This window comes from Stenotrophomonas sp. CCNWLW162 (genome assembly GCF_037203745.1).
Lineage (GTDB): Bacteria > Pseudomonadota > Gammaproteobacteria > Xanthomonadales > Xanthomonadaceae > Stenotrophomonas > Stenotrophomonas maltophilia_AQ.
This window is the reverse complement of record NZ_JBBCBL010000012.1, coordinates 1-56,823: the sequence shown is the minus strand read 5'-3', so window position 1 is coordinate 56,823 and position 56,823 is coordinate 1. Positions and strand designations below refer to the sequence as shown.

At 63.6% G+C, this 56,823-nt stretch carries 48 protein-coding genes and 2 pseudogenes (1 of these 50 only partly in view); 21 read left to right on the top strand and 29 right to left on the bottom strand.

The genetic code is table 11. The features are described 5' to 3' along the window. A protein-coding gene (locus tag V9K93_RS19960; RefSeq protein ID WP_012509800.1) for a Do family serine endopeptidase crosses the window boundary here: on the bottom strand, positions 1-752 show its 5' portion. 682 nt of this gene lie to the left of the window's left edge; 752 of the gene's 1,434 nt are visible here — the first part of the coding sequence; its start codon is at positions 750-752; the stop codon falls past the left edge of the window. Between the two features lie 491 nt (positions 753-1,243). Here V9K93_RS19960 and V9K93_RS19955 point away from each other — a divergent pair, with 491 nt between their 5' ends. Both V9K93_RS19955 and V9K93_RS19950 read left to right on the top strand, forming a co-directional pair. Further along, positions 1,244-2,164 carry a histone gene (locus V9K93_RS19955; RefSeq protein ID WP_295379298.1) on the top strand — a complete coding sequence of 307 codons (921 nt, stop codon included), beginning with the start codon at positions 1,244-1,246 and terminating at the stop codon, positions 2,162-2,164. A gap of 107 nt (positions 2,165-2,271) precedes the next feature. Next, positions 2,272-2,958, top strand: coding sequence for a hypothetical protein (locus V9K93_RS19950; protein ID WP_337303103.1), 687 nt, complete (start codon positions 2,272-2,274; stop codon positions 2,956-2,958). Between the two features lie 15 nt (positions 2,959-2,973). Here the strand turns inward: V9K93_RS19950 and V9K93_RS19945 are convergent, their stop codons facing one another. Further along, positions 2,974-3,333 (bottom strand): DUF1428 domain-containing protein, encoded by a 360-nt coding sequence (locus V9K93_RS19945; protein WP_005407745.1) that lies wholly within the window; start codon positions 3,331-3,333, stop codon positions 2,974-2,976. 90 nt (positions 3,334-3,423) lie between these two features. Then, complete coding sequence (locus tag V9K93_RS19940; protein ID WP_337303102.1) at positions 3,424-5,826, bottom strand: S9 family peptidase; 2,403 nt, start codon at positions 5,824-5,826, stop codon at positions 3,424-3,426. A gap of 210 nt (positions 5,827-6,036) precedes the next feature. On the opposite strand from V9K93_RS19940, the gene V9K93_RS19935 reads away from it, so the two are divergent. Then, positions 6,037-6,609 (top strand): OmpO family porin, encoded by a 573-nt coding sequence (locus tag V9K93_RS19935; protein WP_046984113.1) that lies wholly within the window; start codon positions 6,037-6,039, stop codon positions 6,607-6,609. 191 nt (positions 6,610-6,800) lie between these two features. Further along, positions 6,801-7,478 (top strand): response regulator, encoded by a 678-nt coding sequence (locus V9K93_RS19930; protein ID WP_337303101.1) that lies wholly within the window; start codon positions 6,801-6,803, stop codon positions 7,476-7,478. A gap of 6 nt (positions 7,479-7,484) precedes the next feature. Here the strand turns inward: V9K93_RS19930 and V9K93_RS19925 are convergent, their stop codons facing one another. Then, the gene (locus V9K93_RS19925) at positions 7,485-7,874 is read right to left on the bottom strand and encodes a DUF6165 family protein (protein ID WP_046984111.1); all 390 of its coding nucleotides are present in this window, start codon (positions 7,872-7,874) and stop codon (positions 7,485-7,487) included. Between the two features lie 164 nt (positions 7,875-8,038). Here V9K93_RS19925 and V9K93_RS19920 point away from each other — a divergent pair, with 164 nt between their 5' ends. Continuing rightward, the gene (locus tag V9K93_RS19920) at positions 8,039-8,737 is read left to right on the top strand and encodes a TorF family putative porin (RefSeq protein ID WP_337303100.1); all 699 of its coding nucleotides are present in this window, start codon (positions 8,039-8,041) and stop codon (positions 8,735-8,737) included. Here the strand turns inward: V9K93_RS19920 and V9K93_RS19915 are convergent. After that, positions 8,734-9,882 (bottom strand): MFS transporter, encoded by a 1,149-nt coding sequence (locus V9K93_RS19915; RefSeq protein ID WP_489686278.1) that lies wholly within the window; start codon positions 9,880-9,882, stop codon positions 8,734-8,736. The genes V9K93_RS19920 and V9K93_RS19915 overlap by 4 nt on opposite strands. A gap of 143 nt (positions 9,883-10,025) precedes the next feature. Between V9K93_RS19915 and V9K93_RS19910 the strand changes: the two genes are divergently transcribed. Beyond that, entirely contained in the window at positions 10,026-10,913 is an 888-nt protein-coding gene (locus V9K93_RS19910) for a LysR family transcriptional regulator (protein ID WP_253079047.1), read from the top strand. Here V9K93_RS19910 and V9K93_RS19905 read toward each other — a convergent pair. Beyond that, positions 10,882-11,349 carry a YehS family protein gene (locus V9K93_RS19905; protein WP_337303098.1) on the bottom strand — a complete coding sequence of 156 codons (468 nt, stop codon included), beginning with the start codon at positions 11,347-11,349 and terminating at the stop codon, positions 10,882-10,884. The two genes, V9K93_RS19910 and V9K93_RS19905, sit on opposite strands and share 32 nt — an antisense overlap. Before the next feature lie 162 nt (positions 11,350-11,511). Between V9K93_RS19905 and V9K93_RS19900 the strand changes: the two genes are divergently transcribed. Beyond that, entirely contained in the window at positions 11,512-12,264 is a 753-nt protein-coding gene (locus V9K93_RS19900; protein ID WP_012509809.1) for an SDR family NAD(P)-dependent oxidoreductase, read from the top strand. A 99-nt stretch (positions 12,265-12,363) separates the two neighbouring features. Here the strand turns inward: V9K93_RS19900 and V9K93_RS19895 are convergent, their stop codons facing one another. The 4 genes and pseudogenes from V9K93_RS19895 to V9K93_RS19880 form a co-directional block, all read right to left on the bottom strand. Then, on the bottom strand, positions 12,364-13,269 hold the full coding sequence (locus V9K93_RS19895; RefSeq protein WP_046984106.1) for an SPOR domain-containing protein: 906 nt from the start codon (positions 13,267-13,269) through the stop codon (positions 12,364-12,366). Between the two features lie 21 nt (positions 13,270-13,290). Then, positions 13,291-14,979 (bottom strand): arginine--tRNA ligase, encoded by a 1,689-nt coding sequence (gene argS, locus V9K93_RS19890; protein ID WP_046984105.1) that lies wholly within the window; start codon positions 14,977-14,979, stop codon positions 13,291-13,293. A gap of 114 nt (positions 14,980-15,093) precedes the next feature. Next, a pseudogene (locus V9K93_RS19885) lies at positions 15,094-15,282 on the bottom strand (JAB domain-containing protein); the annotation flags it as partial. Positions 15,283-15,349: 67 nt separating this feature from the next. Next, complete coding sequence (locus V9K93_RS19880) at positions 15,350-15,574, bottom strand: helix-turn-helix domain-containing protein (protein ID WP_130768692.1); 225 nt, start codon at positions 15,572-15,574, stop codon at positions 15,350-15,352. Between the two features lie 622 nt (positions 15,575-16,196). On the opposite strand from V9K93_RS19880, the gene V9K93_RS19875 reads away from it, so the two are divergent. Both V9K93_RS19875 and V9K93_RS19870 read left to right on the top strand, forming a co-directional pair. Then, positions 16,197-16,646: a cyclin-dependent kinase inhibitor 3 family protein gene (locus V9K93_RS19875; RefSeq protein ID WP_231353166.1), complete on the top strand. Its 450-nt coding sequence runs from the start codon at positions 16,197-16,199 to the stop codon at positions 16,644-16,646. 198 nt (positions 16,647-16,844) lie between these two features. After that, positions 16,845-17,279 (top strand): hypothetical protein, encoded by a 435-nt coding sequence (locus V9K93_RS19870; protein WP_337303097.1) that lies wholly within the window; start codon positions 16,845-16,847, stop codon positions 17,277-17,279. A 269-nt stretch (positions 17,280-17,548) separates the two neighbouring features. On the opposite strand, the gene V9K93_RS19865 is transcribed toward V9K93_RS19870, so the two are convergent. Continuing rightward, positions 17,549-17,761, bottom strand: a complete 213-nt coding sequence (locus tag V9K93_RS19865) for a hypothetical protein (RefSeq protein WP_337303096.1) — start codon at positions 17,759-17,761, stop codon at positions 17,549-17,551. Between the two features lie 228 nt (positions 17,762-17,989). Between V9K93_RS19865 and V9K93_RS19860 the strand changes: the two genes are divergently transcribed. Continuing rightward, positions 17,990-18,763 (top strand): hypothetical protein, encoded by a 774-nt coding sequence (locus V9K93_RS19860; RefSeq protein WP_337303095.1) that lies wholly within the window; start codon positions 17,990-17,992, stop codon positions 18,761-18,763. A 495-nt stretch (positions 18,764-19,258) separates the two neighbouring features. Here V9K93_RS19860 and V9K93_RS19855 read toward each other — a convergent pair whose 3' ends face one another. From V9K93_RS19855 to V9K93_RS20825, 3 genes are read right to left on the bottom strand one after another with little or no spacing between them, the layout of a single operon-like run. Continuing rightward, a complete protein-coding gene (locus V9K93_RS19855) occupies positions 19,259-21,694 on the bottom strand; it encodes a hypothetical protein (protein ID WP_337303094.1) in 2,436 nt (811 codons plus the stop codon). Next, complete coding sequence (locus tag V9K93_RS19850) at positions 21,678-23,321, bottom strand: hypothetical protein (protein WP_337303093.1); 1,644 nt, start codon at positions 23,319-23,321, stop codon at positions 21,678-21,680. Before V9K93_RS19850 ends, V9K93_RS19855 begins: the two co-directional genes overlap by 17 nt. Continuing rightward, positions 23,318-23,965 carry a tyrosine-type recombinase/integrase gene (locus V9K93_RS20825; RefSeq protein ID WP_489686277.1) on the bottom strand — a complete coding sequence of 216 codons (648 nt, stop codon included), beginning with the start codon at positions 23,963-23,965 and terminating at the stop codon, positions 23,318-23,320. The genes V9K93_RS19850 and V9K93_RS20825 overlap by 4 nt, the downstream gene beginning before the upstream one ends. Positions 23,966-24,944: 979 nt before the next feature. Between V9K93_RS20825 and V9K93_RS19845 the strand changes: the two genes are divergently transcribed. From V9K93_RS19845 to V9K93_RS19830, 4 genes are all read left to right on the top strand, one after another. Continuing rightward, positions 24,945-26,927: an ATP-dependent nuclease gene (locus V9K93_RS19845; protein ID WP_337303092.1), complete on the top strand. Its 1,983-nt coding sequence runs from the start codon at positions 24,945-24,947 to the stop codon at positions 26,925-26,927. Between the two features lie 23 nt (positions 26,928-26,950). Continuing rightward, positions 26,951-28,831 carry a UvrD-helicase domain-containing protein gene (locus V9K93_RS19840; RefSeq protein ID WP_337303091.1) on the top strand — a complete coding sequence of 627 codons (1,881 nt, stop codon included), beginning with the start codon at positions 26,951-26,953 and terminating at the stop codon, positions 28,829-28,831. A gap of 340 nt (positions 28,832-29,171) precedes the next feature. Continuing rightward, entirely contained in the window at positions 29,172-30,116 is a 945-nt protein-coding gene (locus V9K93_RS19835; protein ID WP_337303090.1) for a hypothetical protein, read from the top strand. Between the two features lie 80 nt (positions 30,117-30,196). Beyond that, positions 30,197-31,570, top strand: a complete 1,374-nt coding sequence (locus V9K93_RS19830) for a hypothetical protein (protein WP_337303089.1) — start codon at positions 30,197-30,199, stop codon at positions 31,568-31,570. A gap of 491 nt (positions 31,571-32,061) precedes the next feature. Here V9K93_RS19830 and V9K93_RS19825 read toward each other — a convergent pair whose 3' ends face one another. The 5 genes and pseudogenes from V9K93_RS19825 to V9K93_RS19805 all read right to left on the bottom strand — a co-directional run bounded on the left by V9K93_RS19825 (position 32,062) and on the right by V9K93_RS19805 (position 35,446). Next, positions 32,062-33,087 (bottom strand): reverse transcriptase family protein, encoded by a 1,026-nt coding sequence (locus tag V9K93_RS19825; protein WP_337303088.1) that lies wholly within the window; start codon positions 33,085-33,087, stop codon positions 32,062-32,064. Then, positions 33,038-33,358: a helix-turn-helix transcriptional regulator gene (locus tag V9K93_RS19820; RefSeq protein ID WP_130768704.1), complete on the bottom strand. Its 321-nt coding sequence runs from the start codon at positions 33,356-33,358 to the stop codon at positions 33,038-33,040. Before V9K93_RS19820 ends, V9K93_RS19825 begins: the two co-directional genes overlap by 50 nt. A 52-nt stretch (positions 33,359-33,410) precedes the next feature. Then, positions 33,411-33,644, bottom strand: a complete 234-nt coding sequence (locus tag V9K93_RS19815; RefSeq protein WP_130768705.1) for a hypothetical protein — start codon at positions 33,642-33,644, stop codon at positions 33,411-33,413. Between the two features lie 583 nt (positions 33,645-34,227). Then, a pseudogene (locus V9K93_RS19810) lies at positions 34,228-34,749 on the bottom strand (JAB domain-containing protein); the annotation flags it as partial. A 70-nt stretch (positions 34,750-34,819) separates the two neighbouring features. Beyond that, entirely contained in the window at positions 34,820-35,446 is a 627-nt protein-coding gene (locus tag V9K93_RS19805; protein WP_046984104.1) for a response regulator, read from the bottom strand. 228 nt (positions 35,447-35,674) lie between these two features. On the opposite strand from V9K93_RS19805, the gene coaBC reads away from it, so the two are divergent. The 3 genes from coaBC to V9K93_RS19790 are packed head-to-tail and all read left to right on the top strand — an operon-like array spanning position 35,675 to position 39,768. Further along, complete coding sequence (coaBC, locus tag V9K93_RS19800) at positions 35,675-36,937, top strand: bifunctional phosphopantothenoylcysteine decarboxylase/phosphopantothenate--cysteine ligase CoaBC (protein ID WP_136639898.1); 1,263 nt, start codon at positions 35,675-35,677, stop codon at positions 36,935-36,937. After that, the gene (dut, locus tag V9K93_RS19795; protein ID WP_005407763.1) at positions 36,934-37,407 is read left to right on the top strand and encodes a dUTP diphosphatase; all 474 of its coding nucleotides are present in this window, start codon (positions 36,934-36,936) and stop codon (positions 37,405-37,407) included. Before coaBC ends, dut begins: the two co-directional genes overlap by 4 nt. A 12-nt stretch (positions 37,408-37,419) precedes the next feature. Next, the gene (locus V9K93_RS19790; protein ID WP_295379265.1) at positions 37,420-39,768 is read left to right on the top strand and encodes a phosphomannomutase/phosphoglucomutase; all 2,349 of its coding nucleotides are present in this window, start codon (positions 37,420-37,422) and stop codon (positions 39,766-39,768) included. A 281-nt stretch (positions 39,769-40,049) separates the two neighbouring features. On the opposite strand, the gene V9K93_RS19785 is transcribed toward V9K93_RS19790, so the two are convergent. The 8 genes from V9K93_RS19785 to pyrE all read right to left on the bottom strand — a co-directional run bounded on the left by V9K93_RS19785 (position 40,050) and on the right by pyrE (position 49,547). Then, positions 40,050-40,763, bottom strand: a complete 714-nt coding sequence (locus V9K93_RS19785) for a response regulator transcription factor (protein WP_136639896.1) — start codon at positions 40,761-40,763, stop codon at positions 40,050-40,052. Next, positions 40,744-43,404: an ATP-binding protein gene (locus V9K93_RS19780; RefSeq protein ID WP_295376194.1), complete on the bottom strand. Its 2,661-nt coding sequence runs from the start codon at positions 43,402-43,404 to the stop codon at positions 40,744-40,746. The genes V9K93_RS19785 and V9K93_RS19780 overlap by 20 nt, the downstream gene beginning before the upstream one ends. Positions 43,405-43,455: 51 nt before the next feature. Then, entirely contained in the window at positions 43,456-44,106 is a 651-nt protein-coding gene (gene kdpC / locus V9K93_RS19775) for a potassium-transporting ATPase subunit KdpC (protein ID WP_049421487.1), read from the bottom strand. Beyond that, positions 44,103-46,160, bottom strand: coding sequence for a potassium-transporting ATPase subunit KdpB (gene kdpB, locus V9K93_RS19770; RefSeq protein WP_100435505.1), 2,058 nt, complete (start codon positions 46,158-46,160; stop codon positions 44,103-44,105). Before kdpB ends, kdpC begins: the two co-directional genes overlap by 4 nt. Before the next feature lie 10 nt (positions 46,161-46,170). After that, positions 46,171-47,880 (bottom strand): potassium-transporting ATPase subunit KdpA, encoded by a 1,710-nt coding sequence (gene kdpA / locus V9K93_RS19765; RefSeq protein WP_136639892.1) that lies wholly within the window; start codon positions 47,878-47,880, stop codon positions 46,171-46,173. A 12-nt stretch (positions 47,881-47,892) separates the two neighbouring features. Beyond that, on the bottom strand, positions 47,893-47,985 hold the full coding sequence (locus V9K93_RS19760) for a potassium-transporting ATPase subunit F (protein ID WP_012509821.1): 93 nt from the start codon (positions 47,983-47,985) through the stop codon (positions 47,893-47,895). A 220-nt stretch (positions 47,986-48,205) separates the two neighbouring features. Beyond that, entirely contained in the window at positions 48,206-48,868 is a 663-nt protein-coding gene (locus V9K93_RS19755; protein WP_136639891.1) for a hypothetical protein, read from the bottom strand. 19 nt (positions 48,869-48,887) lie between these two features. After that, positions 48,888-49,547: an orotate phosphoribosyltransferase gene (gene pyrE, locus V9K93_RS19750; RefSeq protein ID WP_253079054.1), complete on the bottom strand. Its 660-nt coding sequence runs from the start codon at positions 49,545-49,547 to the stop codon at positions 48,888-48,890. A 162-nt stretch (positions 49,548-49,709) separates the two neighbouring features. Here pyrE and V9K93_RS19745 point away from each other — a divergent pair, with 162 nt between their 5' ends. From V9K93_RS19745 to V9K93_RS19735, 3 genes are all read left to right on the top strand, one after another. Beyond that, positions 49,710-50,510: an exodeoxyribonuclease III gene (locus V9K93_RS19745; RefSeq protein WP_099589074.1), complete on the top strand. Its 801-nt coding sequence runs from the start codon at positions 49,710-49,712 to the stop codon at positions 50,508-50,510. Next, positions 50,507-51,811 carry an AmpG family muropeptide MFS transporter gene (locus V9K93_RS19740; RefSeq protein ID WP_136639890.1) on the top strand — a complete coding sequence of 435 codons (1,305 nt, stop codon included), beginning with the start codon at positions 50,507-50,509 and terminating at the stop codon, positions 51,809-51,811. Before V9K93_RS19745 ends, V9K93_RS19740 begins: the two co-directional genes overlap by 4 nt. Before the next feature lie 78 nt (positions 51,812-51,889). Further along, entirely contained in the window at positions 51,890-52,120 is a 231-nt protein-coding gene (locus V9K93_RS19735) for a hypothetical protein (protein ID WP_032972567.1), read from the top strand. Positions 52,121-52,226: 106 nt separating this feature from the next. On the opposite strand, the gene V9K93_RS19730 is transcribed toward V9K93_RS19735, so the two are convergent. Both V9K93_RS19730 and V9K93_RS19725 read right to left on the bottom strand, forming a co-directional pair. Further along, positions 52,227-53,354 carry an anhydro-N-acetylmuramic acid kinase gene (locus V9K93_RS19730; RefSeq protein ID WP_136639889.1) on the bottom strand — a complete coding sequence of 376 codons (1,128 nt, stop codon included), beginning with the start codon at positions 53,352-53,354 and terminating at the stop codon, positions 52,227-52,229. A gap of 65 nt (positions 53,355-53,419) precedes the next feature. Then, positions 53,420-54,892 carry a M23 family metallopeptidase gene (locus V9K93_RS19725; protein WP_136639888.1) on the bottom strand — a complete coding sequence of 491 codons (1,473 nt, stop codon included), beginning with the start codon at positions 54,890-54,892 and terminating at the stop codon, positions 53,420-53,422. Positions 54,893-55,059: 167 nt separating this feature from the next. On the opposite strand from V9K93_RS19725, the gene tyrS reads away from it, so the two are divergent. Continuing rightward, entirely contained in the window at positions 55,060-56,271 is a 1,212-nt protein-coding gene (tyrS, locus tag V9K93_RS19720; RefSeq protein ID WP_006388280.1) for a tyrosine--tRNA ligase, read from the top strand. Positions 56,272-56,823 lie beyond the last annotated feature (552 nt).

The window sequence follows — 56,823 nt, the reverse complement described above, 5'->3', positions numbered from 1 at the left end:
TGCGGGTTGAAGCTGGCGGTATTGATGCCGACCAGCTGGCCCTGCAGGTCGACCAGTGCGCCACCGGAATTACCCGGGTTGATCGACGCATCGGTCTGGATGAAGTTCTGGTAGCCCAGCCCGCGGATGCCGCTGCGGCCCACCGCCGAGACGATGCCGGAGGTGACCGTCTGGCTGAAGCCGAACGGGTTGCCGATGGCCACCACGAAGTCGCCCACGCGCAACTGGTCGCTGTTGCCGAGCTTGATGTCGGTCAGGTTCTGCGCCGGGATACGGATCAGCGCGATGTCGGTATCGCGGTCCGAGCCGAGGAACTCGGCCTTGACCGTGCGCCCGTCGGCCAGTGTCACCTGCACGTCATCGGCGTTGTCGATGACATGGTGGTTGGTCAGTACCAGGCCTTCCTTGGCATCGATGATCACGCCCGAGCCGAGCGATTCATTGATGCGCTCCTGCGGAATGTCCGGGAACAGACGGCGGAAGAACGGGTCGTTGAAGAACGGGTTGCGCACCCGCACGACCTGCTTGGTATTGACGCTGACCACGGCTGGCATCGCTTTCTCCAGCATCGGTGCCAGTGACGGCACCGCCTGCCCGGCCACCGAAGCTGGCAGCGCGGCGGCGGTGGGCAGCACCGCCGGCAGCGGCGCTGCATCGGCTCGGTTGTCCAGGTGCGCATTGAGGCCGGTGGCAACGAAGCCACCGAAGGCGGCGGCGATTGCGAGCGTGAGCAGGGTGGGAAGCGGTCGCATGGGAGTCGGTTCGCTGGCGTGGGTGGGGGCCGTTTGGCTCTACGGTAAAACAAGCTGAATGAGTGTGTCGCGATCTGGATAAATGCGCCATGAAAACGGAACGCCGGAAAGCGGGGCCACTGCCGCCCGCTTCGGGGTGGTGGCGTCATCAGTGGAGGTGCCTGGTGCGCGTTCGTGCGACATCGGATGCATTGCAGATACAGGCCGATACTTGCGCAGTTCGGCGCAACCGGGTGCCGCGATGCGCCATAAAGCGCTCCTTCGCCTGCATTCGATCAAGCACGTGCAGCGAACGCCCGCCGCAGCCTCGCCAGCGCGGCTCAGTGCTGAAAAGAAGGGTTTTCCTGCACACATGTATCGCCGGCAAGGGCGGTGGGCTACACCATCAGCGTCGCAGCAGATGCGATTGCTGGCGCGTGCCCCGTTCCACGATCGTCAATGTCGGTATAGCATCGCCCCGTTTTGATACTTAAGGCCCCCAGGAGGGCAACATGAGCAACGGTAATGGTGTGTCGGTCGTGACCGACGCCGTCGAGAACGTCAAAGAAACCGCCACCAACGTTGGCGAGACCATCGCCCACGCCGCCGAAGACGCCGTGAAGTCGGTCAAGAAGACCGTCAAGCGCGCCACCAAGGCTGCCGGTACCCGCGTTGCCAAGGCCAAGAAGGCTGTGGCCAAGGTCGAGAAGACCGTTGCCAAGAAGGCTGAGAAGGCTGCCAAGTCGGTCGGCAAGACCGTTGCCAACGCCAAGAAGAAGCTGGAAGCCGCCAAGAAGAACGCCAAGGCCGAAGCCGCTGCCCTGAAGAAGGAAGTGGCCAAGAAGAAGGCAGCTGCAGGCAAGGCCGTGGCCAAGAAGGCCGCTGCTGCCAAGAAGACCACCAAGGCCGCCACCAAGGTTGCCGGCAAGAAGGTCGCTACCGTGAAGAAGGCCGCCACCAAGAAGGCTGCCGTCGCGAAGAAGGCTGTTGCCAAGAAGACCAAGGCCGCCAAGAAGGTTGTCGGCAAGAAGGTCGCCACCGCGAAGAAGGCTGTGGCCAAGAAGACCGTCGCTGCCAAGAAGGTCGCCGGCAAGAAGGTCGTGGCTGCCAAGAAGGTTGTCGGCAAGAAGGCTGCTGTCGCCAAGAAGGTCGCCACCAAGAAGACCGCTGCTGCCAAGAAGGTTGTCGGCAAGAAGGCCGCCGTTGCCAAGAAGGTCGTCGGCAAGAAGACCGCTGCCGCCAAGAAGGTCGTCGGCAAGAAGACCGCCGTCGCCAAGAAGGCGGTTGGCAAGAAGGTTGCCTCCACCCGCAAGACTGTCGCCAAGAAGGCTGCGCCGCTGAAGAAGGTCGCTGCCAAGAAGGCTCCGGCCAAGAAGGCTGTTGCCAAGAAGGCACCGGTCAAGGCCGTGCGCAAGGTCGCCAAGCGCAAGTAATCGCGCGGGTACCGAAGGCCCTGCCACCTACCGGGTGGTGGGGCCTTTCGCGTTTCTGGGACACGGGATGGGGCAAGATGCAGGTTCTTCCCGCCGGAGCCCCGAGCATGCGCGGTATCGACTTCAGCTCCTGGCAGGGCGTGCTGTCCACCCTGGCCGGCCTGGTCCTGATCACCCTGCTGGGCGTGGGCATCCGCCTGCTGGTGATGCAGACCCTGCAGCAGCGGCGCGAGCGCGAGAACCGGCAGATCAACGAGCGCCTGCGCACGCTGATGGCCGCCTACAAGACCCTGGGCGGCTCGTTCACCGGTGAACTGGGTGTCGATCCCAGCCACCGCCGCGACCTGCGCCAACGCGAAGATGCCGAAGGCATCGCCGAACCCCGCTCGGATCGCGCGCGCCGCATCCGCGACGCCGTAGAAGCGGCGCTGTCGGACATCCTGCTGCTGGGCACCGATGAGCAGGTACGGCTGGCCGCGCGTGCGGCCAACGAGTTGGCGCAGGGACGACCGGTGCACACCCACGATCTGGTGGTTTCACTGCGCGACTTCGTGCGCGAAGCGCTGGACCTGGCGCCGATCCCGGCCGATCTGCAGATTCCGCCGCAGGGCCCGACCCGCCCGGGCGGTGCCAGTGGCAAGGGCCGCACCGATGGTGATGCGAAGGGCGGCCGCACTGGAGGCGGCAGCGGTGGGGGCGGAATGGGCGCCGGCATGGGGGGCGTGGGTCTGGGCGCCGGCGCCGCACTGGGCGCCGGCCATGCCTCTGCCAGCGATGAAACGGACGCGCGCTGAGCACGTCCGCCCGGTTCAGCGCGTTAGTTCGTAGATCGGCACGAAGCCGCCGTAGATCATCCGCGCGCCGTCGAACGGCATCGGATTCGTCGCCGGATCAAACCGCGGGTCTTCCATCATCTTCTTCATGCCGGCGTCGCGGGTCGGCTTGTCCGGCCATTCGATCCAGGAAAACACCACCGTCTCGTCTGGCGTGGCTTTCACCGCGCCGAAGAAGTCGGTGGTCTTGCCGTGCGGCACGTCATCGCCCCAGCACTCGACCACGCGCAGCGCGCCGTATTCGATGAAAACGGGATCCCCTGTGCGTGCATGAGCGAGGAACTTCTCTTTGTTGGCGGTGGGCACCGCCAGGACGAAACCATCGATGTAGCTCATTGCTGCCTCCGGATGGACCGTGCCGCATGCACGGCCTTCAAGTACCCGACGAACCAGTGCGTCGTGGATCGACATCCTGTGTGCGCCTGTTCAGCCCGGACCACCAGGCAGCGGCGCCAGCATCGTATCCGGTGGCTGCTGGCCCGCCAGGTGGCGCACGAAGTAGTCCCACATGCGGTGCGTGTAGGTGGCGTCGTTGCGGAACAGTTCGTGGTCCTGCCGGGCCAGGTACAGCAGGTCGTAGCTGCGCTGGGCCTTGTTCAGGGCGGCGGCCAGCTGCAGGGTCAATGCCGGAGGTGCGTTTTCGTCCAGCTCGCCATAGACCAGCATCAGGTGACCGCGCAGGTTGCCGGCCAGCGCTGCATTGTCGAGTCCGGCAAACGGCGCCGGCACACCGTCGGCAGTGGTCGTGGCCGGCAGCACGCCACCGAACAGCCGGTCCATGCCATGAACGGCCCCACCGTACATGCCCTGGAAATTGTGGCTGCCGGCCGAGGCCACCCCCACCTTGTAGAACGCCGGGTAGCGCAGCAGGGCGCGCGCTGCACTGTACCCACCGAACGAATGCCCGTAGATGCCCACCCGTTGCAGATCGATACCTCGGTAGCGCGCGCCCAGCTGGCGCAGCGCGGCCACGTGGTCATCCAGCTGCACATCGGCGGCTTGCACGAAGCTGCTGTCATGGAACGCCTTGTCACGGCCGCCGGTACCGCGCGCGTCGATGCTGACCACCACGAAGCCGAGTTCGGCCAGGCTGGCGCGTGACACCGGATTCAAGGCGGACACCGCCTCGGCGTAGGTGACCGGCGCATTGCTGATGAAGGAACCACCGTACATCGCGTCGATCACCGGGAAGCTGCCGTCATCGCGATAGTCGCGGGGCAGGTAGACGGTGGCGAAGATCGGCGTGCGGCCATCGGCGGCCAGCAGTCGTTCGCGGTGTGGTGGGCGCCACCCGGCAGCAACGATCGCCCTGTCATCGGCTGTTTCCAGCACCATCACTTCACGGCCGTCATCGCTGGCCCGCAGCACGGTGCGTGGCGGTTGATCGAGACTGGAGACGGTATCGACCAGGTAGTCGCCCCGCGGTGACAGGGCCTGCGGGGCGCGATCACCGAACAAAGCGCCGCTGCCGGCATCGGCCAGATGGTCGCTGCCATCGGCGGCCAGGCGCTGGATGGGGCCGCCCTGCAGCGATACCCGGTACAGGCCGCGCACGTAGGGATCGCCACCGTCGACGCCGCCGGCGCTGAAGTATGCCCAGCCACTCACAACGTCCACGCCGAGCAGGTCACGCACCACCCATGGACCGCGGGTCAGTTGTTGCATCACCTTCCCGTCGGACAGGCGCACCCGGTACAGGTGGCCCCGGCCATCGCGCTGCGAGAACCACACCGCAGTGTCCTGGCCGGGCAGGATCGCCACCGCTGGCCGGTTGTACGAATACACGTTGAGCTGCAGGCGGGTATCGCTGGCTTCTTCCAGCACGGTGCGCACTGCACCGCTGCCGGCATCGATCTCCACCAGGCGCAGCTTGCGCGGTGTGCCGAAGTGCGCGATCGCGGCATACAACCGGTCACCGTCCCAACCCAGGATGCCGGCCTCACTGAGCGTGTTCCAACCCTCTGGCAGCGCGATGTCATGCTGCCTGCCGTTGCGGGTATCGACCACGTACAGGCTGTCGCGCACCTGATCGGTGTCACCCAGCACCCCCAGCTTCACGGTATGCACGCGCGGCCGCGCGCTGTGGGTCGGGCTGCTTTCCAGATAGGGGTAGTCCTGCAGCGCGCGTTCGTCGTAGCGGATGCCGGCCACGTAGCGGCCATCCGGCGACCAGCCGACCGCGAATGGCCGCGGCGGCATCCGGCCCTGGCTGCGCGGAATGCCGCGCAGGCTGAAGTCCGGCAGCACACCATAGCCGTGGCCGGCTTCACCGCCGCTGGTCAGTGCGCGCGGCGCCGTTCCAGAGCGCTGCAGCCACAGATTGTGGTCGCGCAGCTGCAGCCAGGCGTCACCGCCGGGCGACGGCAATGCATCGGCTGGCGGCGGCGCCTGTTGTGCGGCCGTGCACTGCAGGCGTGGCCATTGGCAGTTGATTGCCGCCTCGCCGTTGAACTGCAGGCGCAGGCCATCATGCAGTACCTGCACGCTGTTCAAGCGCAGGCGTGGCCCGTGGGTACCGAGAGGTGCAACTGCGGCGTCCAGCACATCGGGTTCGAACAGGATCGTACGCATAGCGTTCGCCGGATCGACCAACACCGCCTGGCGTCGGCCCTGCGCGTCTTCGCGTTCGTACCAGAAGCGGCCATCAGCCAGCCAGTTTGGCAGGAGCGAGGCATTGCGCAGCGCACCGCGCAGATGACTGTCGTGCACGCGTTCGGCGCGCTGGTAGTCAGCGGCCTGCAGTGCGTGCGCAGGCGCGGAGGAAAACAGGGCCGCGCAGGCCAGGACAGCAGCGCGGACAGTCATCTGCAGCGGGTAGGGCAGGTGCAAGGCAACCTCCTGTTGCAATCATCGATGGATGACAGATGCACGCGTGGCGCGCGCGTATGCCAGACGCAGCCTGAATCAAGCCAAAAAATTCAGCAATGCGAAGACCGCTGTTTTCAGGGAGCGTTGTGGCGAATAACGGAGAATTTACATTCCCGATGCGATGGCGCCCTGGCGCTGCTGCACACCATAAGAAAGTAAAGGTGTACCCCCATGAAGAATTCGCTGATTGCTCTGGCCCTGGCCGCTGCCCTGCCGTTCACCGCCTCGGCTGCTGAGAACCTGTCCTACAACTACGCCGAAGCTGACTACGCCAAGACCGACATCGATGCGTTCAAGGCCGACGGTTGGGGCGTGAAGGGTTCCTACGGCTTCCTGCCGAACTTCCACGCCTTCGGTGAGTACAGCCGCCAGGAAATCGACAACACCAACATCAAGCTGGACCAGTGGAAGATCGGCGCCGGCTACAACGTTGAAATCGCTCCGACCACCGACTTCGTTGCCCGCGTTGCTTACCAGAAGCGCGACCAGAAGCACGGCCTGGACTTCAACGGCTACAGCGCCGAAGCCGGCATCCGCACCGCTTTCGGTGCCCACGCCGAGGTCTACGGCATGGTCGGCTACGAAGACTTCTCGAAGAAGCACGGCATCAATCCGGAAGGCCAGTGGTACGGTCGCCTGGGTGGCCAGGTCAAGCTGAACCAGAACTGGGGCCTGAACGGCGAGCTGAAGATGAACCGCGACGGCGACAAGGAATACACCGTCGGCCCGCGCTTCAGCTGGTAACTGCTTCCTCGGCGCGCATGCGCGCTTGAGGATGCCTCGACAGGCCCGGCTCATGCCGGGCCTGTCGCGTTGGAGCGATCCGAAACCGCAGCTGAGCGCCTGCGCGCGTCTTTGGTGCGTTGCAATAAATTGGATTCCGCTGCTCCAGACGCGGGCCTACGGTGGGCACTTCGTACCGCCGGATCCGCGTGATGCCGCCTGCTGTTCCCGCTCTGCCCCTCGATCGACCCCGCCGCCTGGCAATGCTGGCGCCGCACCCCGTGCTGCGGCTGGGGGTGGAGGTAGTGCTGCGCCAGCACGGCGGCGTGCAGATCTGTGGCAGCTTCACCCGCGAAGGTGATCTGCTCGACCTGCTGCATCGCCAACCCGGTGGCATCGACCTGTTGCTGATCGATCTGTTGGCGCCGCGAGGACCCGAACAGGGCCTCGCCCTGCTGCGGCTGTTGTCACGACGCTGGCCGCTGTTGCCGGTGCTGGTGCTGTCCGAACACTGCAATGCAAGCACGGTGACCATGGCGATGCAGGCCGGTGCGCGCGGATTTCTTCCCAAGGGCACTTCGCCAGCGATGCTGATGCGTGCGATCGACGTGCTGGCCCGTGGCGGCCGCTTCGTGCCCCCGGAGCTGCGCACGCAGTTGAATCGATCGCGCATGCGGCGCACACCGGCGCCGGTGCTCACGCCCTTGAGCCGACGCGAGCGCGAGGTGCTCCGGCTGGTGCTGCAGGGCTGCACTACCGGAGAGGTGGCGCGGCGCTTCGGGCGCACCGCCAGTACGGTCAGCACGCAGAAGCGGACGGCCTACGAGAAGCTCGGTATCCACAGCGATGGTGAGCTGTTCCGCATCCGGCACCTGCTCGAATACGGATGAGCGGGCTCATTCGCCCTGGTACTGCTTCTCTTCCACCAGGGCCGAACCGGCCACGCGGTTGATCTCGTTCTTCACCTGCACGCGCTCACCATTGGTGCCATACACGCCGCGCGCGAGCTGGATGAATGCATCATCGAACACCTGCGCCGCTTCCTTGTCGCGCAGCTGGTCCTGGATGTCCCACATGCGTTCGTTGATCGCCTTCAGCTGCTGCTTCAGCGCGGCAAGCGCGGGCTGTGCCTGCAACTGCTGCTGCAGCAACGGCAGCAGGCCGTCCAGCTCGGTGCGCACGTTGGCCAGCTTGGCGGCATCGTCGATGCGCTCGGCCTTGATCTCGAGAATGGTGATCTTGTCGATCAGCTCGCCGATCGATACCGGGGTCAGGATGGCGTCCACGTGGTTGGTTCCTGGAAACAGGCCTGCATGATACCGCGCCCACCGCAGCGGGATTTACGCCGAATTTGCGCTGCGGGCCGGGCAGCACCCTCGATCCGTTACGCCGCTCCCTCCGACACTGCTGTCCCGGCGGCGTGACCGCCTTCGACGAGGAACACAGTGCAGTGAACAGCAAGGGGATGATGGCAGCGATGATGGCCGCGCTGGCAGGAATGCTGGGTATCGGCAGCGCGCAGGCCCAGGTGCAGGTGAGTGGCAGTGCAGCATTGACCAGCGACTACGTGTGGCGCGGCAGCTCGCAGAGCGACGGCGACCCTGCAGCGCAGGTGGGCGCAAAAGTGGCACTCGCATCCGGTTGGTACGCCAGCGCGTGGGGCTCCAACGTATCGTTCAAGCCGGACAACGGCGCGCGCAGCGAGTTCGACCTGGTGGCCGGTTGGAGTGGCGCACTGGCAGCGGACTGGACGCTGGATGCCAACCTGACCCGCTACGTGTACCCAGGCACTGGCCGCGCGCTGGATTGGACCGAACTCAATACCACGTTGACCTGGAAGCAGCGCGCCTGGCTGCAGGTCGCGCATTCCAATGATGCGCTGGCCGGCGGTCATCGCGGCACCTATGCCCAGCTCGGCGTGCGTGTGCCGCTGCACGAGCGCGTCCGGCTGGAGGCGGCGGTAGGCCAGTATTGGCTGGCCACCGCACAGGGGCCGGATTACCTGCATGGTCAGCTCAGTGCCATTGCCACGCTGACCCCGGCGTGGGAGCTGCGGGCCACCGTGCACGACACCGACAACGCAGCCAAGCGCCTGTTCCCGGGCAACGCCGGGGGACGTTGGGAGCTGGCGCTGCAGGGCAGTTTCTAGTTGGCAGCTGTGGCCTGGCGCGCACGCAGCGCGCCGGGCAACCACAGCAGCAGGGCCAGTGCGGCAACAGCGGCGCCGGCCACGCAGACGCCGGTCCAGCCGAAGCGCTGGTAGACCTGGGCCGACAGCAGTGAACCCAGCGAGCCGCCGATGAAGTAGCCGGTCATGTAGCCGGCATTGAGGCGGTTGCGCGCAGCCGGTTGCAGCGCATAGATCAGGTTCTGGTTGCTGACGTGCAGCAGCTGCGCGGCCAGGTCCAGCACCACCACGCCCACCAGCAGTGCCAGCAGCGAGTGCGCCGACAGCCCCAGTGGCAGCCACGACAGCAGCAACAGTACCAGCGCGATGGCCGTGGCACGGCCGGTCTGGCCACGGTCGGACATGCGCCCGGCCAGGCCCGCGGCCAGCGTGCCGGCTGCACCGACCAGTCCGAACAGGCCGATGGTGGCGTCGCTGTAGGCGTACGGTGGCTGTGCGAGCAGGAACGCCAGTGGCGTCCAGAAGATCGCGAACATGGCGAAGCTGCATGCACCCAGCAACGTGCGATGGCGCAGCACCGGCTCCTGCACGAACAGGGAGCCGATCGAGCGCAGCAGGGCGAAGTAGCTGAGGCCTGCGCTGTGGTGGAAGCGTGGCAGGCCACGTTGGAGCGCCAGCGCGGTCAGCACCAGGGTGCCGGCGGCGATTGCATAGACCAGGCGCCAGTCGCCAAGGCTCGACAGCAGCCCGGCCACGGTGCGCGCCAGCAGGATGCCCAGCAGCAGGCCACTCATCAGCGTACCGACCACCCGGCCACGATGCTCCGGTGCGGCCAGGGTGGCCGCAAATGGCACCAGCACCTGCGCCACCACCGAGAACAGGCCGGTGATCGCCGTGCCCACCAGCAGCCACGTGAGTGACGGCGCCCAGGCGCTGATCACCAGTCCACTGGCCGACAACAGCGTCATCACCACGATCAGCCGGCGGCGCTCGAACAGGTCACCCAGCGGCACCAGCAGGATCAGCCCGGCGGCATAGCTCAGCTGCGCCACGGTGACCACCATGCCGACCTGGCCGAATGGCAGGCCGAAGGCATCGGCGATGGTGTGCAGCAGCGGCTGCGCATAGTAGTTGCTGGCCACGGCCACGCCAGTGGCGACCGACATCAGCAGCACCTGCCAGCGGTGCAGAGGGGGGAGGGACGGGCTCACGCGGTGTTCCAGAATGCGGGGTGCACAGTGTCCGCCCGCTGCAGTCATGATGGAAATGAATCATCATCATCCCTGTCATCTGGAAATGAGATGGTTGTGTGAATCTCAAGCAGCTTGAATTCGCCGTCGCCCTGGCCGAGGAGGGCAACTTCACCCGTGCCGCCGAGCGCTGCCATGTGGTGCAGTCGGCGCTCAGCCATCAGATTGCCAATCTGGAACAAGAGCTGGGCACGCCACTGTTCGAACGCCTGCCGCGCCAGGTACGTGCCACCGCCGCCGGTGAAGTGCTGCTGGTTCACGCGCGGCAGGTGCTGGCCAGCCTGCGCCACCTGCGTGCCGACGTCGCCGCAGTCAGCGGCGAAGTACGCGGGTTGTTGGCGATCGGGCAGATCTCTTCGCTGACCGACATCGACGTGGTGGCGATGCTGGCGGCCTTCCAGCAGGTACACCCGCAAGTTGAATTCCAGCTGCGGGTGGACAAGAGCGAGGACCTGATCGCGCAGGTGCAGTCGCGCGAACTGGATGTCGCCCTGGTCGGGTTGGCGCCCTCGGCGGGGCTGGATGGCGTGTGCCACAAGATGCTGCAGGAGGAAGACCTGGTGGCGGTGCTGGCGCCGTCGCATCGGTTGGCCGGGCACACGCGGCTGCCATTGGCCGCGCTGCAGGATGAAGCGCTGGTCGACTTCCCGCGCGGCACCGGCGCGCGCCGGCAGACCGATGATGCGTTCGCCGCTGCAGGCCTGCCGCACACGGTGCGTTTCGAGGTCAACCTGATGGAACTGGTCGAGCGCTTCGTCCGCCATGGGCTGGCGGTCGGGATCGTGCCGGCGTTGATCGCCGAAGGGTTCGAGGGGGTGGTCCAGATTCCGCTGCAGCCGACCCCGACCCGCCGCGTGCACCTGGTCTGGCAGCGGTTGCCGACGCCGGCGGCACGGGCGTTCGTCGCGGCCGTGCTCAGCCGCGCAGGCGCAGGCTCAGGCCCTTGAGGAAGTTGCGCAGCATCTGGTCCAGGCAGCGCCGGTAGTTGGTGTGGCCGGGCTGGCGGAACAGCGCACCGATTTCCGACTTGGAGACTTTGAAACCGGCGCTGGCGAAGATCTCCAACAGGTCCACGTCACGCAGCTGGAAGGCTACGCGCAGCTTCTTCAGCACCAGGTTGTTGTCGATGCGGGTTTCCACCGCGCGTTGCGGCTGGCTCTCGTCGCGACCACGCAGGTGCACGATCAGGCCATCGAGGAAGTGGGCCAGCGCGCTGTCATTCATCGCCTCGAAGCCGGCTTCGTCATCGCGGCGCAGCCAGGCCTTCACCTGCTCGGTATCCACCGCGAAGGCCGGGTCGGCCAGCTGGCACAGGGTCACCACGTGGTGGTCGCCCAGGTCCAGGGAGTAGCGCACGCTGCGCAGGACATCGTTGTTGATCATGGCCCAATTGTACCGGTCACCCCGGCAGGTGGGGTCAGATCCCTTTGCTGGCGGCAAAGGGATCTGACCCTGGTTCTGCTCCAGGTTCTGGCCGATCCGGCAACACGGGGATCGGTCGACGGTGCCAGAATGGGGGTCTGGTTTTCCCCCTGGAGTTGCCTGATGACCCGCACTGTCCTGATTACCGGCGCCACTTCCGGCTTCGGCGCCGCTGCCGTCCACCGCTTCGCCCAGGCGGGCTGGAAGGTGATCGCCACCGGCCGCCGCGGCGAACGCCTGCAGCCGTTGGTCGAACGCTATGGCAAGGACGTGGTGCATGCCGCGGTCTTCGACATCCGCGACCCGGTGGCGATGGAAGCGGCGCTGCTGGCGCTGCCGCCGGCCTTCGGTGAGATCGACCTGCTGGTCAACAACGCTGGGCTGGCACAGGGCACCGCGCCGGCACAGAGCGCAAAGCTGTCCGACTGGACCACGATGATCGACACCAACATCACCGCGCTGGTGACCCTGACCCACCGGCTGCTGCCGCAGCTGGTCGAGCGCAAGGGTGCGATCATCAACATTTCCTCGGTGGCCGGCGTCTATCCCTACCCGGGCGGCAATGCTTACGGTGGCACCAAGGCCTTCGTCAGCCAGTTCTCGCTGGGCCTGCGCTCGGATCTGCATGGCACCGGCGTGCGCGTGACCACGATCGAGCCGGGCATGGCCGAAACCGAGTTCACCGTGGTGCGTACCCATGGCGATCAGGCTGCGTCGGACAAGCTCTATACCGGCGCCAACCCGATGACCGCCGAAGACATCGCCGAACAGATCTTCTGGGTGGCCACGCTGCCGCCGCATCTCAACATCAACCGCCTGGAACTGATGCCGGTCAGCCAGTCCTTCGCCGGTTTCCAGGTCGCCCGCGAAGGCTGACCTGCGCCGTGCGTCCTGTAGAGCCGAGCATGGGTTCGGCTCTACAGAAGCACAAAAAAAGCCGGGCAATGCCCGGCTTTTTCATTCACATCGGCAGGCTTACTGCGCCTTGATCGCCATCGCCTGCAGGCCGGTGCCATCCAGCTTCTGCTTGGCTTCGGACAGCTCGCCAGCACTACCATACGGCCCCATGCGCACGCGGTACACGGTCTTGCCGTTGATCTGTGCCGACTCCACGCGTGCGGCCAACCCCATCATCGCCAGCTTGGCCTTGGTCGCCTCGGCATCGCCGGAGGCACCGAAAGCGCCTGCCTGCAGGATGTAGCGGGCGTTGTCGGCAGCAGCGGGTGCGGCAGTGGCCGCTGTGCTGGTCGCAGCCGGTGCAGCTTCCGCACGCGGTGCCGCGGTGGCCGCAGCCGTGTTGTTCGAAGCCGCAGTGGTGTTGGCCGCCGGCGTTGCCACTGCCGGACGCTCGCTCAGCGGTGCCGGCAGCGGACGGCTGGTGGCGGTGACCGGTGCAGTGCTGGCCACGCTGGCAGTTGCCGTCGGTGCCGGCGCAGTGGCAGTGGCCGGCGGAACCGGCTTGCCTTCCAAAGCGGCCTGCGCACGCTGCGCTTCGGCCTTGGCCCGGCGCTGGTCTTCGGCACGCGCGCTGGCGGCCAGCTCGGCGTCGGACATCTCGACTTCCTTGCCCGGCAGCAGGGTGTAGAAGTCGTACTGGGTGGCGGCCGGCTTTTCTGGTTCTGCCGGCTTCGGCGTGGCTGGCTGCGCGGCCGGCTGGGTGCCGACATCGCTGTCGGCATCAGCGACCGGGGCTGGCTGCGCGTTCGGGTTCGGCTGCGGACCGGCGCGCAGGAAGCCATCGCCTTCGCCCTTGAACAGGTTCGGCGCCGCCAGGAACACCACGGCCGCGATCGCCACGCCAGCGACCAGCCACACCCATCCGGGTGTGCCCTGGCTGCTGCTGTTGCGTCGTGCCTGGTTTTTGCCGCGTCGTGCTGCCATGTGTACTGCGTCTCCTGATGCTTACATTTTTTCCGGGGCGCTGACGCCCAGGAGTTCGAGGCCGTTGGCCAGCACCTGGCGCGCTGCGCAGGCCAGGGTCAGCTTGGCGTTGCGATCGGCAGCGTCTTCCACCAGTACCGGCGTCCCGTGATACCACGTGTGGAACGCGTGCGCCAATTCACGCAGGTACTGCGCCACCAGATGCGGTTCCAGCGCCACGCCGGCTGCCTCCACCACTTCCGGGTACCGCGAGATCTCGTTCATCAGCAGCAGCGACGCGTCGTCGGCCAGGCGGCCGAAGTTGGCAAGGCCATTGCCCTGCTCGTACACCAGGCCCTTCTCCTGCGCCTGGCGCAGCAGGCTGCAGACGCGGGCGTGCGCGTATTGCACGTAGAACACCGGGTTGTCGTTGCTCTGCTGGCGGGCCAGGTCGATGTCGAAGGTCAGCTGCGAATCGGGCTTGCGCGCGATCAGGAACCAACGGGTGGCATCGCGGCCGGCTTCTTCGATCAGGTCGCGCAGGGTGAAGTAGCTGCCGGCACGCTTGGACAGCTTCACTTCCTCGCCGCCGCGCATGACGGTGACCATCTGGTGCAGCACGTATTCCGGCCAGCCCTGCGGGATGCCCACTTCCATGGCCTGCAGGCCGGCGCGCACGCGTGCCAGTGAACCATGGTGGTCGGCTCCCAGCTCGGTGATCGCGCGCTCGTAGCCGCGCTGCCACTTGGACAGGTGGTAGGCCACGTCCGGCACGAAGTAGGTGAAGGTGCCGTCGGACTTGCGCATCACGCGGTCCTTGTCGTCACCGAAGTCGGTGCTGCGCAGCCACAGCGCGCCGCCTTCCTCGTAGGTGTGGCCCGAGGCCTGCAGCTTGGCGACCGCTTCGGCGACCTTGCCATCGGCGTACAGCGAGCTTTCCAGGAAGTAGATGTCGAAGTCGACGCCGAATGCAGCCAGGTCCAGGTTCTGCTCGTTGCGCAGGTAGGCCACGGCGAAGCGACGGATCGCCTGCATGTCGTCCGGGTCCTTGGCGCCGACCACGGTGCTGCCTTCCAGATCGACGCTGGCGCCGGCCATGTAGGCGCGGGCGACGTCGGCGATGTATTCACCGCGGTAGCCGCCTTCCGGCCAGCCGTCCTGGTCCGGCGCGATGCCCTTGATTCGCGCCTGGGTGGACAGCGCCAGGTTCTCGATCTGCACGCCGGCGTCGTTGTAGTAGAACTCGCGCTTGGCGTTCCAGCCGTTGGCGTCGAGCACGCGCGCCACGCAGTCGCCGATCGCCGCGGCGCGGCCGTGGCCGACATGCAACGGGCCGGTCGGGTTGGCCGACACGTATTCCACGCCCACCGTGCGGCCATTACCGGACAGGTTGCGGCCGTAGTCGTGACCTTCCTTGATGACCGACGCGGCTTCACGCTGGTACGCGGCCGGGGCCAGATAGAAATTGATGAAGCCGGGGCCAGCGATCTCGACCTTGCTGACGTCCTCGCTGCGCGGCAGCGCCTCGACCAGCGCCTGTGCCAGTGCGCGCGGATTGCTGCGCGCGGCCTTGGCCAGCAGCATTGCGGCGTTGGTTGCGAAGTCGCCGTGGTCGCGGGTCTTCGGGCGCTCGACCACGAAGTCCGGCGGCAGGGAGTCGGCGGGCAGGGTGCCATTGGCGCGCAAGGCTTCGATGCCTTGGCTGATCAGGGCGCGGAGGAGATTTTTCACGAGGCCTGCTGTGAGAATGAGCGGCGGAATCGCCCATTTTAGCGCAGATACCAGCGGCCACGCTGACCGGAACCTGCCGATGGCGCCGTCCGGCTGCCCACGCAGGGCGGGCGCTCAGCCGAACAGGCGGGGCTGGGGCGGTGACAGCAGGCCTCGTTCAGCAAACGAAACGGGACGACCCTCACCCACCACGAAGTGGTCCAGCAGCCGCACATCCACCAGTGCCAGCGCCTGCTGCAGTTCGTCGGTGATGCGGGTGTCGGCGCCGGAGGGCTCCGGGTCGCCCGAGGGGTGGTTGTGGCTGTTATGTCGCATGCACCGCAAGTCGTTGCATTATGAAATTCTCTTGAAAATCAAACTGATAGCTGAGCTAGATCCCCGCATCTTGGAAGAGTTGCGCGAGAGTTGAATTCAGGCCGCGGCCAACCCGCTCCAGCGTAGCCAAGGTCATGTTGCGTTGGCCGCGCTCCAAGGCTGCGTAGTACGACCTGTGCATCTCGATGTGATCCGCGAACGAATCCTGACTGTAGCCAAGTGCAACACGCCTTGCGCGGATCACGCGAGCTAGGGCGGCGGCGACTGTGTCTTTTTCCATCCCGGGAAAACTAGGAGGCAGACACTTTTAACACTACGCCTATATATGTAGTCTACATATATGTATCATTTGGGCTCGCTATGGACCTCTACCTCGTTTGCACCGATCTAGACCTCACCATTGAAATTCCCTTGCCCCAGGACAGAAGTTCGCAGATCGCCAGCCAACTCTCGCGCATCAAGGAACGGGGGGACAGGCGAGGTTTCCAGATTCGGCTTGCAGAAGAGGTCGCGAAGATCATCCCGGACCTGACTGACTGGGATCTCAAGCCTCCTACTAGGGCACAGCTAGCTTTCGCAAGTTCTCTCTGCAATCAACTCGGCTGTGAGATCCCGGCGCCCGCGCTCCATTCCAGGACTTCTATGCAGACATTTATCTCAGAGGCGAGGCTAAAGGTGCGCGCGCACCAAAGCAGAGAGCGGAGCTAGCCATCTCCCCTCATCGTAGTACCAAGCGCCAAAGCTTCGGCATCACTGTTCCATGTTGTACAGAGCTGCCAAACGCGGAGAACACATTGAAGACAAGTCTTTCTGATCCACTGCGGATAGACACTATTCCCGTCGGAAGACAGGGCGGTGCGGTTGGCGTCACCTTCGCGCCCGGCAAGTATCAAGAGACCGCGATGACCGGAGCCTGGGCCAGGGACTTAGACCTTGACCTCTGCGAGATTCGTAAGTGGGGCGCTCGGCACCTCGTCACCCTGATTGAACCGTCGGAGTTGCACGAGTTGCGTATTCCATCTCTGCCTGAGCGTGCTTCGCAGCACGGCTTGGTCTGGCACGGTCTGCCGATCACCGATGGGGCGGCACCAGACAGGCGGTTCCTTGACCCCTGGAGCGCCCTTGGACCGATGCTCTCACGCAAGCTTCTGGCAGGCGCAAAAATCGTTGTGCACTGTAAAGGTGGGCTCGGTCGAGCAGGTACAGTGGCATCGATGCTGTTACTGCAAAGCGGCGCGGCTGCCGACGGTGAAGAAGCAATACTTCAAGTGCGCTCGGCACGTCCAGGTGCTATTGAGACCTTGGAGCAGGAGGCGTTCATCCGAGCCTGGGCATGCCAAGTTAACGGCTAGCTCATCGCGTTCCTCGGCGACCTCCTACACAGACCGATCTTGGCAGTCGAAAAGCCGCTGTGTCGCGGCAAGCTATCCTTACAAGATGCCGGCCGTTAGGCTGCAACGCTCGATGCAGGACCACGCTACATAGCTCGCGTTGGTGACACGTAACAGTGGTGGTGCAAAAGCGTCGGAACTGAAACGACGGGACATAAAATGAAGCCAACCATCCTGGCGCTTGACCTCGAAGGGACACTCATCTCAAACGCTATCAGCCAGTTCCCACGCCCGGGCCTCTACCAATTCCTCGTGGAGGTGGGGACGATGTTTGATCAGCTGGTGATGCTTACCACCGTTCCAAGAGATCGCTTCTACTCCATAGCAAAGTTGCTGGTCCTTGAGGGCGCTGCACCTACTTGGTTTCCAGCAATCACCTACACCGACTGGTACGGGTCGACAAAGGATCTTCGCTTCGTTTCGCCGAGGCTTGGCGATGCGCTTTTGCTGGATGATCACGGTGCATATGTGCACCGTGGGCAAGAGCATCTCTGGGTCGAGATCCCGCTCTTTGCCTCACCGTATACCGCCGAGGATGATGGTCTCAATCTCGCTCGCCAAGAACTTATCCTACGGCTCGAAAGGCTGAATTAGACGATCGGAGACCTCACCTGTACCGCTTTAAGAACCGCGCTGGTCGATCAATCTTTCTACCAGACGGCGATGGACGGCTATGAGGCAAGGACTTGGGCCAAGTGCGGAAGCAAATTCCCAACAGAGACTCCCAACACAGAAGGCCGCGATTTCGCATTCTCTACAAGTCCCGGCAGGTAGGGGTCCGCGGGCGGAAAGCGCCGTGGGCAAGATGCCATCCGCGGAATGCGCATGGGGGACATGGCAGAACGACTATTTGCCAGTCACTTCTATTCCTGATTGTCCTCGTCAGCGAAGCAAATTGTCACGATCTGAATGTTGTTAGGTCGGTTCTCCTCGTTGACCGGACAGTTCGGATCACGGCAAGCTGAATCCAGCTTTGGCGCGTTGAGATTGTAGGGATCCCCAACTACCGAGATAGAAACGGTGCGGCCGCACTTGGCGCAATCAGCATCATCGATGACGGGGAAGAGGTAGTCCATTTCTTGCCTTGTCGAAAAGTCAACGTTGTAAGGTACAGAAGCGAGCGGGTGCCATACAGTGCTTCTGTATTCGACTGGGTGATCTCCAGGGGCGCCCAATCGTAGAACTGCAGGATCTGACTATCAAGAGAGTCCAAGATCAGCGCCCAGCCAATGCAGCCGATTCCGCGGCATAAAGATTTGATAAGACGCGCCGATAGTACGCTCAAGGAATTCATCGAGCGCGCTATGCACGTAGTTCTAATGCTAACCGTGGTGGGATCGCTGCTTTGGGGATTGGTCGCTCTGACCCCATACCTGCTTCAAAAGGGATGGCCGCTTGCACTGGCTGTGCCCTTCATAGGCCTCATCGACGTCTTCTGGGGCGTATCGATGATCTACGTCATTGATCTCCTCAATTCACATTATCGAAGGAATAATGAGTTTCTAAGAAAGTTCTATGCGGAGCTCCATTCTGACCTCCTATCCATGCTGGCGCTAGCTGTGGTCCTGTTTGTGATCTTCTCTCTTGCCAGGACCAGCTACTCGCTGTCGAGCATCGACGTCGCGTGCTTGGGTCTCCCGATGTTCATCTGTGCACTAGATTCACTGGCACGGACCAAGGATCCGTCTGGCATATTAAAGATGAGCCTCCCTCGAAGGCTAGTTCTGATGGCGTTTCCCGCTGGACTACTCGTCGCATCCTGCTGGGTGCTGATCGAGATTCTATCTAACGAATTCTCTGCTTCTGCGTCCCTCTGGCTTCAGCTTTGCATTCTCTTCGCCGGCTTCGCGTCCTACGTGGGATCCAAGCAGACGCGATACTTTATGCTGCACCGTCGCCTTGGAATATCCCCGACGATCATGGCCCTTCTCAAAAAAGTACGGGGCAGAGGAGCACCGGCGTTCTACGAGCAGACCGCCCAGATGGCAGAGAAGTTCCAGCGGGATATCAACGTAGCTACCGCTAAGGCGGCTGCGGATAAGCGAAGGTTGGCAAGAGCCTCACGGAAGAAGCGATAGGCCGCAGACTAAGAACGCGCATTCCATGCGCCGTCATCCTTCGATGACACCCACAATGAGGTTGGGCTTCCTGTGGAACGGCAGTACTCTACGCTACCGCCTGCCCGGTCGGGTGGGAGCAACCTCAGGAGGTGCCGGCTCCGTGAAATAGTGGATAGGATCAATCCCGTCGCCTTGAAGGCGTTCACACGCGGACACGATGGCCTCGACAAGAAGCTCTACGTGCGTGCGCAATTGTTCGACTTCCAAGACGAGGGCTGCTGAGTGTTCCGATCGACCCCTACGCTTTACCTGGACCTGCCCTGACTTTCGTCTGGCCGTGGCGAGTCTTATCCGCGCGGATAGCTCCTCATCCCGCCACAGCGTCTGACGACTTACTCCGATGAGCTCTGCAAGCTGATTCAAGCTCCGCTCGGGACCGACGCCCCTCTCCAGCTCCGCTATGACAACGAGTGCTCTCGCCCTCCAACTAGGAATATTAAGCTTCTGCATGGCCTATACGACCTTGATATCAATCTTTTTGCTATCTGGCGCCCGCGTATCACGGTAGCTCTGTAATATCTGATCACATGAGCGCACGACGTCCAAGAGGAATTCGATGTGCTGATCCAGTGGCTCGCTGTGATCAAGCTCAGCTTCGAGACGCTCTCCTATCGCATGATAGTTCGGCATCAATACTCCCAACATCCGCTGATGGCTAGATCGCAGCTGTTCGATGTTCCGTCGCGCGTCTTGATCGGTTACATCGACCTGGAATGATCTACAGGCGTCGCTCGTTCCAAAGCCTCGAATGCACACGAGCGTCTTATCACAAGGTGAGGTGTACAGTTCGCGTGAACAGGTGCCGTAGGGTGTCACGTGCAGGATCGACAGTTTGCTGTCGATGATGGATTGGATATCTTCCTCGCTAACGTTTGATGAGCGGAGCTCCCTTACTCTCCTGCCCAGGAAGTCGTTAGGCTCGGATCCCTTCTCAAGGTACATCCACCGACGTTGTTCAGCGCGTTCCTTCGCGGTTCGATGGTCGTACTGCCTGCCTTGCCGCGGCGCTCGATTCATCCAAGCATCGACCACGAGCTCATTCGTGCCGGCCCGCAGCATCGCATCGGTCACCCAATGTCGAATCATATGAGGACTGAAGGCGACAATCATTCCATCATCATCGCGAATGTTCGCCCTCCGAAAGATGCTCTTCTGAATCGAACTGTCGCTAAGGTACCTGTAGATGTCTGGCCTGCGCAGCGGAGATGGCAGGAAACCCTCTCTATGTCTCAGTGATGTTTGCGTGTCCCATACCACGATAAGGTGGTCACTCAGCCTCCGAGGCACGCCAGCAGGAGGAGACGATGCGATGAACTCTCTGCCAGGGTGATTTCCTTGAGCCGAGAGGTTCTCAGAAAAGTGCTGAGAAAGAAGCTTCGCGTACCTCTCCCGAAGAGCTATCTCAAGCCTGCTGAGCACGACCCCTGTTCCGTGTGCGCCTCCTCGTTTAGCAAGCGCTGCCTGCCGAACCTTCATCCATCGCAGGCGAAAGCGCGCGACGAGAACTTCTGACATTGCCGCATTGAACGCGCCTTCTACGCTCATATCGCGCAGAAGAACACGCAGATCGGCGATGAACCATTTCATCTTTTGAACGGACGCCCGGTCCACGCCGCTTCCTCTAACCAGCCCATCGACAGAAAGGCCGTTGGGTATGTCGCCCTTCACCTTGTGGGTAAATAGAGCCCAGTCCCAAGAAGAGAAACGATCATCCAGCCACTGGACGACCACTGATACAGTCGACATTGGGAGCGCTATTAGGCATTCTTTGTATCGACCATCAGCATTGAATAACTTTTGGCTCACATCAAAGCAGGCGCAAATTTCGTCGATGAAGTAGACATCTTCGCAGCCGGAGAGTTCTATTTGCGCGAGTCGTGAGCGCGATAGACCCTGCGCGTTACGTAGCGTATCCAGCTTATCGCGAAGGAATGTGAACCCTTCCTCCTCAATGAGACGCGCCCTGGCTCTGGCTTCCGCGCACGCTTCCACCAAGTAGCCAACGGCTTCCACCAGCGGTTTCTCCCACACCTCTGGAACTGGGACAGACGTTGCGTCGTTTGACTTCTCTACAGGCTGCCGAAGAAGCGTGTAGCCCGGGCCGAGTCTTCTGTCGATGCAGCGTACCGGAAGCGATATGCATTCTCCTATACGTGCACCTACAGCTAGTGCTGGAGCAAGAGCCTCTAACCTGATGCGGTCGTATCCTAGAGTAGGCTCGATCTCAGGGGTGGAGATGACCGCGTTTCGAGCGCGAGCCAAGGCGATGGCGATGTCTGGTCTGTGCTTTGATCGGGAGTGCCTGCTGAATTCCGCCGACTCCGGATCCTCAATTTTTCTAATTGGATTCTCGACCTTGTGCTTCCAGATGATGACTTTCCGAAGGAAACGGACCTCTTTCCCGTCTATCCGAACATGTAGCCTGTTCAAGTAGTCAACGATTGCTTGTAGCGAGCCCGCTCGGTTGTAGGCCGTTGCTTCGCTCATGCCTGGGTCGGTCTTGATTCTTGCAATGAGCCGTATAAGCGTAGTCCGCGTTAGTCCACACCAAGAAACCATCTCTTCATTGACAATCGATGCCAGGAGCCTGAACGTCATAGCCCTACCCCTGACCAATGTAGCGGACGGTCTGCGCCCTGACGAGATCTGATCAACTACCATCGCCCGTGCGATTCTTCCTGAAAGCGGATCAAGTTCAGGCTGCCTAGTCGAGCCAGCGCGCTTGTCGCCTACCTCACAGAACAGTATTGATGATCCCCTATAGGTCCAGGCTGCGTCATCGTACGCGCCGATAATCTGACCGGAGTCTGCAAGCGCCCTAAATCGTCCACGGCTCTCGCTTTCGACAGCGTTGAGCACCCTTTCTGCGGATTCACTCAGGTCCTTCATTCCCGCCTCCGTCATCGCGGCAAAGATGCTGCACTAAGCTCATGGCTCCCAAGACTTCTAGAGAGAGCTGATTACGTACAGGCCCGGTACTCTGCTGCCGCATCAGTTCGTCGTACGCCACAATCTCTTTGAGTGCTGCTGAGTGGTCCGCATTCCTGTCTGGACGGAATCGATGGCACGCATAGCAGCTGATACGAGGGTGTTTCGGACAAGGAGTCTTGAGCGTGCAACGCCCCAGCCCGCCGACAGGTCGTTCACCTGTTTCGGGGACGGCATCTTGAAGAAATCGACCTTCCCACATGTTGGCCGCTTGGGCGATCTGTTGGCTTGAGGCTGCCGCTGCGCTGATTAGATCGTGCGTTTCGGTGCTGTACCGAAAGTAATGTTCCACGGACCAAGGCGTTGCATGGTCGAGGGCTTCGGCGACCTCCTCACGCGAACAGCCCATGAGGACCATCGCTGTACCCTTGGTTCGCCTTAGCCGATACGCGAGAATCGTGGCGAATGAATCTCCGGTTAGATTTGCTATTGCCTCATCCTGTACAAGCGCCAAAGCCTTACCGATGTCTGCAATCTCCCGGCCTATCATCCCGCCGGTCGCATGTAGCGTGTATGGATAGAGCGCCGAATCTTCGCAGAATCTCATCAGCGCGGGCTCCGGCCTTTCGCGGCGCGGGAACAATGGCAATGGTGCAGGGCATCGCTCTATTCCGAGCTCGCTGAGGCACCCCTGCATCTTTTCGCGGAGCATGGATACCTGTGATTCAGCCTCAAGCATCTGCCTATGAACAGCTTCTGCTGCTTGGTCTGTTATGTGTCGTCTAACTATGTTCCCATCTGCACGGCGCAGTTTGGCACGCTGGGCCTTCACACTCGGTATATCGACATAGGGACCGAAGCTATCCTCGCCAAAGTCACTGGCGCGCATGAGGGCCAACTGTACTGGCCTAGGTCCCCAGTCCCGACACAGGTAGAACGCGGCGCGCTGTCGAGTGCTGACGGCGGCAGAGGAGCTGATTGCGGTTTCGATTCTCGCCAATTCAGGGCGCGTGTACGGACCACCAACGGGGTCTCGGAGTGTAGTTAGCTGTCCATAACTCTTCCCTCTCCCTCTCCAAGCCAGCGCCTGAAGCCTATACAAGGTCCAGTCGCTGAATCCGGGCACGGCTTGAACCTCTAGCGCCCACTGGTAGAGCAGGACGCCGGCCATGGGGACGTCGTCCCGATTCTCAGCTACACACGCTGTCGCCATATCTTCAATCCATGCAGACAGCGCCCTCTCAATTGACACCGCGTCAATCGCCGATACTTGCACGTCGGAGATCCTACGTAGGAGCAACTGGATCGGTCTGACGTGCAGGACCGTCTGGAGTCGATCAATCAGCCAGCTTCTGACGATCCACTCAAGTAGCGGATTACTGTGAATCTGTCCAGCCCATGGAACTTTCTTCGTGCCAGTGCCAATCAGTTCGATGAACAGCGTTGTCGGCCATTGCCCCTCTGGCGTAACGACCTCAATGCTTTGCCCGCTCGGGGACGCGATCCGATGGTCAAATTCATCAACTTCTTCGCCCAGGGCCTTCGCGGCGACTAGGCGCAACTGCGCTGGTGGGAGTGCGCGCTTCATTTCGCACCTCCCGCAGGTTCCGAGCGAAAACCAAGAAGCCGCTCCACCTTCTCTTGAATGGCAAGTCGCGTATAGAGCTGAACAGACCGGCTGTCTGGCGCCCAACCTCCGTGATATGAGAGGGCTAGCAGAAGGTCAGAGTCAGAAATTGCCGCTATCGACTGCAGATGCTTCCGTTGCATCGTGGTGGAGGTGGCACGAAGTCCGTGCGGGTGCAAACGAAGTGCTGCCTCCGCTCCGATCACTTCAGAGACTTTGGAGAACAGCCGGTTGATTGAGGATCCAGACAGGCGCTTTCCGTCGGCGGCGCTTGGGAATAGCGCAGTACTCACTCTCCCCTTGCCGATTAGTTCCGGCCGGCAGCTTTCCAGGTAGGTTGCCAAAAGACTGGCCAATTCTGAACTCAATGGAAGGGTCTTGGTTTGCGTCTTTAGGGCCGACCTGTCGCGGCGCTGTCCGATGACCCTGGGTGTCGGACGCTTAATGGAGATCGTCGGACTTCCGGATAGGTCCAAGTCCGTCGTTTCCAGTAATACGAGTTCTGATCGCCGCGGGGCGGCGTCACACGCGACCCTCAAGATGCAATAGTTGCGTAACCTTACGGCGTAACTTCGGAATGGGTTGAGCTCGGACTCCGGATGCATGATGAGATGGATCAGCTCGATCTCTGCTTCGGACAGGACCCTTGAGTGGATTGAGCTGGCGCCACGGTTTATGTGCTTCTTAAACGCGCTCGCAAATCTTCTCTCCATTGCGCTGAAATACACGCTGACACCATGAAGCTCATCCTTGGTTAGATCCTGTGTAGACAGAAGATGGTCTTGAACCGAGCGCAGAAGTGACCGGATGGCATCCAACCGCCGTGTGCAAGTAGCTCTCGCTAAGCTCCTCCCGTTCCTCACGCAGAGAAGCTCAACAGCCCCGATCACTTCGTTCTTAGTGATTGATCTTAGATTGATTAGGCGAGACTCAAGATCCACCGCCACGCTGGAGAAGTAGTGGTAGAGGATGCGGGCATCGCGCGCGAACGCATCCCTAGTGTTGTCCTTCTCACTGAGCGATCCGATCCATAGATTTGCTAGTACCGCCGGAAGTCCGCATTGGAGTAGGTATGGACGGATGCCCGTCCTCTGCTTTATGAGCAGAAGCGTTGGAACTTCATTCCGCTGAGGGCAAAGCTGCATTCCCACTTGAGTTGCCTGGACCGAAATCGCGGTGAACCCTAGCAACTCGTTTTTCCCGTCGCTAGATCGTGAGCCTGCTGGTACGTTTCGGATGAAACTTTTCACGCGCATCCCTACTTATATCAATAGCTTGCTGATTTCCTATACTTTTGAATTAACATTTATGTGGCGGCGCAACATTTGTGGCTAGCGATTCTGCGCACTTGAACGATGGCTGGATGGACATGAGCGGCTCTCTCCCATGTTGAATCTGAGGAGGGGTTATGGGAAATGTGCAAGAGCCACCGTAGGCTGTGGCGTAGCCGGAACTGAGATGCGATTGCCTCCACAAGCGGCGCGGCGCAGGGCGCCCTAGAACTCTCGTCCTGCGTTGTTCGGGTGCTCGTGATGACGGGTTCTATCTATAATTCCACTTTGTCCAGAAGGGGAAGGGAATCCTATGCGTATCGAGTCCGTCCGGATTTCGGGGTTTCGTTGTTTCGGGGCGACACCGACCAAGGTTTCCTTGGCCTCCAGTGTCACTGCCATCATTGGTCCGAATGCCGCCGGGAAGACGGCAGTGTTGCAAGCGCTGACCAAGCTGTTTGGCGTGTCTCGCGCGCAGCGCACGATTCATCGATCCGATTTCCATGTAGGACCGAGAGACAATCCGGATGACCGTGACTCCAAGGCGCTCTTCATCGAAGTAGTCATTGGCTTCCCTGAGCTCAAGGCGGGGGAAGCGACCGCCGAGGCAATTGCGCCGTCCTTTCGGCGAATGCAGATCAGCGAATCGGGTGAGGCGCCGGTCTGTCGCATGCGTCTGGAGGCGACTTGGCAGGACGATGGCACCGTCGATGGCGAGGTTTCCCAAGAGCTGTATTGGATGGAGACCCTGGACGACGATCCACTCGACCCCGTATTGACCCCAGTCCTTGCATCGGAACGCGCGCTCATCCAGCTCTACTACACCCCCGCGAGTAGGGATCCCATTGCACAGGTCAAGGCGTCGGCCGGCGCACTGGCGGCTCGCCTGCTACGAGCGATCGAGTGGACCGAGGCAACCACGGGTGCCGTGGAGCGGGCGACGACAGAACTTGCCGCCGTGTTCGGTGGCGAACCGGCGATTCACGCCATCAGTCAGGCTCTTGGTGAGCGTTGGGGCACTCTTCACGACGAGGTGGTTGACACATGCCCCCGGCTGAGCCTGGTTAGTACTCGCTTTGAGGAGGTCGTCAACAAGATTGCCGTGGTCTTTGCGGAAGGCCCCGATGGTCACGAGCGTGGTCTCGAGGCCCTCAGCGATGGACAGAAATCGCTGTTCTACTTTGCGCTGGTCGCGGCCGTGTTCGATCTAGAGCGTCAAGTGGCGCGCGGCACTTTGGCTGGATTTTCCGACGACAGGCTGCGGGTGCCCGCGCTGAGTCTGTTCGCGATCGAAGAACCGGAAAACCATCTGTCCCCGTTCTTTCTGACTCGGATCATCGAGCAGGCGCGTTCCTTGACTGAGAGTGGCGCTAGTCAGGCGCTGATCACCAGTCATTCGCCAGCCGTGCTGAGCCGCGTGGAACCGAAGGAGGTCAGGTACTGCCGTCAGGATCCGAAAAAGAGGACCTCGACAGTTAGAAGAATCAAACTGCCGGCAGCAGCGGACGAGGCTGCGAAGTTCGTGCGTGGCGCACTCTTGGCCTACCCTGAGCTTTATTTCGCCCGCTTTGTTGTGCTCGTTGAGGGCGACTCAGAGCGGATCGTTCTACCGGCGCTGGCAAGATCGCTGGAACTTGCGATCGACCCCGCGTTCGTTGCCATTGTGCCGCTGGGCGGTCGCCATGTTCAGCATTTCTGGCGACTACTGAAGCAGCTGAAGATTCCCTACGCCACGCTGCTGGATCTGGACCTTGGTCGGTTGGGAGGCGGCTTTGGTCGAGTGAAGACCGCCATTGAGTACCTGATCGAGATGGGGGAATCGAGGGACGAACTGCTCAAGCTTAAGAACGGTGTTCTTTCTGATGAAAAGTTCGCGGAGATGCATACATGGCAGACTCCGGAAAAGGTGAAAATTCTCTCCAGCTGGGCCCTAATGCTCAGGAACTACGGTGTGTTTTTCTCTGCTCCGCTGGACCTTGATTTGGCAATGCTGAAGGCGTTTCCCGAGGCCTACGAGGCAATTGTTCCTCCAGGAGGCGGACCGAAGCTCAAAATCGAAAAAGCTGCTGAAGTAGTTCTTGGTACTTCGGGCCCCGGGATGATGCTCTATGTGGAAGAGCTCGAGCCGTATCCAAAACTTTTCCCCCTCTATCGCTACCATTTCCTTACTCATAGCAAGCCGGTTACTCACCTCGAGGCGCTGACGCAGATTGGGTCGGCCGACTTGGCGGAGAATATGCCGCGGGTGCTGAAGAAGCTGTTGACGTACATCCAGTCTGCGCTGCGAGGCAACTAACAATGGTCGCGTCGTCTAGGCGGATGAAGCCCGAACAGTGGATGCCCGTGGGGGTGGCGGCATTAGAGGAGAGCGCTTTGGAGGTCGTTCGCTCGGCGGGGCATCGCTCGGTGATTGCCGGACCCGGCGCGGGCAAGACTGAGCTGTTGGCGCAGCGCGCTGCGTTCCTGCTGCAGACAGGAGCATCGCGATCCCCGCGGCGAATTCTAGCGATCAGCTTCAAGCGTGACGCAGCCGCGAATCTGATGGCACGAGTTCGGGCGCGCTGCCATCCCCGTCAAGCAGATCGTCTGGATTCGATGACGTTCTCGGCGTTCGCTAAAAGCTTGCTGGATCGATTTGGCCAGGGGCTGCCGGAAGCATGGCGGCCAACGCCGGACTATCAGATTCTGATCCCTCGCAAGGGATTCTACGCAGATTTCCTGAGCGATCTTCGGAAAGTGCCACCTGAGGTCGGTACAGTCGAAGACATCAGCGCCATCTTGCACAAGTCATTTGAAAGGGACTTTGTGCTGGCCAATCCGCTTCAAGAGGAAGGTTTCGATGCGCCTACGCCAGGACAGTGGGCAGCTGAATGCTTCTGGTTGACAGCGCTTCATGTATATAAGCCGAGCCAACTCACCTTCGAGATGTTGACGCGCTTGGCGGAGCTTCTCGTACGGGTGAACCCGCAGATTCGTAGCGCTCTACAGGTTACGTATTCCCATGTGTTCTTGGACGAGTTTCAAGACACGACGAGGGAACAGTATGACCTGGTGCGTGCCATCTTCCTCGGTTCGGAAAGTGAGATCACCGCAGTCGGGGACAATAAGCAGCAGATCATGCGATGGGCCGGAGCTATGCGTGATCCCTTTGCTGCCTTTGAGCAAGATTTTGGCGCGCAGCGAGTTCCGTTGTCGAACAACTATCGTTCTTCTTCTAATCTGGTACAGATGCAGGCCGTACTCGCTCGGGCTCTTGACCCGCGGGCCGTGACGCCTGTTCCGATGGCGTCGTTGGTGCGAACGGTTGGGACGTGTGAATTGTGGAATTTCACAAAAGCCGAAGAGGAGGCTCAAGGCCTGGCTGATTTCGTTTCGCGTGTGACTCGTGATGAGGCTCTCGATCCCGACGAGGTGGTGATTCTTGTCCGTCAGCTCCCTCAGAATTACCTTGCCGAACTAGAGCCTGCTTTCGGAAGCAGGGGTCTACGTTTGTTCAATGCGGCGGGAAAGATTGGTGAGATTGTCCTGCAGGATCTGCTCGTCGAGGATGCCTCTCGGTGGATCATCGATGTACTTCGCTTGGCGATGGTCACAGATGCTAGGCAGTATTGGATATCGAGTCAGATAGCGCTGCGCCGGCTATGGGGGGGCTCGAGTGAAGATGAGCGTGTGCAGGCGCTACTTGCCCGAGATCTGGATGCCTTTGTGACTCAACTCAGGTGTCGGTACGCCGGTCCTCCAGCGTCGATGGATACTGTTGCGTCGTTGATTGGCGAGATTGCTGACTTCTTGGGGCGCGAACGTATGGCTGCAGCGATTCCCTCCTACGAACAGGGGGACTGGTTGGAACAAGTGCTGAGGTGCATTGCTACCCATCTCCACCGGTGCTCCGAAGGAAGCCAGGGCTGGAAGGATGCCTTGGATGCGTACGAGGGAGTTGGCGCAACCCCGTTGATGACCATCCACAAGAGCAAAGGCCTCGAGTACCACACGGTGATCTTTGTCGGTCTTGATGACCAGGCATGGTGGAACTTCTCGAAGGACGAGCACGAGGCAAAGGCGAGTCTCTTTGTCGCATTCACGCGCGCGAAGCAGCGGATCATCTTCACCTACTGTCGTGAGCGAGGGGCGCGTGCTGACATCGCTGCACTCTATGAGCTCCTGCAGGAGGCAGGTGTACCCAGTAGAAACATGACATAGATTCTTGCGACGGAAGGTCCAGAGTCAGTTGCGAAGCCCCGTCGTACCAGGCGCGCAGGCCCGAGCCATTCCTGCTTCGCTCGGACAATGGCCTGGTCTTCACCAGATGTAATTGCACCCGGCTGGTACATGCAGCCAGCGAGTTGGGCGCCGACGCCAACTGGGGGGGGCAGTAACTCCAAACAACTGGGCACTCCGGCATCGCTCAAATCTTCAACCAATGACCGTCTCCGGTCGCGGAGTCGATTGGCCGCCTAGCCCATTGCCGTCCTACCTCGCCGCATAATAGAGTTGGGGCGATGCGAGTCCCGTTCGGGTCGTCGATTCGGAGGAAAACACAATGGCAAATGGCTCGGCGAATTACACCGAAGAACTGGTCATGGCATTGGTCACCACGCAGCTTACGATCATGAGCTTTCCAATCTTCAATGTGCAGATCGTGCCGTTCTCGTCAAACTTCGAAAATCTGTTCGGGGCGGACGCAAAGATTCCAGGGTCGGCGAAGATCGCGCCATTCTACATGCAGTTCAAACGCCCCAATCGCTCGAAGCCGGGTGGAGATATTTCGAGTGACCGAGCCGCTTTGGGGCTTCACTGCACAACGGGCAGTCTGAACTTCAAGCTCAGGGAGAAGGCAAAACGCAAGGGTTCTGCCAAGGTTCCTGTTCATAAGCTGCAGCACAATGTCCTATATCGAATGCGCGCGCGGCTGCTGAAGCGGGGGATCGGAGACGCTGCCTATGTGTGTTCTCTGTTTCTGAGCTCCAAGGAATATGTGGCCCACACGCACCTGCATGGCTTACTGGGGTGGCCATTCTACTGGTTCAATGGGCCATATTCGAATCGAGCTGTAGTGATTCACGGCACCGCAACTCCCTCATTTTCCGCCATCCCCTGGCTTGAAGGACACGTGAGCATTCCGCCGCACGACACTGTTGCCTCCGCCAGCCATTCGTACAGCTTCGATCCGACTGGTGGCGAAGTGTGTTTTCACTCGCCGCGCTTACTGGACGGAGAGAGACGAACCCTTCCTGCCTGGATTGCGAACTTGGCGGAATCGATCCAGTTCGACCGCGCGCCTGCCATCGGCCGATCTGATGAACTACTGGCGGAGTTGCGCGACATCGTCGGGCTGAGAGCGGAACCGAGCGGTGATCGCGACCGCGAGGGTCTGGAGGAGCAACCAGAGAGGGACCTCGATTACATAGCGGAGTGGATGGCATTCGGAGATCAGCTCGAGGAACACTTCGGCATCTCCCAGTTTGCGTTCATTCTGGAGGCGTAGGATGCACGCTGTGCTGGTCACATTCAGTAAAGTAGTCCGACACGCAGTTCTATGTTCAATGTGACTATGGAGAGTTCTCGGTGCATCCGATCATTCTGGCGCGCTTCGACGCATTGGCCGCGTACTGCCGTCTGGGGCCGGCCATGGGGTCGATTGAGGAACATTCATGGTACGAATCTGAGGATGGCCGACTGCTAGGTCTGGTGCTTCGCGACCTCACCGATGGCGACTACCAGGCTGTTTTCCTAGCCCGCGACCATGTCGAGCGTTTCCGCTGGATCCACGGAACGGAGTTCTTCGACACGCCGGAGGGCGCGATCACTGCACTGTATGAGCAGGCTCCAGAGTTGCTGGTCCGGCTGGAGGGCGAGCGCTGCCAAGGTGATGAGCCCGCTCTGGCCGTGGACTTCTTTACCCTACAGGTACCACCGAATCGCCTGCATCCACACTTCGCCATCCTTCGCAGTGGCGAAGGCTACAGCCCAGCGCGAGAGCTCATCATGGCCATGATGCGCTGGCACGATGACAGCGACGGAAATTACGTTGAGCAGTTTCAGTCCACCGCATTCGATGCCCGCTTGCTGGAGCTGTACGTGTTCGCGATGCTAGTTGAGAACGGCTTCATCGTGAGACGTCAAGGCGCCGCTCCCGACTTTCTCGCCAATGATGGACATGGCGAGCTCGCAATCGAGGTCACGACTGTGAATCCCACGGTCGAACGCGGCCAAGTCGTGCCTTACCCGGACCCCGTGACGTTCGAAGAGAAGACGGCGTACCTCAAGCAGTACATCCCGATCAAGTTTGGAAGCGCTTTGTTCTCTAAGTTGCGCCGCAGGTACTGGGAGCTGCCACACGTCGCCGGCAAGCCGCTGCTGTTCGCGATCCAGGACTTCCATGCGCCGCAATCGATGATACGTGCACGAACGGGCTTGGGGATCTATCTGTACGCCTACGACTATGAATGGAGCCACGACGTGGAAGGCCGGTTGGTTATTGAGCCGCGGCGGGTCACCGAGCATCGCTGGAGCAACAAGGTCATCCCTTCCGGCTTCTTCGACCAAGAAGGCGCCGAGCACGTCAGCGCGGTACTGTTCAATAACAGCGCTACCCTAACTAAGTTCAACAGAATGGGCTTCGTCGCCGGCTTCGGGTCGCGCCGCGTCCGAATGGTACGTACGGGAACGGCCCTAAATTTAGATCCGAACGCGGCCGAACCGCTTCGCTTCACAACAGCCGTGGACGAGGATTACCAAGAGAGCTGGTCCGAAGGGCTGGATATATTCCATAACCCTCGTGCCTTGCACCCCCTTGACCCGCGCCACTTCCCGACGGCGATGCACCACCATCTCCAGGCCGATGGTCAGGTCCTTTCTCGTAAATTAGTCGAGGGATTCCATCCACTCGGGTCAATGACGAGCATCGTGGTACCGATGAACGACGACGCGGTAGGCTGAAAGTGTCCGCTGCTGTCCCGGGAAAACAATTGTACCTAGGCACTCTTCAACGAGGCGCGATGTCGAGCGATTCAGCTACTTGGCGGGCGAGCGCTTTGGGAGACATGTCGTCCTATGGGCACATGAGATGCTGCTGTCCAATCCGCTTGTTTTACGGCCCAGAATGCTTGGTGGCGGTGTCCAGTTGCTCGGCGATTAGTGGCCAACTGTTCGGCGTTCTACACGGCTGGTGCGCAGCGACGACCTGAAGCAGGCGTTCGTCACCCCGCGCTGGCCGCAGTAGAACGGGATGGTGCAACGTGTGATCCGGACGTTGAAGGAATAGTGCATGCACCGACATTGCTTTGGGAGCCAAACGCGCCCACTGCGAGTGATCGCTGATCACCTTCTTCAACTAACAGCACTCTCATCAGGTGCTGAAGAAGATGGCCCTGGATGCGGCCTACGCCGCTACATTAGAGGCGGTGGATCATTGCATCCCTTCCCCGGTCTCAGGGGGGGGCTGGTTCAACCCCAATGACTTCGACTTGGCTGAAATCGTTCCGCACTCGATGAGATTTCCCAACCTCATTACGAAGCTTCGTGAGCCGCGCTCGTAGCGCTTGCCCTTCATTGGCGTGGAGTCGAGCAAGTCGACTGACCCGACCAGACACTGAGTTGAGCTCTTTAATCAAAGCAGGGCAGAGAACCCCTCCCGTCACAGCAAAACTCCTCTCCAGTGCGAATACAGCTGCGCGGGTGGCTTGGCGCTCGGCAGTGCCGAGCGCCGCGCGACGATTTACGAGCAACTTGGTGGCTCGCATGCCTCTATGAGCCCTCTGTATCTCCTGCTTGCCACGGTGAGCACGATGGCCGGTGCTCCTGATCATTCCATAGACAAGTGATATATGGCGTGCCAAGTCATCGTGAGTCACCGGAAGTCGCGAAGAGAGCGTGATGTCGTCAACGTAGCGGGAATAGCGGACCCCCTGAGACGCGAGCCCCAAGTAGAGAGCGTGTTCTCGGCGCCAGAAAACCAGATTTGCTAAGTGAGAGCTGGTTACAGCCCCCTGAGGCAACAAGTCGTCTTTGGTCGTTAGCAGCGTAAGTAGGTTCGACACATCTTCAGAGAAGCCAAAGAACCCTCGCCAGATGTCAAAGATGACTTCGGAAGTTGTACTTGGGAAGAACGATTTAATGTCTTCACAGACGGTGATGGACGCACCCTGATGGAGCTTCGCATTGCGAACCTGATCTTGGCCCTTAAGGCTCCCGGTGAGGTATGCGGGAAAAATCACCGCCGTCAGTATTCGTTGCTTGATTCGGATCTGAATATCTTTTAGTGGGTAGAGTGCGTCAAATGGACGGCGAAAGCTCCCATCTTCCTTCAAAATAGGCTTGGCAAGCCGATAGCGAGAGCTACTGGTTCCGGCCACATGCTTTAGTGTTTCTACCGAGTAGCCCAGTACACGAGACAGTGCAGCGACGCTATGAATTGGGTTGTGGCGGTACCGAGGAGGGGGCTGAAGCTGGCTCATTCAAGAGGTCCAAAGCAGTCATTGCTAGTTGGCCCGCTAAGCCCTTGTCGATGCCGGTCAGCTCTCCCTTATCCGCACCCAGGAAGAAAAGAATCTCGACTGGCACTCCAAGGCCGGAGGCGATATTTTCAATCGTCGAAAGCGTTGGGTCGCGCTTGGAATTCTCTAGCATGGAGAGGTACGAAACCGAACAGCCAGCTAGCTTGGCGAGTTCTGCCTGGCTGAGCTGGCGCCGAATGCGACACATTTGTATCGCGTTTCCAATGTTCATACAAACTCCGAAAAAACATGAAAGGCTTGTTGCGTCGTGTCGTCCATCCAAATCAGCTCATCAAATCTGTGATGTTCGAAATAATTCGAAGCACATCACCGATGATGGACAGAACTCGATATGTCAGATTTTCTGCCGACTTCTTGTTCTGACGGTCGCAGCCCGCTTCAAGCGCCGCGATAACTGCGTTGAGTTCTTCGATGACGCTTGCATCGAGTTGGCTTTGATAAGCGTCACGCAACTGCTTCAGCTGCGCGGCGCTGTTCTCGCAAGTGTGAGTGTCCACGGGGGACTTCTCCTTCAATCCGGGCGAAATTGCCCGCGCCCATTAGCAAAGAAGCCGGAAGGAGCCAACCCGATGCAACAAGCCAATCACCATTCTTCCGCTCTAAGAACGCGCCCCTAAACGAGAACGTTCCTCGTACGTCGATCAAGGATGAGCCCGGACCTGCGTGCGGCGGATATAGCCTCGCCATGGAGCGAGGCGACCCAAAATGAATTGAGTCGATTAGCTAGCTTCTCTGTACTGGAGATCGAAGACGATCACACTGACTCGAACTCAACCGAGCGGTATCACTCGGCCTGGAAGCAGGCTAGAGGACGTGACGCACGATGTCAATAAATTTTTACTGTCAGTGAATACATGTGACGGAAGCCACGTTTGGGAGCGTTCTTTTTTGGCCAGTAGCGAAGGGCGCATCCAACGCGATCACCATTCAGATTGACAAGCCGTGCGCGGGTTATCTGTGCAGAGGCGATTCCCTCTACCAGTGTTACAGTCGCGAGCGTTACAGTGCGGTGGTCGATCAGGCGTAAATTCCATTAAAATCAATTATCTAGAGGGCGTGGAACATGATGCGCTCGACGTAATGGCCGAGGATCACCGCCGCCGCATTGTGCAGCAGGGCTCGCCGCACCACCTCGCGAGGGTAGACCGGGGCGGCGTTGATGGTGCCGTGGAACAACTCCTCGCAGGCGATCAGCCGGTGGCGGTTGTCCAGGAACAGGGCCATGAAGATCTCCCGGGCCTGCCCGCGCAGCCGGTGCTGCAGATAGCGGCCAACCGCGGCCGGATTGTTGCCGACCGCCTCGCCATGTTCCAGCTCGGCGGCCAGGTAGCGATGGGCCAGTTCCAGCCCGGCGGCCAGGGTACAGCTGCGTGCCGGGCCCAGCCCGGGCAGCCGCGCAAGTTCACGTGCGGGGCGGTCCAGAAGCACCCGTAGCGGACCATGGGCCTGCAGCAGGTCGCGCGCGGTCTGCACGGCATCGCGGCCGCCGAAGCCCGAGCCCAGGAACAGCGCCAGCAGTTCGGCATCGGAAAGTGCCGTGGGTCCGCGTGCCATCAGCTTTTCGCGGGGACGTTCCTGTTCGGGCCAGTCGTGGATGGGCATGCCTGCATCATCGCCAGCCCGGTCGGCGCAGCCCATCAGCGCACACCGCGGCTCCGGGTCGGGCGATACCTCAGTCGCGCCGGGTCTGCAGGTAGTCGAACAGTTCCTGGTTGTTCTGCAGGCCCAGCTTGCGCTTGGCTTCAGCCTTCTGCCGGCTGATCGTCTTCGGACTGCGCCCGCAGTGCTCGGCGACGGCGTTCACGCTGAGCCCGGCCGCCAGCAGATCCAGCACCTCCTGCTCGCGTGCCGACAGCGGTGCCGGTTCGCGCGGGAACATAAGGTCGCGGGCCTGCAGGTGGTGGCGAAGCTGTCGGGAGACGAACACCTGCCCCGCCAGTGCTGCATTCAATGCCTGTGGCACCTCGGCGAAATCGGCGCATTTGTCGACCAGCCCATTGATGCCCTCGCGCAGGAGGCCATCAAGCAGGCCCGGATGCCGCGCGCCGGTCAGCACCACCACCGGCAGGTGGGGATGGTACGCGCGCAGGGCATCGATCAGTTCCGGACCATCCGGCCCGGCGCCGGGCATCGACAGATCGGTCAGCACTGCATCGCAGTCGTTGTTGTCCACCAGCTGAAGCAGCTCGGCGCCATCGCACGCACTGCCGACCACGTCCATCAGGTGGGTCTGCAGCACGACGCGGATGCCGTGCAGGACCACAGGATGGTCGTCGGCGATGATGATGCGTGGGTGCACGCGCTTCCTCGGAGATCGAACGGACCGCTGCATACAGCGGCCAACGTCTGATTCTGCAAAAGGGCGGGGTCGTAACGGTATAGGAAAGGTCCGAAACCGATGCCCGGCGTCTGCCAGGTCAATACGGGCGGACTCCATCTGCTGATAGCCGCCCGCTATGTATGCCGTGTACCGGGACATTACCGACCATCGGGTAAGCTACCGCCCTCGTTTGCACAGGAATTCCAGGTGGCTGACTCCCCCAATGCTTCTCCCGCGCCGGCCCGCGCGCTGGAAGGTCAGAAACTGCTGTTGTGCGTCGGAGGCGGGATCGCGGCCTACAAGGCTTTGGAGCTGGTGCGGCGCCTGCGCGACGCCGGTGCCCAGGTGCAGGTGGCGATGACCGCCGGTGCCCAGCAGTTCGTCACTCCGCTCAGTTTCCAGGCCCTGTCCGGGCAGCCTACCCGCACCACGCTGTGGGACAGTGCCGCCGAACAGGCCATGGGACACATCGAGCTGGCCCGCTGGGCCGACCGCATCGTGGTCGCCCCCGGCACCGCCGATCTGCTGGCGCGGCTGGCCCAGGGCCATGCCGATGACCTGGTCAGCACCCTGTGCTTGGCCAGCACCGCGCCGCTGACGATCTGCCCGGCGATGAACCATCGCATGTGGCTGCACCCGGCCACCCAGGCCAATATCGCCCTGCTGCGCCAGCGTGGCGCGCAGGTGATCGGCCCGGTTGACGGTCCGCTGGCCGAAGGCGAATCCGGTCCTGGCCGTCTGGCCGAACCGGGTGACATCGTCGCCGCGCTGGCCGCCAACGGCAGTGCCGAGGCACCGGCTGCCGCGCCGGAAACCCGCGCGCTGCAGGGCCTGCGCCTGCTGATCAGCGCCGGCCCCACCTATGAGGACATTGACCCGGTGCGCTACGTCGGCAACCGCAGCAGCGGCAAGATGGGCTTTGCCCTGGCCGCCGCAGCCACTGCGCTTGGCGCCCAGGTGGTGCTGGTCAGTGGCCCGGTGCAGCTGCCGACGCCGCCGGGGGTGCAGCGTATCGATGTGCGCTCTGCCGCGCAGATGCGCGATGCCGTGCTGAAGTCGCTGCCGGCCGACATCTACATCGGTGCGGCGGCCGTTTCCGACTACACGCCGCGCCAGGTCGCGCCGCAGAAGCTGAAGAAGACCGCGGACAGTCAGTCGCTGGTGATCGAGCTGGTGCGCACGCCGGACATCCTGGCCGAGGTGGCCGCGCAGACGCAGTCGCTGAAGCTGGTGGTCGGCTTTGCCGCCGAGACCCACGACGTGGAGAAATATGCGCGGGGCAAGCTGGTCGACAAGCGCCTGGACCTGGTGATCGCCAATCAGGTCGGCATCAGCGGCGGCGGTTTCGAGAGCGACAACAATGCCGCCACTGCCTTCTGGCAGGATGGTGAACAGGTATTCCCGGCCACCTCCAAGCGCGAGCTGGCCGAACAACTGCTGGCGCTGATCGCGCGGAGACTCCAGGCATGACCCAGGCATCCACTTCCCAACCGCTGCAGGTCAAGCTGCTCGATCCGCGCTTCGGCGACAGCTGGCCGCTGCCGGCCTATGCCACCGAAGCCAGCGCCGGCATGGACCTGCGCGCGGCGCTGGATACCGCGCTGACCCTGCAGCCGGGCGATACCGCGCTGGTGCCCAGCGGCCTGGCCATCCATATCGCCGATCCGCACCTGTGCGCGGTGATCCTGCCGCGTTCGGGGCTGGGCCATCGCCACGGCATTGTGCTCGGCAACGGTACCGGCCTGATCGACGCCGACTACCAGGGTCCGCTGTTGATCAGCGTCTGGAACCGTGGCCGTGAGGCCTTCACCATCGAGCCGGGCGATCGCATCGCGCAGCTGGTGGTGGTGCCGATTGCCCGCGTCAGCCTGCAGGTGGTGGATACTTTCACCGACAGCGTGCGGGGAACGGGTGGATTCGGCCATACCGGGGTGCGTTGACGGGGGACATCGATGAGCGGCATCGGGGAAGGACAGCGGGGACGGTCGTTGGGACGCAGCGCGCCACTACTGGGGGTGCTGCTGGTCCTGCTGGCCGGTTGGTTCGGATGGAGCGCGGTGCAGCAATGGCGGCAGGAAGCCAATGGGCAGGCGCTGGAAGAAGCGCGTGACCAGGCCGTGCAGGGCCTGCAGGACGCTGCAGCCGGCCAGCTGAAGCAGCTGCAGCAGCAGCTGAAGAACGAACGCGTGCAGCAGGCGCTGCAGGCCGGTGATGCCGCGGCAGCGGCACTGGCCGTGCGCGAGAGCTGGACCGGCGTGGAACAGGCGGAAGTGCTGACCGCCGATCTGGCCAACGCCTACGCTGCCCCGGCCGCCTTTGGCTATGCCCGATTGGCGCTGCTGGAAGCGGCATTGGCCGAAGGCAAGCCCAGCCTGCGCGTGGTCCGCGATGGCGGTGGCAACCGCCTGGGCCTGGCCGCGCCGGTGCAGCTGGGCAGCCTGGGACCGGCGGTGCTCTACGTGCGCCAGCCGTTGCTGCGGCTGACCGCGCCGCTGGATCAGGTCAGTGCACCGACTACGGGTTTCCTGGGTCTGCGCCAGGGTATGCATGATCTGGTCACCCAGGGCGATGCCAGCCTCGCCGAGAGCGCCGAGGCACTGGCACGGCCTGTCAACGGCACTCCGCTGCGCCTGGTGGCCGCGGTCCCCAATGTCGAAGCCGGGCCGCTGGGCCTGGGCGCGCTGGCCAGCGCCATCGTCGCACTGCTGCTGGCGTTCATTGCCGTGCTGCTGGTGGTCGGCCGTGGCCGCCTGCCGAAGACGCTGCCACTGCCGCGTCGCGCCGCTGCGGCGGTTGCCGACCATGGCCCTACCCTGAGTGAAAGCCTGCAGCAGGCTCCGCCAGCGGCGGCCGCCGTGACCAGCAGTGGCGATGCCACGCCACCGCCGCCACCACCGGTGCCGGCCGAGGCGCTGGCCGCCGGCATCTTCCGTGCCTACGACATCCGTGGCGTGGTCGGCAGCGAACTGACGCCGAAGACCGCGGCATTGATAGGCCAGGCCATCGGCACCGTGGCACTGGAGCAGGGCCTGCGCGAGGTGGTGATTGGCCGCGATGGCCGCCTGTCCGGCCCGGAACTGGCCGCCGGCCTGGCCGAAGGCCTGAGGCGCGCCGGTTGCGCGGTGATCGACATCGGCCTGGCGCCGACCCCGCTGGTGTACTACGCCGCCTTCCATCTGCGCACGGGGACCTGCGTGGCCGTGACCGGCAGCCACAATCCGCCGGAGTACAACGGCTTCAAGGTGGTCATCGGAGGTGAAACGCTGTCCGGCGATGCGATCACCGATCTCTACCAGCGCATCGTCGAGGGCCGGCTGGTGCAGGCCGCCGAACCGGGTGACTACCAGCAGCGCGACGTTGCGGCCGACTACATCCAGCGCATCGCCGACGACGTGCAGCTGGACCGCCCGTTGAAGGTCGTGGCCGATGCCGGCAACGGTGTCGCCGGCGCGCTCGCACCCCAGCTGCTGGAAGCGATCGGCGCTGAGGTCATTCCGCTGTACTGCGATGTCGACGGCAGCTTCCCCAACCATCATCCGGACCCGAGCGAACCGGCCAACCTGGAAGACCTGGTGCAGACGGTCAAGCGTTTCGGCGCCGACCTCGGCGTCGCCTTCGATGGCGACGGAGACCGGTTGGGCGTGGTCACCGGCGAAGGCAAGATCATCTATGCCGACCGCCTGCTGATGTTGTTCGCGGCCGATGTGCTGATGCGCAACCCGGGCGCGATGGTGATCTACGACGTGAAGTGCACCGGCAAGCTGTCCGACCACGTGCTGCGCAATGGTGGCAGCCCGCTGATGTGGAAGACCGGGCATTCGCTGATGAAGGCGAAGATGCGCGAGACCGATGCCGAACTGGCCGGCGAGATGAGCGGCCACTTCTTCTTCAAGGAGCGCTGGTTCGGTTTCGATGACGGCCTGTATGCGGCCGCGCGCCTGCTGGAGATCCTGGCCCAGCGCGAGGAAACGCCGGATGAGGTGTTGGCCGAGCTGCCGGAGATGGTGGCCACGCCGGAACTGAAGGTGCCGGTGGCCGAAGGCACGCCGCATGCGCTGGTGGCGATGCTGGTGGCGGCGGCGCAGTCGCCGGACAACCCGTATGTGGGCGGTCGGCTGTCGACTATCGATGGCCTGCGCGTGGACTTCCCCGATGGCTGGGGCCTGGTGCGCGCCTCCAACACCACGCCGGTGCTGGTGCTGCGTTTCGAAGGCAACGACGAGGCGGCACTGGAACGCATCCAGGCGCTGTTCCGCAGCCAGCTGCAGCCGGTGCTGGGCGACACCCCGCTGGGGTTCTGAGGAGGAGCCGGGCCGCGCCCGGCACCCGCCGAAGCAACAGCAACATCAACGTCAACGTCAAAAGCGGGCTATCCGTGGGATGGCGGGGTGGGTCCGGTTGCGGGGGACGCCGTGAACCCGTCCCTGGGGGCTTGGCCGCGGCATCCATGCCGCGGACACCCCCGCAACCCGACCCACCCCGCCTTCGACAGTTTCCCGCGAGCTGTCGGAACGGCACGGGCTCTGCCCCCAGGTGCCGACCAGGGTTGGCTCTGGTAGGTGTCGACCTTGGTCGACACGCCTCAACCCTTGAACCGCAAACCCACGCCGGGTTCGGTGAACAGGTAGCGCGAATCCAGCGCTGAATCGCCCAGCTTGTGCCGCAGCTTGCCGACCAGGATGCGCAGGTAATGAGTGTCGTGCTGGTGGGTCGGTCCCCAGATCTCCTGCAGGATCTGCGGCTGGGTCACCACCCGCCCGGCGTTGCGCAGCAGTAGTGACAGCAACGCGTATTCCTTGCGGGTCAATGCCACCGGCTCGCCATCGAGTGCCACTTCGCGGCGCACCAGGTCCACGTGCAGGTGGCCGTCGTCGAACACCGGCGGCGTGCCGTCGCTGGGTACGCTGCGCGTGCGCAGCAATGCCCGCACCCGCGCCATCAGTTCCTGCGTGCCGAATGGCTTGGTCACGTAGTCGTTCGCGCCTGTATCCAGCGCGCGCACCTTCTCGGTTTCGCCGGCACGCACGGTCAACATGATCACCGGCACCTGGCTCCACTGCCGCAGCTGTTCCAGTACCTCGTGGCCTTCCATGTCCGGCAGGCCGATATCCAGGATCACCAGATCCATGTCCTCGCTGGCGGCCAGCTGCAGGCCTTCCTGGCCGGTGGCGGCCTGCCGCACCTGGTAACCCTGCGCACGCAGGCTGATGTCCAGGAACCGGCGGATCTGGGTTTCATCATCGATCACCAGCACGCGCGGGGCCGGGACGCTGGCATCAATCGGGGTCGGACTCATCGTGGGAGACTGGCTTGAGCAGGGGCAGGGTGATGCGGATCAGGGTACCGCGACCGTCGCGCCCGGGCAGCGCCTGCACGCTGCCACCATGCGCACCGATCATGCCCTGGCAGATGGTCAGGCCAAGACCGGTGCCGTGGCGGCCGCGGTCACCGCGTTCGACGCTGTAGAACATGTCGAAGATGCGCGCACGCTCGTCGTCGGGAATGCCGGGGCCGGCATCGATCACGTCGATGCGCAGCTGGCCGTCCAGCTCGCGCGCTTGTACCTGTACGGCGGCGTCGGGCGGCGAGAACTTGGCCGCGTTCTCCATCACGTTGAACACGGCTTGTTCGACCAGCGCCGGATGCACCCAGATCGGCGCCAGCGTGGAAGGAATGTCGAGCTCCAGCCGCACCTTCGGCTGATAGCGCTGCAGGCGTCGCGCTGCCGAGCCGATCAGTTCGTCCACGCCGATCCAGTCGCGGTTGATCTTCAGCCCTTCATGGCCGAGGCGGGTCATGTCCAGCAGGTTCTGGATGTAGCGGTCCAGCCGTTCGCCCTCGACCAGGATGGTGTCCAGCAGGGCGCGGCGATCAGCCGTATCCATCGCCGCACCGTAGCTGGCCAGGCTGTCTGCCGAACCGATCATCGCCGCCAGTGGCGAGCGTAGGTCGTGCGACACCGAAGAGAGCAGGGCCGAGCGCAACCGCTCGGTCTCGTTGCTGACGTGCGCCTGTTCCAGTTCGGCCACCAGCCGTGTGCGAAGCGCGGCCTGGGCGATGTCATCGACCATTGCCTCGGCCAGCTGCCGTTGCTCGGGCAGCAGGCGCGCCTGCGCGCCGGGCAGGTACAGGCCGGCCACGCCAATGGCGCGGTCCTCGCCATCCAGCAGTGGCAGGAACCACCACTGCGCACCGGCCAGGGTATCGGTGAAGCGGCCGCTGGGCTGGCCATGGCGCAGCGCCCAGTCGGCGGCGGCCAGATCGGTGTCCCCCGGCTGGCTGCGACCACCGGCCGCGGTGTCTGTTCCAATGCGCAGCCACGCCGGAACGTCCATCGCCTGTTCCAGCGCCAGCCTGCCGGCCTGTGCGACCTCGCCATTGCCGGCCGCACTGGCCAGCTGCCGGCCCAGCTGCTGGCGCGCACGCGCATGGCGGTTGGCTGCACGCAGCGCGATCACCTGCATGCGCAAGCGCGAGGCCAGCCGTCCGGCCACCAAGGCGGCGGCCAGGAACAGGAACACGGTGATCACGCCCTGGCGTGCACCGATGGCGAAGGTGAAGCGCGGCGCGATGAACAGGAAGTTGTAGGCGAGGAAACACAGGATCGCCGCCATCACCGCCACGCTGGCGCGCGTGCGCGCGGCCACCACTACCACCGCCACGATGAACACCATCGACAGGTCGGCCATGCCGACCCAGCGCTCGGCCAGCCACGCCACTGCGCAGGCCAGTGCGGTAGCGATCAGCGCCTGCGCTGGCTCGTAGCTGATGCCGCGCACCGGCGGCAGCAGGCCCTCGCGGCGCGAGCGCGCCCGCGCCTGCGGGGTGCTGATGATGGTGATCTCGTAGTGCGCGCCGCGCTGGATCAGCTGCTGGGTCAGGGTGCGGTTGAACATCCGCGCCAGCGGACGTTCGCGGGTCCGGCCCAGCACCAGGGTCGACACGCCGTTGTGCGCGGCATGGTCGAGCAGGGCATCGGCGATGCTCGAACCATGCAGCAGTTCGGCGTCGCCGCCCAGCCGACGTGCCAGTGCAAAGGCCGCATCGATTTCGCGCCGGGTCGCCTCGTCCTGGCGCCGGCCCTGCACGGTCACCACCGTCCACGGCGCGTCGCGGCGTTCGGCGATGCGCCGCGCCACCCGCACCAGGTATTCGCTCTGGCCGCCGCCATCAATGGCCACCAACACGCCACGCCGCAGCGGCAGGTTGCTCTCGCCGCGTGCCGCCCGTGCTTCGCGCAGGCTGCTGTCGACGCGGTCGGCGGCCTCCTGCATCGCAAGTTCGCGCAACGCGGTCAGGTTGGCTGGCGAGAAGAATGCCTGCAGGGCCTGCGCGGCCTGTTCGGGCACATAGACCTTGCCCTGCTGCAGGCGTGCGATCAGTTCGCGTGGCGGCAGGTCGACCAGCACGATGTCGTGCAGGCGGTCGAGCACACCGTCCGGCACAGTCTCGCTGACCCGGACGCCGGTGATGCGCATCACCACATCGTTGAGGCTTTCCAGATGCTGGATGTTGACCGTGGTCCAAACGTCGATGCCGGCGTCCAGCAGCTCCATCACATCCTGCCAGCGCCGCTCGTGGCGGCTGCCCGGCGCATTGCGGTGGGCCAGTTCGTCCACCAGCACCAGCGCCGGATGCCGTGCGAGCACGGCATCCAGATCCATCTCCTGCAGGGTGTGGCCGTGGTAATCCACGTCCTTCAGCGGCAGCTGCGGCAGGCCTTCCAGCAATGCCTGGGTATCGGCACGGCCATGGGTTTCCACCAGGCCCACCACCAGGTCGACACCGCGGCGCAGCTGTTCCTGCGCGCGGGTCAGCATCGTGTAGGTCTTGCCCACGCCCGGCGCCGCACCGAGGAACACGGTCAGCTTGCCGCCGGCTTCGCGTTGCAGGCCTTCGACCAGGGCATCGGCCTGGCGGGTACGCGCATCAGTCATGGGTGCCGCTGTCATGGCCGCCATTGTGCGCGCAGCCGGTGCAGGCCGGCATCACGGTGCCTTGGCCGCGTGGTCCAGTGCGAAGTTCAGCGTCACCACGTTCACCCGTGGCTGCCCGAACAGGCCCCACTGGCGTCCCTCGGTATGCGCCTGCACCAGGGCCTGCACGCGCTCCACCGGCAGGCCACGGGCGCGCGCCACGCGTGCCACCTGCAGCTGCGCCGCGGCCGGCGACAGCTGCGGATCCAGGCCACCCGCGGACTGTGTGACCAGGTCCGCCGGTACCTGCGCCGGGGTGACGCCTTCGCGCGCGGCGACCGCAGCAGTGCTGGCGGCAACACGTTCGGCCAAGGCCGGGTTGCTGCGGGCCATGTTGGAACCGGCAGCGGCCATCGGGTCATAGTTGGCCGCCGACGGACGCGCCTGGAAATAGCCGTCACCCGTGAACGGCTGCGACAGCCACGCCGAGCCGCGAACCTGGCCGTTGCCATCGCGCAGCAGGCTGCCCTCGGCCTGGGTCGGGTACGCCAGGCCGGCAAAACCAGTGGCGATGCCGGCGTAGACCGCACCCGCCAGCAGCAGTGTGGCCAGGCCCAGGCCGATCGCCGGGCGCCAGCTGGCGCCATCCTGCAGGCTGGCCACGCGGGCCTCGGCCTTCTGTTCGCGCGGAAGGGAAGATGAAGTGGAAGCAGTACGGTTCATGCGCCGAATACCAGGACAAGAAGGAGGTCGATCGCCTTGATCGCCGCGAACGGCAGCAGCACGCCGCCGAGGCCGTACACCAGCATGTTCCGGCGCAGCAGCGCGGTTGCAGTGGCCGGGCGGAAGCGCACGCCACGCAGGGCGAGCGGGATCAGGGCGGGAATCACCAGGGCGTTGAAGATCAGCGCCGCCAGCACCGCATTGCGCGGGCTCGACAGCTGCATCACGTTCAATGCGGCCATGGTCGGCACGGCGGCGGCGAACAGCGCCGGCAGGATCGCGAAGTACTTGGAGACGTCGTTGGCCAGCGAGAAGGTGGTCAGCGCACCGCGGGTGATCAGCTGTTGCTTGCCCACTTCCACCACTGCCAGCAGCTTGGCCGGATCCGAATCGAGGTCGACCATGTTGCCGGCCTCCTTTGCCGCCTGCGTGCCGGAGTTCATTGCCAGGCCGATGTCGGCCTGGGCGAGCGCCGGTGCGTCGTTGGTGCCGTCGCCGACCATCGCTACCAGGCGGCCACCGGCCTGTTCCTGGCGGATGCGTGCCAGCTTGTCTTCCGGGCGCGCTTCGGCGATGTAGTCGTCGACGCCGGCTTCGGCGGCGATGGCGGCGGCGGTCAGCGGATTGTCGCCGGTGATCATCACCGTGCGGATGCCCATCGCCCGCAGCTGCGCGAACTTCTCGCGCATGCCGTGCTTGACCACGTCCGACAGCTCGATCACGCCCAGCACGTGGCGACCTTCGGCCACCACCAGCGGGGTGGCACCATTGCGTGCGACCTGCTCGACGCGACCGGCCAGTTCAGCCGGCACGTTGCCGCCCAGCGCCTGTACGTGGGCACGGATCGCATCGGCGGCGCCCTTGCGGATCTGCCGCCCATGTTCCAGATCCACGCCGGACATGCGGGTCTGCGCACTGAACGCCAGGTACTCGGCCTGCTCCGGTTCGGCGGTGGCGCAGCCCTGTTCGCGCGCCAGGCGCACGATCGACTTGCCTTCCGGGGTCGGGTCGGCCAGCGAAGAGAGCAGTGCTGCTTCGCGCAGCTGGCTGGCGTCGATGCCGGCCAGCGGATGGAAATGGCTGGCCTGGCGGTCGCCGTAGGTGATGGTGCCGGTCTTGTCCAGCAGCAGCACGTCGACGTCGCCGGCCACTTCCACCGCCTTGCCCGACTTGGCCAGCACATTGGCGGCCAGCGCACGGTTCATGCCGGCGATGCCGATGGCCGGCAGCAGGCCGCCGATGGTGGTCGGGATCAGGCACACCAGCAGCGCGATCAGCAGCAGCGGGTCGACCTTGACGCCGACCGAGGCACCAATGGCCGGCAGCGTTGCCACCACCACCAGGAAGGTCAGCGTCATCGCCGCCAGCAACAGGGTCAGCGCGATCTCGTTCGGGGTCTTCTGGCGGTTGGCGCCTTCCACCAGCGCGATCATCCGGTCCAGGAAGCTGTGGCCCGGTTCGGCGGTCACCCGCACGATGATCTGGTCGGACAGCACCTTGGTGCCGCCGATCACGCCGGAGCGATCGGTACCGGCCTCGCGCAGCACCGGCGCCGATTCGCCGGTCACCGCGGCTTCGTTGATGGTGGCCAGGCCCTGCACGATCTCGCCATCGGCCGGCACCAGCTCACCGGCGCTGACGATCACGTGGTCGCCCGGGCGCAGTTCGGCGGCCGGCACCTGGGTTTCGGCGGCACCCGGTTGCGGCGCGGCCAGCCGGCGTGCCACCAGGTCCTGGCGGGCACGCCGCAGCGACGCGGCCTGGCCACGGCCACGTGCTTCGGCCACGGCTTCGGCGAAGTTGCCGAACAGCACGGTCACCAGCAGGATCGCGGTCACTGCCAGGCCAAAGCCGAGCGGCGCGTTGCCGGTCAGGGTGACGATTGCGGCGACGATCGTGCCGGCCATCACCACCGCCATCACCGGGCTGCGCACCAGATGCATCGGCGACAGCTTGAGAACCGCTTCGATCAGCGCACGGCGCAGGCCGGCGCCATCAAGCAGGGCAGGGCGCGGTGCATGGGTACTACGGGTTGAACTTGCTTGGGTACTCATCAGGGTGTCCTTAGTGCAGTCCCAGGCTCAGGTGGTCGGCGATCGGGCCGAGTACCAGCGCCGGCATGAACTGCAGCACGGTCAGGATGACGATCACCGAGACCAGGGTCAGGGCGAAGGTCGGGGTTTCGATCTGCAGGCTGCCGGCCGATTCCGGTGCCTGGCGCTTGGCGGCCAGCTGTGCGGCCACCACCAGCGGGATGATCAGCAGCGGGAAGCGGCCCAGCAGCAGCACCAGCGAGCAACTGAGGTTCCACCAGAGCGTGGCGTCACCCAGTCCTTCGAAGCCCGAACCGTTGTTGGCATAGGCCGATACGTACTCGTAGAAGACCTGGCTGATGCCATGGAAACCGGGGTTGGAGGTGCCGGCCAGGCCGGGCACGGCCAGGGTTATCGCGGTGAACACCAGCAGGGTGATCGGCTGCAGCAGCACCAGCAGGGCCAGCAGGCGTACCTGTGGCGTCTCCAGCTTGCGGCCGAACAGTTCCGGCGTACGCCCGGTCATCAACCCGGCCAGGAACACGCCCAGCAGCAGGTACACGATGAACTGCTGCAGGCCGCAGCCGATACCGCCCCAGATCGCGCTGACCAGCATGTTGACCATCGCGATGCCGCCACTCAGTGGTGCCAGCGAATCGTGCATGCCGTTCACCGAACCGTTGGAGACCTGGGTGGTCACCGCCGCCCACAGCGCGGTGCCATCGGCGCCAAAGCGTACCTCCTTGCCTTCCATCAGCAGCGGCGTGGCGGCGCTGGCACTATGCCCCTCGCTCCACACCATGGCGCCGGTGGACAGCAGCGACATGCCGAGCATGCAGCTGAACACCAGGACGCCGAAGCGGCGTCGGCCGGTGAACGCGCCGATCATGAAGATCACTGCCATCGGCACCAGCAGGATGCCAACGATTTCCAGCGCATTCGAAACCGGCGTCGGGTTCTCCAGCGGGAAGCTGCTGTTCGGGCCGTACCAGCCGCCGCCGTTGGCACCGAGCTGCTTGGCCGCGACCATCGCCGCCACCGGGCCCAGCGGCAGTTTCTGTTCGGCCATGCCAGCGCTGGCATCGATAGGCGTCGCCTGTGGCCCACCGGCCATCGTCGACGGCACGCCCTGGCTGGTCAGCACCAGCGTCCACACCAGGCACAGCGGCAGCAGGAAGCGCACGCACAGGCGCACCACGTCCACGTAGTAGTTGCCCACCGCCACCTGGCGGTCATCACCGGTACCACTGGCCGCTGCGGCCTGCGGCGAACGCGAGAACAACGCGCGCAGCGTGGCCACCGCCAGCGCCAGGCCCATCATCGGCGTCACCACCTGCAGGCCGGTGATGCCGGTCATCTGCGAGAGGTAGGACAGCTGCGCCTGGCCCGAATAGTGCTGCTGGTTGGTGTTGGTCAGGAACGAGATCATCGTGTGCAGCGCGGTGTCCCAGCGCATGTTCGGGATCTGGTCCGGATTCAGCGGCAGCCAGGCCTGGGTCATGAACACCGCCTGGGTCAGCACCGCCACCACCACGTTGCTCAGCACGAAGGCCAGCACGTAGCCGCGCCAGGACATCGAGCGCGACGGGTCGACGCCGAACACCCTGTACAGCGGTTTCTCGATCCAGTGGAACAACACGTCGACCTTCATCGGCGCGCCACGCATCACGCGCGCCAGATACAGGCCCAACGGCCAGGCCAGCAGCAGGCTGGCGGCAAGAATGACAATAATCTCAGTCATGGCAGTCTCCGCTCAGAACGACTCGGGCCGCAGCACGACATAAAGAAGATAGGCGGCGGCGACCAGCACCACGACGCCACACAACAACGACAGCCAGGGGGACATTGCATTAGCGTCCTGGTGGAACCCCTCCACCTCAGGCCGTCATCGTCGTCCTGCCCCCCATAAACGCACTACGCGCCGGACCGGGCCGACGCGTAAAGAGTGCATAAATTCCGCCGGCCAAACCGTAACCAGCCGCACCTGCTGCAGAGCCGAGCCCATGCTCGGCTGCTCTTTGCCGAGGTCACGCGGAGCCGGGCATGGGCTGGGCGCTACAGGGGAATCAGGGGGCCTGATCTGCTGGCACCAGCCCCTTGAGCTCGCGATAGCGCTGCAGGCTGCTGTCGATCTCGGCCTTCAATGCCTGCTGCTGCTGCAGGAATCCGGCCTGCAGGCGCTGCTGCGCCTGCAGCTGCACATGCCGTTGGCGGATCGCCTCGGCCTGCTTGTCGGCCACCTTGCCGCCGGCCAGCTCACGGTCACCGGCGGCCGACAGCAGCGCCACCAGCGATTCGCGCAGGCTGGTGACGTTGTACTCGGCAGTCTTCAGGTTGTTGTCCAGCACTTCCTGGCGCTCGGTGAACACCCGGCGCAGGTCGTCCTCGCTGCCATAGGTGGACAGCATCGCCTGCTCGGTACGCTGGCGGGTCTGCGTGGCCATCAAGTCCAGCTGTTGCTGCTGCGCCACGGTGCTGGCGGCAGCGCGCTCCTCGTCGGTCAACGCGCGCTGGACCTGCGCATTGCGCAGGCCACTCTTCGCGTTGAACTCCTCGCGGGCATGGTTGACCGCATCGGCCGGCAGCGAATCACTGCAGATCCGCTCCTTGCCCTCGTTCCAGCAGTACAGCTTCTTTTCCGCCTTGCCGCTGTCGCGCGACTGCGCCGGCACGGTGAACGGCAGGGCCAGCAGCAGGCCGGCGAAGAGAACAGCAGGAACTCGGGACATGACCTTTCCCCTGGGTCGGTCAGCGGATCGAACGGACGCCGTACTGGGCCCGGTAGGCTTCCAGCGGCTGCCGGTAACCGACAAGTTCCGGGTTGCCGGAGGCGAAATCAAGCAGGTCGGCCAGCGTCGCCACGGCGATCACCGGAATGCCGGCCTCTTCGGCCACGGCCTGTGCGGCGGAGCGATGGTCGGTGTCCGAGGCGATCTCCTGGCGGTCCAGCGCGACCACGATGCCGGCCGGGATGCCACCGGCGTCGCGGATGATGCCCAGCGCTTCGCGGATCGCAGTGCCGGCGGTGATCACGTCATCGACGATCAGCACGCGCTTGCCATTCATGTCGGCGCCGATCAGCTGGCCGCCTTCGCCATGGGCCTTGGCTTCCTTGCGGTTGAACGACAGCGGCAGGTCGCGGCCACGCTGGGCCAGCTCGCAGGCCATCGCGGTGGCCAGCGGAATGCCCTTGTAGGCCGGGCCGAACACCACGTCGTACTTGATCCCGCTGGCGTCGATGGCGTCGGAATAGCACGCGCCCAGCTGCGACAGCAGGGAGCCGGAGTCGAAGCGACCGGCGTTGAAGAAATAGGGGCTCAGCCGGCCGGACTTGAGGGTGAACTGGCCGAAGCGCAGGGCATCGGCGGTCAAAGCCAGCTGCAGGAAACGGTGACGGTGGTCGCTCATCAAAACTCGATTCATCTTCATTTGGAGCACAAATCCTAATCCAGCTGGGCGTTTCGCGCTCGTCCAGCACTTTGTGAAGGGTGCCCGGGCGGTGCCTGGCGGACTGCGCAGCCCGGCAGGCAACCGGTATGCTTGCCCGGTTTCCCGCCGCAGGTCCCCCGCATGCGCATCATCAGTTTCAACGCCAATGGCATCCGTTCCGCCGCGACCAAGGGCTTCCTCGACTGGTTCCGTGCCCAGGACGCCGACGTCCTGTGCATCCAGGAGACCAAGGCCCAGGAAGACCAGCTGACCGACCCGATGTTCCGCCCGGACGGCCACCACTGCTTCTACCGCGACGCCATCACCAAGAAGGGCTACAGCGGCGTGGCGATCTACAGCAAGCGCGAGCCGGACCAGGTCATCACCTCGCTGGGCTGGGCCCCGTTCGACGACGAAGGCCGCTACATCGAAGCGCGCTACGGCAACCTCAGCGTGGTCTCCTTCTATATCCCGTCCGGCAGCTCGGGCGACCTGCGCCAGGGCTTCAAGTTCGAAGTGATGGAATGGCTGCGGCCGATCCTCGAGGAGTGGGCGCGCAGCGGCCGCGACTACGTGCTGTGTGGCGACTGGAACATCGTGCGTTCGGCGCTGGACATCAAGAACTGGAAGTCCAACCAGAAGAACTCCGGCTGCCTGCCGGAAGAGCGCGACTGGCTCAACGCCCTGTGCGCCGACCACGGCCAGACCACCGATGTCGCCACCGGCCGCGGCTGGGCCGACGCCTACCGCCTGCTCAATCCCACCGGCGAGGACTACACCTGGTGGAGCAACCGTGGCGCCGCCCGAGCCAACAATGTCGGTTGGCGAATCGACTACCAGTTCATCACCCCGGGCCTGCGTGACCGCCTGCGCAGCTGCTCGATCTATCGTGATGAGCGCTTCTCCGACCACGCTCCGTTCATCGTGGACTACGACCTGTGACCGAGGCTGCCAAGCCGGTCAGCTACAAGGGTTGGGCAGGAATCAAGCGCGCCTTCGGCACACCGTCGGCGCTGACCATGGCCATGCTGGGCTTCGGCAGTGGCCTGCCGTTCCTGCTGATCGCCTCGCAGACCCTGTCCACGCGCCTGCGTGACGTTGGCCTGGATCTGGGCAGCATTGGCCTGATCAGCCTGGCCAGTTTCTTCTACCTGCTCAAGTTCCTGTGGGCGCCGCTGCTGGACCGCTACGCCTTCCCGTTGCTGGGCAGGCTTGGCCGCCGCCGCTCATGGTTGCTGGTATCGCAGGTGATGGTGCTGGTCGGTCTGGTCGCGCTGGCCTTCGTACGGCCCGAGCAGGGGGTCTGGCCGCTGGTGATGTGGGTGCTGGTGGCGTCATTTGCCGGTGCCACCCAGGACTCGGCAGTTGATGCCTACCGCATCGAGATCGCGCCACAGGCGGCCCAGGCGGCGCTTGCGGCCACCTACACGCTGGGCTATCGGATCGGCCTGATCCTGGCAGGTGCAGGCGCGTTGTACCTGGCCCAGTTCGAAGGCTGGATCATCGCCTATCTGGCCATGGCGGCGCTGATGCTGCTGCCGATCATCACCACCCTGCTGTGTACCGAACCAGAGCGTCCGGCCACGGCCGTGCAGCGTCGCATCGATGTTGCCGAGGCTTTCGTCCAGCCGATCAGCAGCTTCTTCACCCGCAACGGCGTGGCGTTGGCGTTTGCGTTGCTGGCCTTTGTCGGCTTCTTCAAGTTCCCCGACCAGGTCATTGGTGTGATGGCGGGGCCGTTCTACCTCGACTCCGGATTCGACAAGGCGGACATCGCCACGGTCTCCAAGCTGTTCGGCGTGTGGATGGGGATTGCCGGCGCCTTCCTGGGTGGCATCGCGGTGGCGGCGTTCGGCTTCCGGCGCATGTTGCTGGTGGCGGCGCTGGGGGTGGCCTTGTCCAACCTGGCCTTCCTGCTGATGGCGCACAATCCAGGCAAGCTGTGGGCGTTCTATGCCGCGCTCAGTGCCGACAACCTGTTCCAGGGCTTTGCCGGCACCGTGCTGGTGGCCTTCATGTCGTCGCTGACCGACCGCAATTTCACCGCCACCCAGTATGCGCTGCTGGTCTCGCTGGCTAACCTGCCGGGCAAGTTCGTCGGCGGCGTGTCCGGCTACATTGTCGAGGCCACGTCCTACAGCACGTTCTTCATCCTCAGCTCGGTAACGGTGGTACCGACCCTGCTGCTGCTGGTCTGGCTGTGGCCGCGCATCGCCGACCGCGGGCCGCCACCGGTCGCCTGATTGCCTGCCCGCCCGGTCTGCGGGATCATCGCCCCCGACGCGCCGAGGGGGCGGTGCCTTGCGAACGGGGAAGTGAGCATGGCCGACGTTGTGCTGCGGGACCTGGACCCGCTGTTGCTGGAACGCATCCGACGGGTCGCGGTCGCTCGCGGCTGGACCCATGAACAGACCTGCGAGGCCTTGCTGGAGCAGGGCTTGTTCAGCAGTGAACTGGAAGTCCGCTCCGGCTTCGGTGATCCCGAAGTGGACGCCCTTTCCGATGCCATCGCCGCCCTGCAGGCGTTGCCCGCAGGGCAGGGCTTCGACTGACCTGACACCTGGTCGCGGTGATACCTGCCGGCCGGGCATGGCCCGGCGCTGCCGGGATGCTGCCGACGGGGTAGCGCCGGGCCATGCCCGGCGGATGTAGCCCCGCTCAGGCCAGGTGGATCGCGCCCAGGATCCGCGGGCCCTTCGCCCCGGTCACACTCGGCAGGTTGCCGGCCAGCCCGTCCATCGTCCGCTGTGCCAGCCACGCAAAGCCCATCGCTTCCACGTACTCCGGGTCCAGACCGTGCACCGCACTGGACTCCACCTGCACCCCCGGCAGCCGCGCCGTCAGTCGCCGCATCAGCTGGGTATTGCGCACGCCGCCGCCACACACCAGCAGGCGTCGTGTCTGCGGCTGCTGTGCCAGCAGTGCATCGACCACCGTCGCCACGGTCAGCTCCAGCAACGTCGCCTGTATGTCGGCGGCGGTGTACTGGCCTTCGCCCATGTGCGCCTCGGCCCAGGCCAGGTGGAACTGCTCGCGGCCGGTACTCTTCGGCGGCGGCAGTGCGAACCACGGGTCCGAGCGCCAACCCGCCAGCAGGCCCTCGTCCACCGCGCCACTGGCCGCGTACGCGCCGTCGGCATCGAAGGTGCGGCCGGTGTGGCGCTGGCACCAGGCATCCATCAGCGCGTTGGCCGGGCCGGTATCGTAGCCACGCACCGCGCCCTCGCGCGGGATCAGGGTCAGGTTGGCGATGCCGCCCAGATTCAGCACTGCGCGGTCTTCATCGGCAGTGCCCAGCATGCCCAGATGGAATGCCGGCATCAGCGGCGCACCATGGCCTCCGGCTGCCACGTCGCGGCGACGGAAATCACACACCGTGGTGATCCCGGTCAGCTCGGCGATGCGGTTGCCGTCGCCCAGCTGCACGGTGAACGCCGGGTCGGCCAGTGGCCGGTGGCGCACGGTCTGCCCATGCGAGCCGATCGCGCGCACCTGGCTGTGGTCCACGCCGGCCTCGGCCAGCAGCTGGTTGGCCGCCTCGGCAAAACGGATCGCAATCCGCGCGTCCAGTTCGCCGAGCTCTTCCAGCGAATCCAGCGGTCCGCCTTCGCCCAGCGCCACCAGCCGCGCGCGCAGCACCGGCTCCCAGCGGGCGGTCAGCCCATGCACGAAGCGGCAGCCACCACTGGCGGGGAACTGCACCAGTGCGGCATCGATGCCGTCGGCGCTGGTGCCCGACATCAGGCCAAGGTACAGGGGGGCGTCGCTGTCGGCAGTCGTGTTCATGGCAGGCATAAAAAAAGGACGCGGCAAGCTTGGGCTGCCGCGTCCTTCTTCGTCAACGCATGGGCTCAGCCGCGCTTGCGGCCGGTCGTCTGCTTGTCCTTGGCGCTGGCCACCTCGGGGGCGGCCTCGTCGCGGCCGGTCGGCGTCGGGCTGGCGTCGGCGTAGATCAGCTTCTCCATGCCCTGGATGCGGGCCATCGCCGGCGCGGTCTGCGCACGGAAGGCGACCAGCTCGGCACCCTTCAGCGGCTCCGGCGGCGGCATGGTCACGGTCAGCGGATTGCGATGCTCGCCGTTCACGCGGAATTCGTAGTGCAGGTGCGGGCCGGTCGCCAGGCCGGTCGAGCCGACATAGCCGATCACCGTGCCCTGCGCCACGCGCTGGCCGGTCCGGATGCTCGCAAAGCGCGACATGTGGCCGTACAGGGTGGTGTGGCCACGGCCGTGGTCGAGGATCACCACGTTGCCGTAACCGCGCTGCACGCCGGCGAACTGCACACGGGCGTCGCCGGCGGCCATGATCGGGGTGCCGGTGCGCGCGGCGTAGTCCACGCCCTTGTGCATGCGCATCTTGCCCAGCACCGGGTGCTTGCGCGCACCGAAGGTCGAGCTCAGCCGCGCGAACGGGATCGGCATGCGGATGAAGCTCTTCTTCAGCGAGCGGCCGTTGATGTCGTAGTACTCGGACTTGCCGTTGCGGTCGAAGCGGAAGCCGGAATAGGTCTTGCCACCGGTGGTGAAGGTGGCCGCGAGGATCTTGCTGGTGTCCACCTTCTCGCCTTCGCGCCAGGTTTCATCCATCACCACGCTGAAGCGGTCGCCCGGCTGCAGGTCCTTCGAGAAGTCGATGTCGTACTTGAAGATGTCGTCGGTCATCGTCGCGATCGCCGACGGCGACAGCCCGGCCCGGCGGGCCGCAGCGTACAGCGAGCTGGTGATCTCGCCGCTGGTGACCACGGTGCGGGTGGAGGTCTCGCGTTTGGTCACCTTCTCCTTGATGTCGTCGCCGGACAGGCTCAGCTCGACCCGGTTGTCGGCATCGCGGTCGAAGCGGATGCTGCGCAGGTCGCCGGACAGCGGCATGTCGAAGGCGATCTCGGCACCCGGGCGCAGCTTGGTCAGCGCCTCGCGCGCACCCGGATGGTCCAGCACCCGGTGCAGGGTGGTAGCCGGGATGCCGGCCTTGTCGAACAGGTCGCTCAGGGTCTGGCCGCGCTGCACGCGCAGCACCTGCCAGCTGTCACCGGGCACCTGCTGCTGTCGGGCCATGGTCAGCGGCGGCAACGGCAGCGCCAGGCTGGTATGGCTGTCGGCGAAGGGCGCATCGATGGTGTGCGAGAAGCCGGGGACGATCGTCGCCACCAGGGCGCCGATGGTCGCGAACAGGCTGGCATGCATCCAATGGCGGCGGGTCCAGCGCTCATTGAAGGCGGCGGGAAGATGTTGCCTGAGCTTCCGATGCAGGGCGTTGTCGTGCAGGACGTGGAGGCGTTCCTGGAAGCGCTGCTTGCGTGCGCGCCCTTGTTCGGAATTGTGCATCGGCGGTTCTTTCCTGGCAGCCCGGGAGCGCGGGCCTGATCGCCGGTTACCATAGACACCTGAGAAAACGGCGTCAAACCCTTGTGCCCATTGGCTTTTGTGAAGCCAATCGGGTTAACTTTGCTTTAACACCCCACACAAGAATCGGCGTTGCCGGGAGTAGTCACGTGTCCTCGATTGAAGAAGCCCTTGCCCTGATCGGCCGCGGTGCCGACGAGATCCTCAAGCTCGAGGATCTGCGTGCGCGCCTGCAGGAAGGTCGCCCGCTACGGATCAAGGCCGGCTTCGACCCCACCGCGCCCGACCTGCACCTGGGCCATACGGTGCTGCTGAACAAGATGCGCCAGTTCCAGGACCTCGGCCATCAGGTCATTTTCCTGATCGGCGATTTCACCGGCATGATCGGTGACCCGTCCGGCAAGAGCCTGACCCGCAAGCCGCTCAGCAAGGACGACGTGCTGGCCAATGCCCGTACCTATGAAGAGCAGGTGTTCAAGGTGCTGGACCGCAGCCGTACCGAAGTCCGCTTCAACTCGGAGTGGTTCGGCAAGATGGGCGCGGCCGACATGATCCGCCTGGCCGGCCAGCACACCGTGGCGCGCATGCTCGAGCGCGACGATTTCGCCAAGCGCTACGCCGCCCAGCAGTCCATCGCCATCCACGAGTTCCTGTACCCGCTGGTGCAGGGCTACGACTCGGTGGCCCTGGAAGCCGACGTCGAGCTCGGCGGCACCGACCAGAAGTTCAACCTGCTGATGGGCCGCGGCCTGCAGGAGCACCACGGCCAGAAGCCGCAGGTGGTGCTGACCATGCCGCTGCTGGAAGGCCTGGACGGCGTCAACAAGATGTCCAAGTCGCTGGGCAACTACATTGGTATCAGCGAGCCGGCCATCGACATCGTCACCAAGACCATGAAGGTGGACGACACCCTGATGTGGCGCTGGATCGAGCTGCTGTCCTTCGACATCAGCCAGGCCGAAGCCGTGCAGCTGCGCGAGCAGGTGGCCAATGGCGGCCTGAACCCGCGCGTGGTCAAGCTGCGCCTGGCCCGTGAGCTGGCGACCCGCTTCCATGACGCCGCAGCGGCCGAACAGGCGGTTGCCGGTTGGGAAGCGGCGGTGACCGGGCAGGGCGACATCACCCAGCTGCCGCTGCAGGACGTGGCGATCCCGGCCGAAGGCCTGCGTATCGCCGCGCTGCTGACCGCGGCGGGCCTGACCCCGAGCAACTCCGAGGCCAACCGCAAGCTCAAGGAGCGTGCGGTCAAGGTGGACGGTGAAGTGGTGGAAGACGGCCAGCAGGTGCTGCAGCCGGGCTTCGAGGGTCTGCTGCAGGTCGGCAAGCGCACCTTCGCCCGCGTACGCCTGGTCGCTGCCTGATACAAGGAAGGGCCGGCGCCAGCCGGCCCTTCCTTGTGCTCTTGTAGAGCCGAAGGCAACGGCAGGAGCCGTTGCCAACGTCGCTTGCGACGGCCCGCAGGGGGGCGGGCAAGGACGCCCGGCATAGCCGCGCTCGGCTGCTCTTCGCGGAATCCTCCCGCAGCGTGCGATGGATGAATGAACGCAACATCCAGCAAAAAAAGTTGCCACACCCCCTTCACAAATGACCGGAATGGGGACATACTTCTCCTCCCCCGTCGCAGGGGTCGCCACCAAGGGGCTTCAGCGACAACAGGGCGCCCACCACCGCCGAACGAGATGATCGAACGAAGGTGTTGACGGACTGAAAAAGTCTGGCATAATGGGCGGCTCGCTACGAAGGAAACTTCGCAGCATGCGGGAATGGCGCTGAGGCCACTTCCCCGGATCTTTGAAAGTATGCGCAGGTATCTTGTGAAGGCGCCTGCAGGAAGGGTGATTGTCCATCTTGCAGACGTTTGATCAAGCAACTATTAATTGTTTTAAAGCAAGCGATACGTTGCCAGAATCATT

What these genes read in the sequence shown, in the direction of transcription:
- V9K93_RS19955 (WP_295379298.1), top strand. Translation starts at nt 1,244, where the DNA reads ATGAGCAACGGTAATGGTGTGTCGGTCGTGACCGACGCCGTCGAGAAC.
- V9K93_RS19950 (WP_337303103.1), top strand. Translation starts at nt 2,272, where the DNA reads ATGCGCGGTATCGACTTCAGCTCCTGGCAGGGCGTGCTGTCCACCCTG.
- V9K93_RS19945 (WP_005407745.1), bottom strand. Translation starts at nt 3,333, where the DNA reads ATGAGCTACATCGATGGTTTCGTCCTGGCGGTGCCCACCGCCAACAAA.
- V9K93_RS19935 (WP_046984113.1), top strand. Translation starts at nt 6,037, where the DNA reads ATGAAGAATTCGCTGATTGCTCTGGCCCTGGCCGCTGCCCTGCCGTTC.
- V9K93_RS19930 (WP_337303101.1), top strand. Translation starts at nt 6,801, where the DNA reads ATGCCGCCTGCTGTTCCCGCTCTGCCCCTCGATCGACCCCGCCGCCTG.
- V9K93_RS19915 (WP_489686278.1), bottom strand. Translation starts at nt 9,882, where the DNA reads ATGTCGGTCGCCACTGGCGTGGCCGTGGCCAGCAACTACTATGCGCAG.
- V9K93_RS19905 (WP_337303098.1), bottom strand. Translation starts at nt 11,349, where the DNA reads ATGATCAACAACGATGTCCTGCGCAGCGTGCGCTACTCCCTGGACCTG.
- V9K93_RS19900 (WP_012509809.1), top strand. Translation starts at nt 11,512, where the DNA reads ATGACCCGCACTGTCCTGATTACCGGCGCCACTTCCGGCTTCGGCGCC.
- V9K93_RS19895 (WP_046984106.1), bottom strand. Translation starts at nt 13,269, where the DNA reads ATGGCAGCACGACGCGGCAAAAACCAGGCACGACGCAACAGCAGCAGC.
- V9K93_RS19880 (WP_130768692.1), bottom strand. Translation starts at nt 15,574, where the DNA reads ATGGAAAAAGACACAGTCGCCGCCGCCCTAGCTCGCGTGATCCGCGCA.
- V9K93_RS19875 (WP_231353166.1), top strand. Translation starts at nt 16,197, where the DNA reads ATGACCGGAGCCTGGGCCAGGGACTTAGACCTTGACCTCTGCGAGATT.
- V9K93_RS19870 (WP_337303097.1), top strand. Translation starts at nt 16,845, where the DNA reads ATGAAGCCAACCATCCTGGCGCTTGACCTCGAAGGGACACTCATCTCA.
- V9K93_RS19865 (WP_337303096.1), bottom strand. Translation starts at nt 17,761, where the DNA reads ATGGACTACCTCTTCCCCGTCATCGATGATGCTGATTGCGCCAAGTGC.
- V9K93_RS19860 (WP_337303095.1), top strand. Translation starts at nt 17,990, where the DNA reads ATGCACGTAGTTCTAATGCTAACCGTGGTGGGATCGCTGCTTTGGGGA.
- V9K93_RS19855 (WP_337303094.1), bottom strand. Translation starts at nt 21,694, where the DNA reads ATGAAGGACCTGAGTGAATCCGCAGAAAGGGTGCTCAACGCTGTCGAA.
- V9K93_RS19850 (WP_337303093.1), bottom strand. Translation starts at nt 23,321, where the DNA reads ATGAAGCGCGCACTCCCACCAGCGCAGTTGCGCCTAGTCGCCGCGAAG.
- V9K93_RS20825 (WP_489686277.1), bottom strand. Translation starts at nt 23,965, where the DNA reads ATGCATCCGGAGTCCGAGCTCAACCCATTCCGAAGTTACGCCGTAAGG.
- V9K93_RS19845 (WP_337303092.1), top strand. Translation starts at nt 24,945, where the DNA reads ATGCGTATCGAGTCCGTCCGGATTTCGGGGTTTCGTTGTTTCGGGGCG.
- V9K93_RS19840 (WP_337303091.1), top strand. Translation starts at nt 26,951, where the DNA reads ATGAAGCCCGAACAGTGGATGCCCGTGGGGGTGGCGGCATTAGAGGAG.
- V9K93_RS19835 (WP_337303090.1), top strand. Translation starts at nt 29,172, where the DNA reads ATGGCAAATGGCTCGGCGAATTACACCGAAGAACTGGTCATGGCATTG.
- V9K93_RS19825 (WP_337303088.1), bottom strand. Translation starts at nt 33,087, where the DNA reads ATGAGCCAGCTTCAGCCCCCTCCTCGGTACCGCCACAACCCAATTCAT.
- V9K93_RS19820 (WP_130768704.1), bottom strand. Translation starts at nt 33,358, where the DNA reads ATGAACATTGGAAACGCGATACAAATGTGTCGCATTCGGCGCCAGCTC.
- dut (WP_005407763.1), top strand. Translation starts at nt 36,934, where the DNA reads ATGACCCAGGCATCCACTTCCCAACCGCTGCAGGTCAAGCTGCTCGAT.
- V9K93_RS19790 (WP_295379265.1), top strand. Translation starts at nt 37,420, where the DNA reads ATGAGCGGCATCGGGGAAGGACAGCGGGGACGGTCGTTGGGACGCAGC.
- V9K93_RS19785 (WP_136639896.1), bottom strand. Translation starts at nt 40,763, where the DNA reads ATGAGTCCGACCCCGATTGATGCCAGCGTCCCGGCCCCGCGCGTGCTG.
- V9K93_RS19780 (WP_295376194.1), bottom strand. Translation starts at nt 43,404, where the DNA reads ATGACTGATGCGCGTACCCGCCAGGCCGATGCCCTGGTCGAAGGCCTG.
- kdpC (WP_049421487.1), bottom strand. Translation starts at nt 44,106, where the DNA reads ATGAACCGTACTGCTTCCACTTCATCTTCCCTTCCGCGCGAACAGAAG.
- kdpB (WP_100435505.1), bottom strand. Translation starts at nt 46,160, where the DNA reads ATGAGTACCCAAGCAAGTTCAACCCGTAGTACCCATGCACCGCGCCCT.
- kdpA (WP_136639892.1), bottom strand. Translation starts at nt 47,880, where the DNA reads ATGACTGAGATTATTGTCATTCTTGCCGCCAGCCTGCTGCTGGCCTGG.
- V9K93_RS19760 (WP_012509821.1), bottom strand. Translation starts at nt 47,985, where the DNA reads ATGTCCCCCTGGCTGTCGTTGTTGTGTGGCGTCGTGGTGCTGGTCGCC.
- V9K93_RS19755 (WP_136639891.1), bottom strand. Translation starts at nt 48,868, where the DNA reads ATGTCCCGAGTTCCTGCTGTTCTCTTCGCCGGCCTGCTGCTGGCCCTG.
- pyrE (WP_253079054.1), bottom strand. Translation starts at nt 49,547, where the DNA reads ATGAGCGACCACCGTCACCGTTTCCTGCAGCTGGCTTTGACCGCCGAT.
- V9K93_RS19745 (WP_099589074.1), top strand. Translation starts at nt 49,710, where the DNA reads ATGCGCATCATCAGTTTCAACGCCAATGGCATCCGTTCCGCCGCGACC.
- V9K93_RS19735 (WP_032972567.1), top strand. Translation starts at nt 51,890, where the DNA reads ATGGCCGACGTTGTGCTGCGGGACCTGGACCCGCTGTTGCTGGAACGC.
- V9K93_RS19730 (WP_136639889.1), bottom strand. Translation starts at nt 53,354, where the DNA reads ATGAACACGACTGCCGACAGCGACGCCCCCCTGTACCTTGGCCTGATG.
- V9K93_RS19725 (WP_136639888.1), bottom strand. Translation starts at nt 54,892, where the DNA reads ATGCACAATTCCGAACAAGGGCGCGCACGCAAGCAGCGCTTCCAGGAA.